55 protein-coding genes (1 of these 55 running past the window's edge) are annotated in these 55,667 nt (G+C 71.1%); 24 read left to right on the top strand and 31 right to left on the bottom strand.

Features of this window, described 5'->3' with window-relative positions; all coding sequences use genetic code 11:
- On the top strand, positions 1-1,176 hold the 3' portion of the coding sequence (locus BUR99_RS06890; RefSeq protein ID WP_084183751.1) for an alpha-D-ribose 1-methylphosphonate 5-triphosphate diphosphatase. 27 nt of this gene lie to the left of the window's left edge; the window shows 1,176 of its 1,203 coding nt (coding positions 28-1,203); the start codon falls outside the window, past its left edge; it ends in the stop codon at positions 1,174-1,176.
- A gap of 127 nt (positions 1,177-1,303) precedes the next feature.
- Positions 1,304-1,849 (top strand): OsmC family protein, encoded by a 546-nt coding sequence (locus BUR99_RS06885; RefSeq protein ID WP_074259662.1) that lies wholly within the window; start codon positions 1,304-1,306, stop codon positions 1,847-1,849.
- A 22-nt stretch (positions 1,850-1,871) separates the two neighbouring features.
- Here BUR99_RS06885 and BUR99_RS06880 read toward each other — a convergent pair whose 3' ends face one another.
- The 9 genes from BUR99_RS06880 to BUR99_RS06840 form a co-directional block, all read right to left on the bottom strand.
- A complete protein-coding gene (locus tag BUR99_RS06880) occupies positions 1,872-2,066 on the bottom strand; it encodes a hypothetical protein (protein WP_074259661.1) in 195 nt (64 codons plus the stop codon).
- Complete coding sequence (locus BUR99_RS06875; RefSeq protein WP_074259660.1) at positions 2,063-2,986, bottom strand: SDR family NAD(P)-dependent oxidoreductase; 924 nt, start codon at positions 2,984-2,986, stop codon at positions 2,063-2,065. Before BUR99_RS06875 ends, BUR99_RS06880 begins: the two co-directional genes overlap by 4 nt.
- 10 nt (positions 2,987-2,996) lie before the next feature.
- Complete coding sequence (locus tag BUR99_RS06870) at positions 2,997-3,335, bottom strand: chorismate mutase (RefSeq protein ID WP_074259659.1); 339 nt, start codon at positions 3,333-3,335, stop codon at positions 2,997-2,999.
- A 167-nt stretch (positions 3,336-3,502) separates the two neighbouring features.
- Positions 3,503-4,819 carry an FtsX-like permease family protein gene (locus BUR99_RS06865; protein WP_074259658.1) on the bottom strand — a complete coding sequence of 439 codons (1,317 nt, stop codon included), beginning with the start codon at positions 4,817-4,819 and terminating at the stop codon, positions 3,503-3,505.
- Positions 4,816-5,517, bottom strand: a complete 702-nt coding sequence (locus BUR99_RS06860) for an ABC transporter ATP-binding protein (protein ID WP_074259657.1) — start codon at positions 5,515-5,517, stop codon at positions 4,816-4,818. The genes BUR99_RS06865 and BUR99_RS06860 overlap by 4 nt, the downstream gene beginning before the upstream one ends.
- Positions 5,518-5,681: 164 nt before the next feature.
- On the bottom strand, positions 5,682-6,452 hold the full coding sequence (locus tag BUR99_RS06855) for a hypothetical protein (RefSeq protein ID WP_074259656.1): 771 nt from the start codon (positions 6,450-6,452) through the stop codon (positions 5,682-5,684).
- Complete coding sequence (locus BUR99_RS06850; protein ID WP_074259655.1) at positions 6,449-7,354, bottom strand: ABC transporter ATP-binding protein; 906 nt, start codon at positions 7,352-7,354, stop codon at positions 6,449-6,451. The genes BUR99_RS06855 and BUR99_RS06850 overlap by 4 nt, the downstream gene beginning before the upstream one ends.
- Positions 7,351-7,710: a GntR family transcriptional regulator gene (locus BUR99_RS06845; RefSeq protein ID WP_074259654.1), complete on the bottom strand. Its 360-nt coding sequence runs from the start codon at positions 7,708-7,710 to the stop codon at positions 7,351-7,353. Before BUR99_RS06845 ends, BUR99_RS06850 begins: the two co-directional genes overlap by 4 nt.
- A 135-nt stretch (positions 7,711-7,845) precedes the next feature.
- Positions 7,846-8,775 (bottom strand): DMT family transporter, encoded by a 930-nt coding sequence (locus BUR99_RS06840; protein ID WP_143231578.1) that lies wholly within the window; start codon positions 8,773-8,775, stop codon positions 7,846-7,848.
- A 218-nt stretch (positions 8,776-8,993) separates the two neighbouring features.
- Between BUR99_RS06840 and lpdA the strand changes: the two genes are divergently transcribed.
- Positions 8,994-10,394: a dihydrolipoyl dehydrogenase gene (gene lpdA, locus BUR99_RS06835; RefSeq protein WP_074259653.1), complete on the top strand. Its 1,401-nt coding sequence runs from the start codon at positions 8,994-8,996 to the stop codon at positions 10,392-10,394.
- Positions 10,395-10,607: 213 nt separating this feature from the next.
- Positions 10,608-11,249 carry a hypothetical protein gene (locus tag BUR99_RS06830; RefSeq protein ID WP_074259652.1) on the top strand — a complete coding sequence of 214 codons (642 nt, stop codon included), beginning with the start codon at positions 10,608-10,610 and terminating at the stop codon, positions 11,247-11,249.
- 24 nt (positions 11,250-11,273) lie between these two features.
- Here the strand turns inward: BUR99_RS06830 and BUR99_RS06825 are convergent, their stop codons facing one another.
- Positions 11,274-11,474, bottom strand: coding sequence for a hypothetical protein (locus tag BUR99_RS06825; protein ID WP_074259651.1), 201 nt, complete (start codon positions 11,472-11,474; stop codon positions 11,274-11,276).
- Positions 11,475-11,480: 6 nt separating this feature from the next.
- Between BUR99_RS06825 and BUR99_RS06820 the strand changes: the two genes are divergently transcribed.
- Positions 11,481-12,479, top strand: a complete 999-nt coding sequence (locus BUR99_RS06820; protein WP_074259650.1) for a TIGR00341 family protein — start codon at positions 11,481-11,483, stop codon at positions 12,477-12,479.
- A gap of 174 nt (positions 12,480-12,653) precedes the next feature.
- On the opposite strand, the gene BUR99_RS06815 is transcribed toward BUR99_RS06820, so the two are convergent.
- Together BUR99_RS06815 and BUR99_RS06810 are read right to left on the bottom strand one after the other, a co-directional pair.
- Complete coding sequence (locus tag BUR99_RS06815) at positions 12,654-14,267, bottom strand: solute symporter family protein (RefSeq protein ID WP_074259649.1); 1,614 nt, start codon at positions 14,265-14,267, stop codon at positions 12,654-12,656.
- On the bottom strand, positions 14,267-14,641 hold the full coding sequence (locus BUR99_RS06810) for a DUF485 domain-containing protein (protein WP_074259648.1): 375 nt from the start codon (positions 14,639-14,641) through the stop codon (positions 14,267-14,269). Before BUR99_RS06810 ends, BUR99_RS06815 begins: the two co-directional genes overlap by 1 nt.
- 196 nt (positions 14,642-14,837) lie before the next feature.
- Between BUR99_RS06810 and BUR99_RS06805 the strand changes: the two genes are divergently transcribed.
- From BUR99_RS06805 to BUR99_RS06780, 6 genes are all read left to right on the top strand, one after another.
- A complete protein-coding gene (locus BUR99_RS06805; RefSeq protein ID WP_074259647.1) occupies positions 14,838-16,049 on the top strand; it encodes a sensor histidine kinase in 1,212 nt (403 codons plus the stop codon).
- The gene (locus tag BUR99_RS06800; protein ID WP_074259646.1) at positions 16,046-16,798 is read left to right on the top strand and encodes a LytR/AlgR family response regulator transcription factor; all 753 of its coding nucleotides are present in this window, start codon (positions 16,046-16,048) and stop codon (positions 16,796-16,798) included. The genes BUR99_RS06805 and BUR99_RS06800 overlap by 4 nt, the downstream gene beginning before the upstream one ends.
- On the top strand, positions 16,795-17,199 hold the full coding sequence (locus tag BUR99_RS06795) for a DUF485 domain-containing protein (RefSeq protein ID WP_074259645.1): 405 nt from the start codon (positions 16,795-16,797) through the stop codon (positions 17,197-17,199). Before BUR99_RS06800 ends, BUR99_RS06795 begins: the two co-directional genes overlap by 4 nt.
- The gene (locus BUR99_RS06790; RefSeq protein ID WP_074259644.1) at positions 17,196-18,668 is read left to right on the top strand and encodes a sodium/solute symporter; all 1,473 of its coding nucleotides are present in this window, start codon (positions 17,196-17,198) and stop codon (positions 18,666-18,668) included. The genes BUR99_RS06795 and BUR99_RS06790 overlap by 4 nt, the downstream gene beginning before the upstream one ends.
- 82 nt (positions 18,669-18,750) lie before the next feature.
- Positions 18,751-20,703: an MSCRAMM family protein gene (locus tag BUR99_RS06785; RefSeq protein ID WP_234980775.1), complete on the top strand. Its 1,953-nt coding sequence runs from the start codon at positions 18,751-18,753 to the stop codon at positions 20,701-20,703.
- A gap of 83 nt (positions 20,704-20,786) precedes the next feature.
- Positions 20,787-21,527 (top strand): sulfite exporter TauE/SafE family protein, encoded by a 741-nt coding sequence (locus BUR99_RS06780; RefSeq protein ID WP_074259642.1) that lies wholly within the window; start codon positions 20,787-20,789, stop codon positions 21,525-21,527.
- Here the strand turns inward: BUR99_RS06780 and BUR99_RS06775 are convergent.
- Positions 21,524-22,168, bottom strand: a complete 645-nt coding sequence (locus tag BUR99_RS06775; protein ID WP_074259641.1) for a GNAT family N-acetyltransferase — start codon at positions 22,166-22,168, stop codon at positions 21,524-21,526. The two genes, BUR99_RS06780 and BUR99_RS06775, sit on opposite strands and share 4 nt — an antisense overlap.
- Positions 22,169-22,311: 143 nt before the next feature.
- Here BUR99_RS06775 and BUR99_RS06770 point away from each other — a divergent pair, with 143 nt between their 5' ends.
- Together BUR99_RS06770 and BUR99_RS06765 are read left to right on the top strand one after the other, a co-directional pair.
- On the top strand, positions 22,312-22,533 hold the full coding sequence (locus BUR99_RS06770; RefSeq protein ID WP_074259640.1) for an Rv0909 family putative TA system antitoxin: 222 nt from the start codon (positions 22,312-22,314) through the stop codon (positions 22,531-22,533).
- A 159-nt stretch (positions 22,534-22,692) separates the two neighbouring features.
- A complete protein-coding gene (locus BUR99_RS06765) occupies positions 22,693-24,561 on the top strand; it encodes an alkyl/aryl-sulfatase (RefSeq protein ID WP_074259639.1) in 1,869 nt (622 codons plus the stop codon).
- Positions 24,562-24,651: 90 nt separating this feature from the next.
- On the opposite strand, the gene BUR99_RS06760 is transcribed toward BUR99_RS06765, so the two are convergent.
- The 3 genes from BUR99_RS06760 to BUR99_RS06750 all read right to left on the bottom strand — a co-directional run bounded on the left by BUR99_RS06760 (position 24,652) and on the right by BUR99_RS06750 (position 28,074).
- A complete protein-coding gene (locus tag BUR99_RS06760; protein ID WP_074259638.1) occupies positions 24,652-25,938 on the bottom strand; it encodes an adenylosuccinate synthase in 1,287 nt (428 codons plus the stop codon).
- A 1-nt stretch (position 25,939) separates the two neighbouring features.
- Complete coding sequence (locus BUR99_RS19905) at positions 25,940-26,500, bottom strand: DUF3151 family protein (RefSeq protein ID WP_234980774.1); 561 nt, start codon at positions 26,498-26,500, stop codon at positions 25,940-25,942.
- A gap of 113 nt (positions 26,501-26,613) precedes the next feature.
- Positions 26,614-28,074, bottom strand: a complete 1,461-nt coding sequence (locus BUR99_RS06750; protein ID WP_074259636.1) for a S8 family peptidase — start codon at positions 28,072-28,074, stop codon at positions 26,614-26,616.
- A 203-nt stretch (positions 28,075-28,277) separates the two neighbouring features.
- Between BUR99_RS06750 and argG the strand changes: the two genes are divergently transcribed.
- The gene (argG, locus tag BUR99_RS06745) at positions 28,278-29,705 is read left to right on the top strand and encodes an argininosuccinate synthase (RefSeq protein ID WP_074259635.1); all 1,428 of its coding nucleotides are present in this window, start codon (positions 28,278-28,280) and stop codon (positions 29,703-29,705) included.
- Between the two features lie 30 nt (positions 29,706-29,735).
- Here the strand turns inward: argG and BUR99_RS19900 are convergent, their stop codons facing one another.
- Positions 29,736-30,302 (bottom strand): TetR/AcrR family transcriptional regulator, encoded by a 567-nt coding sequence (locus BUR99_RS19900; protein ID WP_074260250.1) that lies wholly within the window; start codon positions 30,300-30,302, stop codon positions 29,736-29,738.
- Between the two features lie 73 nt (positions 30,303-30,375).
- Here BUR99_RS19900 and BUR99_RS06735 point away from each other — a divergent pair, with 73 nt between their 5' ends.
- Complete coding sequence (locus BUR99_RS06735) at positions 30,376-31,278, top strand: alpha/beta fold hydrolase (RefSeq protein WP_200802699.1); 903 nt, start codon at positions 30,376-30,378, stop codon at positions 31,276-31,278.
- 147 nt (positions 31,279-31,425) lie between these two features.
- Here BUR99_RS06735 and BUR99_RS06730 read toward each other — a convergent pair whose 3' ends face one another.
- From BUR99_RS06730 to BUR99_RS06710, 5 genes are all read right to left on the bottom strand, one after another.
- The gene (locus BUR99_RS06730) at positions 31,426-31,764 is read right to left on the bottom strand and encodes a hypothetical protein (RefSeq protein WP_074259633.1); all 339 of its coding nucleotides are present in this window, start codon (positions 31,762-31,764) and stop codon (positions 31,426-31,428) included.
- Between the two features lie 178 nt (positions 31,765-31,942).
- Positions 31,943-32,311 carry a nuclear transport factor 2 family protein gene (locus BUR99_RS06725; protein ID WP_074259632.1) on the bottom strand — a complete coding sequence of 123 codons (369 nt, stop codon included), beginning with the start codon at positions 32,309-32,311 and terminating at the stop codon, positions 31,943-31,945.
- 69 nt (positions 32,312-32,380) lie between these two features.
- A complete protein-coding gene (locus BUR99_RS06720) occupies positions 32,381-33,397 on the bottom strand; it encodes a magnesium and cobalt transport protein CorA (RefSeq protein ID WP_074259631.1) in 1,017 nt (338 codons plus the stop codon).
- Positions 33,398-33,488: 91 nt separating this feature from the next.
- Positions 33,489-34,139, bottom strand: coding sequence for a TrmH family RNA methyltransferase (locus tag BUR99_RS06715; protein ID WP_074259630.1), 651 nt, complete (start codon positions 34,137-34,139; stop codon positions 33,489-33,491).
- Positions 34,140-34,199: 60 nt separating this feature from the next.
- Positions 34,200-34,508 carry a hypothetical protein gene (locus BUR99_RS06710; RefSeq protein WP_074259629.1) on the bottom strand — a complete coding sequence of 103 codons (309 nt, stop codon included), beginning with the start codon at positions 34,506-34,508 and terminating at the stop codon, positions 34,200-34,202.
- Positions 34,509-34,737: 229 nt separating this feature from the next.
- On the opposite strand from BUR99_RS06710, the gene BUR99_RS06705 reads away from it, so the two are divergent.
- The 9 genes from BUR99_RS06705 (at position 34,738) to BUR99_RS06665 (ending at position 45,595) form a co-directional block, all read left to right on the top strand.
- Complete coding sequence (locus BUR99_RS06705) at positions 34,738-35,334, top strand: hypothetical protein (RefSeq protein ID WP_074259628.1); 597 nt, start codon at positions 34,738-34,740, stop codon at positions 35,332-35,334.
- Positions 35,331-35,876 (top strand): RNA polymerase sigma factor, encoded by a 546-nt coding sequence (locus tag BUR99_RS06700; RefSeq protein WP_074259627.1) that lies wholly within the window; start codon positions 35,331-35,333, stop codon positions 35,874-35,876. Before BUR99_RS06705 ends, BUR99_RS06700 begins: the two co-directional genes overlap by 4 nt.
- A gap of 61 nt (positions 35,877-35,937) precedes the next feature.
- Positions 35,938-37,440, top strand: a complete 1,503-nt coding sequence (locus BUR99_RS06695) for an Nramp family divalent metal transporter (RefSeq protein ID WP_084183749.1) — start codon at positions 35,938-35,940, stop codon at positions 37,438-37,440.
- Positions 37,441-37,499: 59 nt separating this feature from the next.
- Positions 37,500-38,153, top strand: a complete 654-nt coding sequence (locus tag BUR99_RS06690; RefSeq protein WP_074259626.1) for a metal-dependent transcriptional regulator — start codon at positions 37,500-37,502, stop codon at positions 38,151-38,153.
- On the top strand, positions 38,150-40,000 hold the full coding sequence (locus BUR99_RS06685) for an HSP90 family protein (RefSeq protein ID WP_074259625.1): 1,851 nt from the start codon (positions 38,150-38,152) through the stop codon (positions 39,998-40,000). The genes BUR99_RS06690 and BUR99_RS06685 overlap by 4 nt, the downstream gene beginning before the upstream one ends.
- Before the next feature lie 71 nt (positions 40,001-40,071).
- A complete protein-coding gene (locus tag BUR99_RS06680) occupies positions 40,072-42,909 on the top strand; it encodes a tetratricopeptide repeat protein (RefSeq protein WP_074259624.1) in 2,838 nt (945 codons plus the stop codon).
- Positions 42,910-43,087: 178 nt separating this feature from the next.
- Positions 43,088-43,885: an HAD-IIA family hydrolase gene (locus BUR99_RS06675; protein WP_074259623.1), complete on the top strand. Its 798-nt coding sequence runs from the start codon at positions 43,088-43,090 to the stop codon at positions 43,883-43,885.
- Positions 43,886-43,977: 92 nt separating this feature from the next.
- Positions 43,978-44,412 carry a pyridoxamine 5'-phosphate oxidase family protein gene (locus BUR99_RS06670; RefSeq protein ID WP_074259622.1) on the top strand — a complete coding sequence of 145 codons (435 nt, stop codon included), beginning with the start codon at positions 43,978-43,980 and terminating at the stop codon, positions 44,410-44,412.
- 289 nt (positions 44,413-44,701) lie between these two features.
- Entirely contained in the window at positions 44,702-45,595 is an 894-nt protein-coding gene (locus BUR99_RS06665) for an EamA family transporter (protein ID WP_074259621.1), read from the top strand.
- 43 nt (positions 45,596-45,638) lie between these two features.
- On the opposite strand, the gene BUR99_RS06660 is transcribed toward BUR99_RS06665, so the two are convergent.
- The 9 genes from BUR99_RS06660 to BUR99_RS20615 all read right to left on the bottom strand — a co-directional run bounded on the left by BUR99_RS06660 (position 45,639) and on the right by BUR99_RS20615 (position 55,552).
- Positions 45,639-45,824, bottom strand: a complete 186-nt coding sequence (locus BUR99_RS06660; protein ID WP_074259620.1) for a hypothetical protein — start codon at positions 45,822-45,824, stop codon at positions 45,639-45,641.
- 92 nt (positions 45,825-45,916) lie between these two features.
- Positions 45,917-46,849 (bottom strand): nucleoside hydrolase, encoded by a 933-nt coding sequence (locus BUR99_RS06655; protein WP_074259619.1) that lies wholly within the window; start codon positions 46,847-46,849, stop codon positions 45,917-45,919.
- 78 nt (positions 46,850-46,927) lie between these two features.
- A complete protein-coding gene (locus tag BUR99_RS06650; RefSeq protein ID WP_074259618.1) occupies positions 46,928-47,890 on the bottom strand; it encodes a ribokinase in 963 nt (320 codons plus the stop codon).
- Between the two features lie 4 nt (positions 47,891-47,894).
- Positions 47,895-51,062: a hypothetical protein gene (locus tag BUR99_RS20640; protein WP_074259617.1), complete on the bottom strand. Its 3,168-nt coding sequence runs from the start codon at positions 51,060-51,062 to the stop codon at positions 47,895-47,897.
- Entirely contained in the window at positions 51,062-51,634 is a 573-nt protein-coding gene (gene pyrE, locus BUR99_RS06640; RefSeq protein ID WP_234980771.1) for an orotate phosphoribosyltransferase, read from the bottom strand. Before pyrE ends, BUR99_RS20640 begins: the two co-directional genes overlap by 1 nt.
- A gap of 9 nt (positions 51,635-51,643) precedes the next feature.
- Entirely contained in the window at positions 51,644-53,068 is a 1,425-nt protein-coding gene (locus BUR99_RS06635) for a threonine/serine exporter family protein (protein ID WP_074259616.1), read from the bottom strand.
- Positions 53,068-54,423, bottom strand: a complete 1,356-nt coding sequence (locus BUR99_RS06630; protein WP_074259615.1) for an anaerobic C4-dicarboxylate transporter family protein — start codon at positions 54,421-54,423, stop codon at positions 53,068-53,070. The genes BUR99_RS06635 and BUR99_RS06630 overlap by 1 nt, the downstream gene beginning before the upstream one ends.
- Entirely contained in the window at positions 54,420-55,160 is a 741-nt protein-coding gene (locus BUR99_RS06625) for a Type 1 glutamine amidotransferase-like domain-containing protein (RefSeq protein WP_074259614.1), read from the bottom strand. Before BUR99_RS06625 ends, BUR99_RS06630 begins: the two co-directional genes overlap by 4 nt.
- Positions 55,161-55,429: 269 nt before the next feature.
- Complete coding sequence (locus BUR99_RS20615; RefSeq protein WP_268755088.1) at positions 55,430-55,552, bottom strand: hypothetical protein; 123 nt, start codon at positions 55,550-55,552, stop codon at positions 55,430-55,432.
- Positions 55,553-55,667 lie beyond the last annotated feature (115 nt).

Here is a 55,667-nt window from a genome sequence, read left to right as displayed (position 1 = left end):
GTCACCAGAGCGGATGCCGCGGGCTGGCCCCTCGGCCGCCCGCCCGCCGACTACGTGCTGGGCCATGTGCGCGCGGTGCTGCCGGACCGGATCCTCGACGATGCCAGGATCGTCGTGCGCGCAGGGATCATCGAAGAGGTCGCCCCGCACCCGCCCGGCGGGGGCGCCGACCTCGACGGTGGAGACGCCATGTGCCTGCCCGGCCTCGTCGACGTGCACGGCGACGCGTTGGGCCGCGAACTGCGGCCTCGCCCCGGGGCATCGGTACCGGTCGGGTACGCGCTCGCCGCGGCGGAGGGCCGGCTGCGTGCTGCTGGAACGACGACCGCGTTCCAGGGCGTCGCGTTCCAGTCGCGCACCGCCGTCGGCCTGCCGATCGGGTCGCCGCCGGCCGAGGAGATCGCCGATGCCATCGAGGCGCTCGACGCGTCGGCGATGCGCATCCTGCACCGCGTCGACGTGCGCTGCGCGGCCGGCGTCGCGGCGCTCGAAGCGCGCGTCGCCGCGGCCGGCGACGCGGTGCTCGTCGTCTCGCACGAGGACCATACGCCCGGGCAGGGGCAGTACGCCGACCCGTCCACCATGCGGCGCTGGATGGTCGAGGGCGAGGGTATGACCCCCGACGAGGCCTCGGCGCACGTGGAGTGGTGGCGCGATTCACGCGACGAGCAGCGGGAGGTCGGCCGGCGCACGCTGGCACGGCTCGGTGGGCTCGCGCGCGCCGGACGCATCCGGCTGTTCGGTCACGACCCCGCCACTCGCGACGACGTCGACCAGCTCGTGGAGCGCGGCGGTGCGGTCGCGGAGTTCCCGACCACGTTCGACGCGGCGGCGCACGCGCGCCGGCGCGGCCTCCTGGTCGTCGCGGGCGCCCCGAACGCGATGCGCGGCGGATCGCACGCCGGCAACGTCTCGGCCGGCGAGCTGATCTCCGCGGGGCTCGTCGACGCACTCGCCTCGGACTACCTGCCCGACGCCCAGCTCGGTGCGGTCGTGCGGCTCGTTGCCGGCGGATCGTGCTCGCTGCCCGCGGCCGTCGGTCTCGTCACGAGCGGCCCAGCCGCCGCGGTCGGGCTGACCGATCGCGGTTCACTCGTGCCCGGGCTGCGCGCCGACCTCGTGCTCGCCGACCTCGACGGCACGTGGCCGCGCGTGCTCGCGACGCTGACCGCGTGAGTCGCGTCGGCGACAGCGGCAGCGGCAGCGGTCGCAGCGGCGCCCCACTCGTCCTCGTGTGACGATGCGTTGCGCCCGGTGACGCGGCTGCGAGCAGCCGACCTCCGCCGCCCCATATCGTTCGGGCATGACTCTCCTGGACGACACCGCCACGACCGCCTTCCCGCCCGCCGAACGCGCGGAGCGACTCGCCGCAGCCGGCGCTGCGTGGGCCGACCGCATCGAGCGCAACCCCGACGCCGCCCACCTCACGTACACCGTGACGGGCCGCGGCACCGGCGCCGTCGCGAGCGCGATCACCGCCGGCCGCCACCGCTTCGAGGTCGACGAACCCGCCGCCCTCGCCGGCGACGACGTCGCCGCGAGCCCGGTGGAGTACGCCCTCGGTGCGCTCATCTCCTGTCAGATCGTGGTCTACCGGCTGTACGCCGGCGCGCTCGGCATCCAGCTCGACGACATCGAGATCACGGCAGAGGGCGACCTCGACGCGCGCAAGCTGTTCGGCATCGACGAGTCCGTGCGTGCCGGTTTCAACCAGGTCCGTCTCACGGTGAAGCTCCACGGCCCCGAGAGCGACGAGCGCTACGAGACCCTCCGCGAGACCGTCGACGCGCACTGCCCGGTGCTCGACCTCTTCGCGAATCCGGTGCCGACGACCGTGGTGCTCGGCTGATCGCTCGCGAAGCGCCCTCGCGTCAGCGGCGGATGCGCCCCGGCCCCATCGCGGCGCCGAGGCCGACGACGATGATGCCCGAGAAGAGCCACCCGTAGCGGCCCGAGACGACGCCGATCACGGCGAGCACGATGCCGACGGCGACCACGACGCGCGAGAGGATGCGGCGCACCTTCGGCCGCGCGAAGAACCGCGGCTGCTCTGCCGGCTCGCTCATGCGCCCACGGTGAACGTCGTGCCCGTGGCGTCTTCGGCGAAGGCCCAGAAGCGGGCGCCGATCGCGGCATCCGTCGACGTGCGCGTCGGAGTGTGCAGGACGGGCTCGCCCTTCGTCGTCCACCGTGGTCCCCAGAACTGACCGCCCTCGACGCCGGTGGCGGTGAGCGCGTGCAGCGGCACCTCGGCGCCGCGATGCTTGCCCTGCGCCCACGCTGCCTGCAGCGCGTCGCGGAACCGCTTCGCGGTCGACGGCTCGTTGACCCCGGGCACGCGCGGCGTCCTGCCGCCCGTCGAGTAGCCCGGGTGGGCGACGATGCTCGAGATGGAAGCATCCACCGCCCGAAGCCGCCGGTCGAGCTCGAAGGCGAACACCTGCGTCGCGATCTTCGACTGCGCGTAGGCGCGCCACGAGTCGTAGCCGCGCTCGAGCTGCTGCAGATCGTCGATGCGGAACGTCGAGAGCCGGCTCGACAACGAGCCGAGCGTGACGATGCGCGCGCCCGGCGCGAGGTGCCCCAGCAGCTGCGCGAGCAGCGCGAAGTGGCCGAGCACGTTCGTCGCGAGCACGAGTTCGTTGCCGTCGGGCGACTCCAGCCGGGTGCTCGGCGTGTGCACCATGCCCGCGTTGGCCACCACGCCGTCGAACGGCGGGCGGTGCAGCAGGCGCGCGGTACCGGCGCGCACCGAGTCGAGCGAGGCGACGTCGATGACCAGCGGTTCGACGGATGCCTCGGGGCGCGCGCCGCGGATCGCGGCCATCGCCGCCTCGAGCCGCTCAGGGCTGCGCCCGACGAGCACGACGTGCGCGCCCGCGCCGGCGAGCCGAGCCGCCGTGAAGAATCCGATTCCGGCGTTCGCGCCGGTCACGAGGTAGCGCTTGCCCGCCTGCGACGGAACGGCCGCCGGGTACCAGCTCACAGCCCGGAGCTCACAGCTCGTCGGAGGTGCCCGAAGCCGCGCCGTTGGCGAGCTCTTCGTGGTGCTGGATCACTTCGGCGACGACGAAGTTGAACCACTTCTCGGCGAACGCCGGGTCGAGGTGCGCGTCGATCGCGAGGTTCCGGAGCCGGGCGATCTGACGTCGCTCACGGTCGGGGTCGCTCGGCGGCAGTCCGTGCGTGGCCTTCAGCCGGCCGACCTGCTGGGTGAACTTGAAGCGTTCGGCGAGCAGGTGGATGAGGGCCGCGTCGATGTTGTCGATGCTGGATCGGATGCCGAGCAGCTCGCTCATGGCAGCATCACGTTCGTCGAAGGACCCGTCACTCATGCTTCGAGCGTACCTGCAGCCCCGCCTGCGGGTTGAGCCCGTCGAAACCCCTGCGGGTTGAGCCTGTCGAACCCCCCTGCGGGTTGAGCCTGTCGAAACCCATCCCGGGTTTCGACAGGCTCAACCCGCACAGGCTCAACCCGCACAGGCCTCAGCCCGCACAGGTCTCAGCCCGCCGCCGCCCGCTCGAGCATGGGCTTCGTCGCGAGCAGCCCGAGCCACACGACCCCGATGCCGGCTGCGAGCACGCCGGCGATGACCGCGAGCGAGAGCGGCGCGACGATGATCGCCGCGCCCGTGAGCGGCAGCATCACGATCGCCGCGGTCACCGCCGACCCGATCGCGGTGATGCGCAGCGGCGACATGACCGCTCGGCGACGCGCCGAGTCCATGGTCGGCGTCGGCATGCCGAGCATGTCGAGCGAGCGGTAGAGCTCGCCGCGATCGAGGATGCCGGCGGCCTGGTTCACGCCGACCGAGGAGGCCACCATGAGGAACGAGCCGATGACCGTGATGAGGATCCCGGTGCGGATGTCGTCGAACAGCTGCATCGACTCCACGTCGCCTGCTTCGCCGAACGAGCCGAGCAGCGCGATGCCGGTGCCCGCGAACACGGCCATGAAGCTCGTCATCGCGACGCCCGAGACCTGACGCCAGGCCGCCTTCGGCGACTCGAGCACCGAACGGGCCGCGAGGAGCCGCGCCGGCGTCTTCGCCCGTCGCGCCTGCGACTGCGCGACGAGGCGGATGACCCACGGGCCGATGAGGTTCAGCACGGCGATGGTGCCCCCGAACGCGAGCCCGAGCATCGCGAAGATGACCAGCATCGAACCGGCCACCTGCAGCACGCTCATCATGAGGAACGCGATCGCGATGACCGCGACGCCGATGACGATGCGCAGCCAGTGCAGCTTCGGGGCGTCCTGTTTCGTGCGCACGCCGAGCGGCGAGATGACGACCTGGCGGAGGCCGAGCACGGCGCTCGCCGCAGCGAGCAGCACGACGCCTGCGAACACCGCGGCGAGCGCGGGCAGTCCGAGCAGCACGCCGTCGACACCGAGCGGCTCGCCCCGGAACGGGATGAGCGCGACGAGCGGCACGAGCAGGAAGTACAGCACCACGCCCGCAATGGCACCTGCCGCTGCGAGCACGACCGACTCGAGCACGGCGAGCGCCGACACGGTCGCGGGAGTGGCGCCGAGCAGCCGCAGGGTCGCGAGCCGGTCGTCGCGCCGCCGGGCCGAGAGACGGGCGGCGGCACCGCCGAGCGAGGCGAGCGGCACCACGAGCAGCACGAGGGCGATGACCGCGAGCGCCTGGTAGGTCACGCCGATGTCGTCGCTCCAGGTCCAGAACGACTGGGCGCCGCCGAGCACGACGAGGAGCAGCGCGGTGACGATCGCGAAGGCCGTGACGGGCAGGAGGCTCGCCGCGGCACCGGAGGTGCCGGGCCTGGCGAGCAGCCACGCGACGCGGGCGATCATGCGGCGACCCCGGGCACGCGCTCGCCCACGATGCGGCCGTCGCGCATGTCGACGATGCGGGAGCAGCGGCCCGCGACATCCGCGTCGTGCGTGACGACCACGAGGGTGCGTCCCTGACCGGTGGTCGAGTCGAGCAGTGCCTGCATGACCTCGGCGGAGGTGGCGGAGTCGAGCGCACCGGTCGGCTCGTCGGCGAAGACGACGGATGCCCCGGTGACCTGTGCCCGCGCGATCGCGACGCGCTGCGCCTGGCCGCCCGAGAGCTGGCCGATGCGGCGGTCCTCCATGCCGGCGAGACCGAGGGCCGCGAGCCATCCGCGGCCGTACTCCTCGGCGCGGGCACGCGGCATGCCGTTCAGCATGAGCGCGAGCGCGACGTTCTCGACCGCGGTGAGCTCGGGGATCAGCAGCCCCTGCTGGAAGACGAAGCCGTACGCCTCCCTGCGCAGCCGCGAGCGCTCGCGCTCGCTGAGCGACGTGACCTCGACGCGCCCTGCGCCCGACTGGAAGTCGACCGTGCCCGCGTCGGGACGGGTGATGCCCGCGAGGCAGTGCAGCAGGGTCGTCTTGCCCGAGCCGGAGGCGCCCATGATGGCGATCGCCTCCCCGGTGCGCACCTGGAGGTCGACGCCCGCGAGGGCGTGCGTCTGGCCGAACGACTTGCTGAGGCCGGATGCCTCGATCACGAAGGAACTCATACCCCCGAGCCTGCCGGGGCGGGCCGGGGCGGCGCGTCGGTCGCGGGCCGTATTCACGCACCGGCGCCGTCATCCTCGCGGATGACGGCGCGCTCGAGGCGAACGGGTGCGGCGCGGCATCCGACCCCCACCGGATGCCGCGCCGCGGCTGATGACCCGCTCGATCAGCGGGGCGTCGCCCGCCGGATGACGAAGTAGCCGACGATCGCGGAGACCACCGCGAGCCCCAGCACCACGCTGAAGACGCCGGCGATGCCGATCGTGCCGAACCAGGCGAACAGTGACGGCCACGAACCGGTCAGGGTGACCCCGGTGATCGCGGCGAGCAGCAGGGCGATCGCGGTGAACAGCAGGATCATCATGCCGCGCATGCGCCAGCGCATGTAGACGGTCGTGACGCTCGCACCGATGAAGAGCACGAGGAGCTGCAACGCGAAGCTCGTGTAGAAGTCGAGGAACCAGTTCTGGCCGTACCAGAGCGCGTCGAACATGTGCGCGCCGAGCCCCCAGCCGTCGGTGGCGATCTCGATCTGCACGAGCGTCGCGATCGCGGCCGCGTACATGATCGACACGAGCAGGAACATGACGCTCGTGCCCACCCAGAAGTCGCGACGCGTCGTGCCGAAGCCGAGCGCGAACGAGAAGGTGAATCCGATCGCCTGCACGCCCACCACGACGAGGTACCACTGGGGCGAGAGCACCGCCCAGCTGTAGCGCATGTTGTCGAGGTCTTCGGTGGTCACGTCGCCGCCGGAACCCGCCCGGATGATGAGCGTGATGATGAGCGAGATCGCCCACGCGGCGCCGATGATCATCCACGGGATACCGAAGAAGATCGACGGGTTGACGGCGTGCAGGCGCACGATGCGCCAGATCTCGTGGGCCCGTGAACGGGCCTCGGTGCGCACGACGGGTGCGGTCGCGACGGCGGTCATGCTGCGTTCTCCTGTTCGGTCGAACCGGCGAGGTCGGTGCCGGTCAAGTGGACGATGAGCTGCTGGAGCGAGACGGGCGCGAGCTCGAGGCCGAGCTCGGCCGCCTGGATGCGGTCGCGCTGGTCGAGACGGCCGTCGATCGTCACGGATGCCAGTCCGCCGAGGCCTTCCCGCCCGATGACGGGCCGGTCGGCGACGAACGCTTCGACGGTGTTCCGCGGGCCGGCGATGGTGGTCGCCGAGCCGCGCACCTCGTCGGCGTCGCGGTCGAGGAGGATCCGCCCCTGGTCGATGAGGATCACGTGTTCGAGCAGGTTCGCGACTTCGTCGATCAGGTGAGTCGAGAGCACGACGGTGCGGGGGTGCGCGACGTAGTCCTCGAGCAGGCGGTCGTAGAAGATGTGCCGGGCGACCGCGTCGAGTCCGAGGTAGGGCTCGTCGAAGAACGTCAGCGGCGCGCGGCTCGCGAGACCCACGATGACGCCGACGGCCGAGAGCTGACCGCGCGAGAGCTTCTTGATGCGGCGCTTCATCGGGAGGCGGAAGTCGCTGACGAGCTGCTCGGCGAACGCGGCATCCCAGTTCTCGAAGAACCACGGGGCCGATTTGAAGACGTGCGCCGGTGTGAAGTCCTCGGGGTAGCGCTGCGACTCGGCGATGAAGCACATGCGACGCAGCACGTCGGCGTGCTCGGCGGGCTCGCGGCCGAAGACCTCGAGACGCCCGGCGCTCGCGAAGAGCTGGCCCGTGAGCAGCTGCATGATCGTCGTCTTGCCCGCGCCGTTCCGCCCGAGCAGGCCGTAGATGCGATTCTCCTCGAGGGAGAAGTCGACCGCGTCGACGGCCGTGAACGAGCCGTAGCGCTTCGTGAGGCCGGTGGCGCGCACCACTGTGCCGGTCATGATTGGATCCTTTCCGCGCGGAGCATGCCCGCGAGTTCGTCGATGTCGATGCCGAGCTTCTCGGCCTCGATGATGAGTGGTCTGAGGAATTCGGCGGCGAAGCCCGCTCGCCGGCGTTCGACGAGCCGTTCACGGGCGCCGATCGTCACGAACATGCCGATGCCCCTTCGCTTCTCCACGATGCCGTCGTCGACAAGGCGGGTCACCCCTTTCAGTGCTGTGGCCGGGTTGACGCGCAGGAATGCGGCGAACTCGTTCGTCGAGGGGATCTGGCCGCCTTCTGGCAGCGACCCGTCGATGATGTCGTTCTCGATCTGTTCTGCGATCTGGATGAAGATCGGACGCGATTCGTCCATGCCCGCCCTTTGCTGCGTCGAACCTTGGTTGGTTCATTACTTGTGTAACTAACCAACCATGCTCGCGTGCGCCTGTCAACCCCTTCGCCGGATCACAGCGGAGGAGCGAGAGCGCCGGAGCGGGTCAGGCGCCAGTCAGGCGGCGGCGATGCCCCGGCGCGGAAGGCGCAGACGGCCCTGCGCGAGCAGGATGCCGAGGAGCACGAGCGCCGCGCCGATCGGCTCGTGCCACGAGAAGCGCTCGCCGAGCAGCAGCACCCCGAGTGCGACGCCGACCACCGGAGTGACGTAGGTGACCGTCGACGCGTTCGTGGGGCCCCAGGCGCGCAGCACGTTGATGTTCCAGATATAGGCGAGCCCGGTGCCGAGCACGCCGAGGGCGACCAGCGAGCCGACGATCGCGAGATCGAGTTCGACCGGCTGCCACGCGATCACCGGGGTCAGCACGAGCATGATCGCGCCCGCGATGCCGATGTTGAGGAACGCGAACGTCGCCGGGGCGATCGGCCGCGTGCTCAGGAATTTGCGCGTGTAGCCGAAGGTGAACCCGTAGCAGACGGCCGCGCCGAGGCAGGCGAGCTGACCGAGCAGGCTCCCGGTGAGCGCGGCGTACTGCCACGGCCCGATGATCACGACGACGCCCGCGATGCCGACGAGCACTCCTGCCCACTGCGCCGCGGCGAGCTTCTCGACGCGGAACGCGAGGGTGGCCATGAGCGCCGTCGTGATGGGGGTGACGGCGTTGTAGATCGAGGCGAGGCTCGACGAGACGTGGAGTTCGGCCCACGCGAAGAGCATGTGGGGCACGACGCATCCGCTGATCGCGATGACCGTGAAGTGCAGCCACACGATCGGCTGGCGCGGCAGCACCGGGCCGCGCTCCCCCGTGGGCGACGTGACCCGCGGGCGCATGACGAGCACGATGACCCCGAGTGTGAGCCCGCCGAGCACGAGCCGCGACCACGCGACCTGGGTGAAGCCCACACCCTCGAGGGCGACCTTCATGAAGAGGAAGCTGGCGCCCCAGACCACGCCCATGCCGAGGAACTGCAGCCACGTCGACAGCCGGTTCGGCTGCGACGGTGCGGATGCCGCGGCGACGGCGTTCGGTGCGGTGCTGGTGCTCACCGGTCGAGCGTACGCCCGGCCACTGACGGCCCGACACCGCTGCCGGGGTGCATGTCCGGAATCCGCCGAAGCTCGGCAGTCGAGGCATCCGCTGCATGGCGTTCGGCCTCGATTCCCCGGTGCATCGTCGCCCTCGCGACCATAGTCTGGAGACCATGACCAGCCATTTCGATGTCGTCGTCCTCGGCGCCGGTCCCGGCGGCTACGTCGCCGCGGTGCGCGCCGCCCAACTCGGTCTCAGCGTCGCGGTGATCGAGGAGAAGTACTGGGGTGGTGTGTGCCTCAACGTCGGGTGCATCCCATCGAAGGCGCTGCTGCGCAACGCCGAGCTCGCCCACATCTTCCACGACCAGGCCGCCACGTTCGGCATCTCGGGCGACGCGCACTTCGACTTCGGCGTCGCGTTCGACCGCAGCCGCCAGGTGTCGGAGAAGCACGTCAAGGGCGTGCACTTCCTCATGAAGAAGAACGGCATCACCGAGTTCGACGGGCGGGGCTCGTTCACCGGCCCGAACTCGATCGACGTCGCGAAGTCCGACGGCACGACCGAGCAGGTCACGTTCGCCAACGCGATCATCGCGACCGGTTCGCGCGTGCGCCTGCTGCCCGGCGTGCAGTTGTCGCAGAACGTCGTCACGTACGAGACGCAGATCCTCACGCGCGACCTGCCGCGCTCGATCGCGATCGTGGGCGCCGGGGCCATCGGCATGGAGTTCGCCTACGTGCTGCGCAACTACGGCGTCACGGTCACCGTCATCGAGTTCCTCGACCGGGCACTGCCCAACGAAGACGTCGAGGTCTCGAAGGAGATCACCCGCCAGTACCGCAACCTCGGCGTGCCGATCCTCACCTCGACGAAGGTCGAGTCGGTCGTCGACAACGGCGCATCCGTCACCGTCTCGTACACGGCCGCCGACGGGCAGCCGGGTTCACTCGACGTCGACCGCGCGCTCATCTCGGTGGGCTTCGCGCCGAACGTCGAGGGCTTCGGCCTCGAGGCGGCCGGCGTCGCCCTCACCGAGCGCGGCGCGATCGGCATCGACGAGCGCATGCGCACGAACGTGCCGCACATCTACGCCATCGGCGACGTCACCGCGAAGCTCATGCTCGCACACGTGGCCGAGGCTCAGGGCGTCGTGGCCGCCGAGACCATCGGCGACGCCGAGACCATGGAACTCGGCGACTACCGAATGATGCCGCGCGCCACGTTCTGCTCGCCGCAGGTCGCCTCGTTCGGGCTGACCGAGCAGCAGGCCCGTGATGAGGGCTATGACGTGGTCGTGTCGAAGTTCCCGTTCAGCGCCAACGGCAAGGCCAACGGCCTCGGCGAGCCCATCGGCTTCGTGAAGCTCGTCGCCGACGCGAAGCACCTCGAACTCCTCGGCGGGCACCTGATCGGGCCCGACGTCTCCGAACTGCTGCCCGAGCTCACCCTCGCGCAGAAGTGGGATCTCGGCGCGCTCGAGCTGGCTCGCAACGTGCACACCCACCCCACCCTGTCGGAGGCGCTGCAGGAGACCTTCCACGGCCTCGCGGGGCACATGATCAACATGTAGGAGTTCGCAGTGAGTGCCGTGATCAGTACAGCGAAGGCATGCCCGATGCCGCGAGGAAGGCTGTCGATGACGAGGGCTGTGTGAAGCACGAGTCGTTCTGATACAACTGTCAACACACTCGAAGCCGCGTTGAGAGGGTTTCCACACTCGGTCTTGCATCGGGTGAGTCCGTATCGCTCTGCCCTGGAGCCCCGAACGAAAGAAGCACGAGTGATGAGGTACGTCACGGCCTACCGCAAGGGCGCCATCGCCGTCGCGGCGGGCTTCCTGCTCGTCGGCCTCGCCGCGACCTCAGCGGCAGCCGAAGAGCTGCCCGAGACCCCCGCTGACTACGAACCGGTCATCGTGATCGATCGGACCGGCTTCGTCGCCGGCGCATGGGGTGACGGATTCGATGTCGCCGGTTCCGGCTTCATCCCGAACAGTTCCGGATACGTCGTGTACGGCAGGATCACGCCGGAAACGGTCAGCTCCCCGGCTGAGGTGTTCGAGACCGATGACAACGGGATGTTCCAGATCCATGTCGACCCGTCGGAGCCCGCGACGGCAGACAGCCCCGATCAGACCGCGTTCGTCGTGCGAGCACAGCAGCCCGGGCCCGGATTCTTCGTGAGGTCGGACTGGCTCACGCTGACCATCGCGGCGCCGGCGGAGACCGAAGCACCGACGGAACCCGCAGAGGTGCCGCCCGCAGAGGTGCCGCCCGCAGAGGCGGTCACCGCGCCGGCCTCCGAGACGGGGAATCAACTCGCCGAGACCGGCTTCGACGGAACGATCGGCATCGCTGCGCTCGCGCTCGTCGCATCGGGCGCCGCCGTGATGTTGCGGCGAAGGACCGCACCCGCACCGCGCTGAGCGGTCGAGGAGCGGCACTCCAGTTCACGTCCCGAGTGCGGCCATACGCGTCGCGACGAATGCGGCGTACGGCAGATCGAGCGTCGCCCGCAGCTCTCCACGCGCAGTGGCGATGCCGGAGACGTTCCACGGCCTCGCGGGGCGCGTGATCAGCAGGTGATCGGATGCCGCGGCGCCGCGGCACGGCGTTGCGCCGCGGCATCCGCTCGGTTCGACTGAGATCATCAGCGCATGTCGTCAGTGGCAGGCCTGCTCATTCCGGCGAACCGGCGCAACCCGGCGGTGGAGCTGCTCGACCAGCTCGACCTCGACCACGGCGACGTGCGCGCCAAGCGCACCGGCTTCGTGATCATGCTCCTGCTGTCGGCGGTCATCGCGATCGCGGGCATCATCGGGGACTCCACCGCCACCGTCATCGGGGCCATGATCATCGCCCCGCTCTCGACGCCGATCCTCGGGGTCGCCGCGGGCATCGTGACCGGGCGGGCTTCGCTCGTCGGCCGTTCGGTGCTCTGGCTCGTCGGCGGCATGGTGGCCGTCGTCGTGCTCGGCATGCTGCTCTCGTACACCCTGCCCGATCCCCAGCAGCTCACGACGAACCCGCAGGTCACGAGCCGCACCGCACCGACCCTCATGGACCTGCTCGCGGCATTCGCGACGGGCCTCGCCGGGGCGTTCGCGATGTGCCGGCGCGACCTCAGCAACATCCTGCCGGGCGTCGCGATCTCGATCTCGCTCGTGCCGCCGCTCGGCGTGGTCGGGGTCAGCCTCGGCCAGGGCCAGTTCGACGCGGCCTTCGGCGCCTCGATGCTGTTCCTCTCGAACGTCGTCGCGCTCATCATCGCCGGGTCGCTCGTCTTCACCCTCGCCGGCTACCCGCGCGACCCCGAGGCCGTCGTCGACGCGAACCGCCGTCGCGCGTACACGATCGTCGGCGTGCTCACCGCGGTGGTCGCGATCCCGCTCGTCGTGAACTCGCTCATCATCGCGTTCGTCGCCTCGTGGACCGTGACCCTGCACTCCGTCACGAACGACTGGCTCGACGGCACGAAGGGCGCCTCGATCACGGGCGTCAGCTGGAACGGGCTGCAGGCCACGGTCGGGGTCGAGAGCCCGGGCGGCGAACTGCCGCCGCTCGAGACGTACCAGGACGATCTCGCCGGCAAGCTGCCGTCGTACGTCTCGGTGAGCCTCGACGTGCAGTCGGGCAGCCAGGTCGAGGTGCGCTGAGCAGCACGTCGACGGCCGGCCGCGCGGCCGGGCCCACGAACGACAAGGGCGGATGCCGCAGCGTGCTGCTGCGGCATCCGCCTCTTCACTCGACGACACGGCACGGGCAGGCATTCCCGCCGCGTCGAAGTGGGTTCCCGGCGACGAGTGGGACTTCTCGCCGCCGGGAGGTGCTCAGTGCTGCGTCGCCTTCTCGGCTCCGACGCCGGTGAGCGAGCGCACCTCCATCTCGGACTGCTTCGCGGGGTCCTCCTTCTTCTTGTCGAGCACCGTGCCGAGCCAGCCCAGGAAGAAGGCCAGCGGGATCGAGACGATGCCGGGGTTCGAGAGCGGGAAGATCGCGAAGTCGATCGACTCGGACTTCAGCATCGAGGTCTCGGAGCCCGAGACGACCGGCGAGAAGATGATGAGGATGATCGCCGACGCGAGGCCGCCGTACATGCTCCAGAGGGCGCCCTGCGTGGTGAAGCGCTTCCAGAACAGCGAGTAGACGATCGTCGGCAGGTTCGCGGATGCCGCGACCGCGAACGCGAGCGCCACGAGGAACGCCACGTTCTGGCCGTTGGCCCCGATGCCGCCGATGATCGCCACGATGCCGATGATGACGACGGTGCGACGGGCCACCTTGACCTCGGCGCCCGGTGCCGGCTTGCCCTTCTTCACGACGCTCGCATAGATGTCGTGGGCGAAGGAGGCCGCCGCCGTGATCGTGAGGCCGGCGACCACCGCGAGGATCGTCGCGAACGCGATCGCCGAGATCAGGCCGAGGAGGAGCGGCCCGCCGAGTTCGAACGCGAGCAGCGGGGCCGCCGAGTTCGGGCCGCCGGGTGCTGCCGCGATGACGTCGGCGCCGACGAGGGCCGCCGCGCCGTAGCCGAGCACGAGCGTGAACACGTAGAAGATGCCGATGAGCCAGATCGCCCAGACGACCGACTTGCGGGCCTCCTTCGCGGTGGGCACCGTGTAGAAGCGCATGAGCACGTGCGGCAGGGCCGCGGTGCCGAGCACGAGTGCGAGGCCGAGCGAGAGGAAGTCGACCTTCGCGATCTCGGAGACCCCGTACTTCAGGCCCGGGTTCAGGATCTCGGGGTTGCCCGTCGCGGCGACCGCGTTGTCGAGCAGGGTCGAGAAGTTGAAGCCGTTGATCGCGAGCACCCAGACCGTCATCACGCCGGCGCCCGCGATGAGCAGGATCGCCTTGATGATCTGCACCCAGGTCGTGCCCTTCATGCCGCCGATGAGCACGTAGAGGATCATGAGCGCACCGACCACCGTGATGACGAGCGCCTGGCCGAGCTGGTCGCCCACGCCGAGCAGGAGCGAGACGAGACCGCCGGCTCCGGCCATCTGGGCGAGCAGGTAGAAGAAGCAGACGACGAGCGTCGTGGTGGCCGCTGCGATGCGCACCGGCTTCTGCTTCAACCGGAACGAGAGCACATCGGCCATCGTGAACTTGCCCGTGTTGCGCAGCAGCTCGGCGACGAGCAGCAGGGCCACGAGCCACGCCACGAGGAACCCGATCGAGTAGAGGAACCCGTCGTATCCCGTGATCGCGATGGCGCCGACGATGCCGAGGAACGACGCCGCCGAGAGGTAGTCGCCGGCGATGGCCGAGCCGTTCTGACCGCCCGTGAACGAGCGGCCGGCGGCGTAGTAGTCGGCGGCGGTCTTGTTGTTGCGGCTCGCGCGGAACACGATGATCATCGTGATCGCAACGAAGGCGCCGAAGATGGCGATGTTCAGCCAGGGCTCGCCGGGCGAGGCGCTCGCGGCTTCGAAGTGCAGCATCAGCGGGTCGCCTCCTCTGCCGTGAACGTCGCGCCGGTCTCGATCTCATCGCGGATCTCCTCGGCGATGGGGTCGAGCTCCTTGTTGGCGTAGCGCACGTACCAGGTGGTCACGGCGAAGGTCGTCACGACCTGGGCGAGGCCCAGCAGGATGGCGACGTTGACGCTGCCGAACACGGGCGTCGACATGAAGTCGTGCGCGTAGCCGGCCAGCAGCACGTAGGCGAAGTACCAGACGAGGCACGCGGCCAGCACGGGGAAGACGAACCTCCGGTGCCTCGAACGCAGTCGCTGGAACTCTTCGGATTGTTGCACCGCGCGGTAGTCGACGGGTGGGGCCGTCTCGGTCTCCGCGCTCAGGGCGTCGTTGCCCATGGCGAGTCTCCTTCAGGGGGTCGTGCCGGGCTCTGGGCCAGGCTGCTGCCGGTTGCAGTGGGGCAACTCTCGCGCGCCCGCATGCCGGCGTGGGGCGGTCGCCGTTCGTCGTCGCCGAACGGCGCTCACGGTGCGACGAACGGCGGGTGCGCGACGACGAGCGAGCGGCGGGGCACGAGCGGTTACGCTGTCGTGCATGCCCGAGTCGATGCTGCTCGCCGCCGCCCTCGGCGTGGTCGGCGGAGCGCTCGCGGTCGGGCTCGTGGTGTTCCTCCGGCGCATCGTGCTGAGCTCGAAGGAGCTCGGCACCGACGCCGAGCAGGCGACCTACCAGACCCTGCACCTCGCCTCGCAGGCGGCGAAGCATCTGCGCGGCGGCATCGACGAACTCGACGCGGCGCGCGCCGGCAAGCACCTCAGGGCGCTGCTCGGCTGCGACAGCCTCGCGATCGTCGACCGCTCGGGCACCATCGCGATCGACGGCGACGAGGCCGTGCGCCCGGTCGCCGAACGACTCGCCGCGGCGGCGATCGCGAGCGGCCGCCAGCAGGTGCAGCGCCGCATCCCGATCGGCGCCTGGGAGACGGATGCGGTCGTGGCCCCGATCCTCGGCAGCACCGGCCCGCTCGGCGCGATCGTCGCCTTCGCCTCCCCCGTGCGTGCCGGCCTCGTGCGCGCGACCGGCGAGGTCGCCGACTGGGTGGCCGCTCAGGTCGAGCTCGGCGAGCTCGACGCCTCGCGCGCGGCACTCGCTGAAGCCGAGGTGCGGGCGCTCCGTGCGCAGATCAGCCCGCACTTCATCTACAACTCGCTGAACGCGATCGCCTCGTTCATCAACACCGACCCCGCGCAGGCCCGCGAACTCGTGCTCGAGTTCGCCGACTTCACCCGCTACTCCTTCCGCCGCCACGGCGACTTCACGACCGTCGCCGAGGAGCTGCGCTCGATCGACAGCTACCTGCGGCTCGAGCGCGCGCGCTTCGGCGAGCGCCTGAAGGTCACCCTGCAGATCGCGCCCGAGGTGCTCTCGACCGTCGTGCCGTTCCTCTCGATCCAGCCGCTCGTCGAGAACGCAGTGCGGCACGGCCTCGAGTCGAAGGAGGGCGGCGGGCGCATCACGATCACGGCCGCCGACTCCGGCGCGTTCGCCGAGATCAGCGTGGAGGACGACGGCGTCGGCATCGATCCCGAGGTGCTCGCCGCGGTGCTCGCTGGCGGCCCGGCCGACGCCGAGCACGTGGGGCTCCGCAACGTCGACGCGCGCCTCCGCCAGGTCTACGGCGACGAACTCGGCCTCGTGGTCGAGACGAACGTCGGCGCCGGCACGCTCGTGCGCATGCGCGTGCCGAAGTCGGGGCCCAGGCGCCCCTCGTCGACCGGAACCCCCGATGGGAGACTTGAACCATGATCTCCGTGCTCATCGCCGATGACGAGCAGCCCGCGATCGACGAGCTCGCGTTCCTCCTCGGGCAGGACCCGCGCATCGGCGTGATCCACCAGGCCTCATCGGGGTCGGAGGCGATCCGCCTGCTCACGAGGGAGCCGGTCGACGCGGCGTTCCTCGACATCCACATGCCCGGCCTCACGGGCTTCGACCTCGCCCGGGCGCTCGCCCGCTTCGAGCACCGCCCGGTGCTCGTCTTCGTCACCGCCGACGAGGAGGGCGCGCTCGAGGCATTCGACCTCGCCGCGGTCGACTACCTGCTGAAGCCCGTGCGCACGGAGCGGCTGCACCGCTCGGTCGGCCGCATCGTCGAGGCGCTGAAGGCCGCGTCCGCGAGCCATGCGACGCACGGGGCATCCGCCGAACCCGAGATGATCGCCGTCACCCTCGGCGGCACGACCCGCATGATCCGGCGCGACGACGTGCGCTACGTGCAGGCGCAGGGCGACTACGCGCGGCTCCACACCGAGGAAGCGAGCTATCTCGTGCGGGTGCCGCTGAGCGACCTCGAGCGGCAGTGGGCCGACGCCGGCTTCGTGCGGGTGCACCGCTCGTACCTCGTGTCGCTCGCGCACCTCAGCCGCATCCGGCTGGGCTCCGACCACCCGAGCGTCACCGTCGGCCAGGCCGAGCTGCCCGTGAGCCGGCGGCTGCTGCCGGCGCTCCGCGAGCGCCTCGAGCAGACGAGCATCCGCCCGAGAACGTCGCCGTGACCGAGTCGTCGAGCGGGCGAGCGGATGCCGCGGGGCCGCCGCCCCGGGTTCGCGTCACCGCTCCGCGACCGGGCGGGGGCGGGGCATCCGCTCGCCCGCTGCCGCAGCACGGCGGCGCGCCGACGAGCGACATCGCCGGCGTCTACGCGCGCTCGCTCATCCGCTCGCAGCTGCGGCTCGCGATCGTCTTCGCCATCGGCTTCGCGGTGGCCACCGCGCTCTTCGTGCTCGCCATCGCGCTCGTGCCCGCGCTCGACTCGAGCTTCGTGTTCGGCGTGCCCGCCTCGTGGCTGCTGCTCGGCGTCGGGGTCTACCCGCTCGCGTTGACCGTCGCCGGCCTCTACGTTCGCGCCGCCTCGCGCAACGAGGCGCGCTACCGCTCGCTCACGGAGGCGGAGTGAACCCCGTCATCGGCTACGCCGCGATCGCCGCCGTCGCGCTCGCCTCGGCGCTCATCGGCTTCTACGGGCTGCGGGTCTCGCGCACGACGAGCGACTTCTACGTCGCCTCGCGCACCGTGCGGCCGTGGTGGAACGCCTCGGCGATCGGCGGCGAGTACCTCTCGGCGGCGTCGTTCCTCGGCATCGCAGGGCTCATCCTGCTGCAGGGTTCGGGCGGGCTGTGGTTCCCGATCGGGTACACGGCCGGATACCTCATGCTCCTGCTCTTCGTCGCGGCCCCGCTGCGCCGCTCGGGCGCGTACACGATCCCCGACTTCACCGAGGCGCGGCTCGAATCGACCTGGGCGCGGCGCGTGACGTCCACGCTCGTCATCGTCGTCGGCTGGTTCTACATCGTGCCGCAACTGCAGGGCGCGGCCCTCACGGTGCGCATCACGACGGGGCTGCCCTCGTGGGTGGGTTCGGTCGCGGTCGCGGTGCTCGTCGCGGTCATCGTCGCCGCGGGCGGCATGCGCTCGATCACCTTCGTGCAGGCCTTCCAGTTCTGGCTGAAGCTCACCGCGCTCGCGGTGCCGGTCGTGGCGCTGCTGCTCATCGTCGGCGGCGGCGAGCCGCCCGCGCAGCTCACGCCCGCCGAGGCGTTCCCTCCGGCAGCGGGCCCCGCCGACCTCGACGTCTACCGCACGGTCTCGCTCATGGTGGCGCTGCTCCTCGGCACGCTCGGGCTGCCGCACGTGCTCGTGCGCTTCTACACGAACCCCGACGGCGTGGCCGCGCGCCGCACGACCGTCATCGTGCTCGCCCTGCTCTCGGTGTTCTACCTCTTCCCGACCGCGTTCGGTCTGCTCGGGCGGGCCTTCGCACCCGACCTCGCGGCATCGGGAGAGGCCGACGCGCTCATCCTGCTGCTGCCCGGGCGGCTCGTGCCGGGCATCTGGGGCGAACTGCTGACCGCCCTCGTCATCGCAGGTGCGTTCGGCGCGTTCCTCTCGACGTCGTCGGGGCTCGTCGTCTCGCTCGCCGGCGTCATCAGCCAGGACCTGCTCGGCGGCAGCGTGCGGGGGTTCCGTATCGCGGCCGTGGTCTCGTCGCTCATCCCGCTCGTCGTGGCGCTCTCGACGGAGTCGACCGGTCTCGCCGGCAGCGTCGGGCTCGTCTTCGCGTTCACGGCGTCGACCCTGTGCCCGATGCTGATCCTCGGCATCTGGTGGCGCGGGCTCACCGCGCGCGGTGCGATCGCGGGCATGCTCACGGGGGCGTTGCTCTCGGGCGGGGCCATCCTCGGCGGCCCGCTGCTCGCCGCGGCGGTACCCGTGCTCCGCCCGTTCCTCGAGCAGCCGGCCGCCTGGACCGTGCCCCTCGCCGTGCTCGTGACGGTGCTCGTGTCGCGGGCCGACCACCGCGGCATCCCCCGCGGCGCCGACGCGTTCCTCACCCGGTTGCACGTTCCGGAACGGCGCGTGCACTGACCGGTTCGCGAGAGGCGGGCCAGTCCCCCTGTCTCTGTCCGAAGGGGTGCGCTGGTCGAACCGGGCGAATATGCTGGTCGCCATGCCTCGGGGGAATCGCATGTTCTTGGCCGGTCTGACCGGTCTCATCACCGCCGCCGTCCTGACGACGGTCGCGATCACACCGGCCTCGGCCGCGACGACCGCGAGCTGGGCGGCCTGGGCGCCGCTCACCGGAGCCGGCGGCGCGTTCCAGACCACGATGACCCTGGCCGGGCAGCCGGCGCTCGCCGCTTCGGTCACGAGCGACTCCCGTGCCGGTCAGGTCGGCGTCATCTCCGGGGCATCCGCTTGGCTCGCACAGGGCACTCCGGTCGGCGCGAAATACGGCTCGAGCCAGAACCAGCCGTACCTGAACCTCCGGCCGAAGGCCGACACGGCAGCGGGCGCCTCGACGACGACCTACTCGTTCCCGACGCCGACCCCGTCGTCGAACTGGACCTTCGTGCTCGGCGACATCGACGCCGACCAGGTGCGCATCGCCGCGGTGGGCGCCGACGGTGCGCCGCTCACGGCCGACGAGCTCGGGTTCCAGGGCGGCTTCAACTACTGCGCGCCGGGCGTCGCCGGCAAGCCCTCGTGCACGGGCGACGCGGCCGACGTACCGAGCTGGGACCCCGCGACGCTCACCCTCACGGGCAACGTCGCGGCCATGGACACGAACGGCGCGGCCGCATGGTTCGAGCCCTCGGTGCCGATCTCCTCGCTCACGTTCGTGTTCGCCCGGCGCTCGGGGCTGCCGGTCTACCAGACCTGGTTCGCCTCCCTTGCCCGTGACGTCACCGGCACCGTCACCGACTCGGGCACCGGCCCCGTCGACGGTGTCACCCTCAACCTCATCGACGGCAACGGCGCCGTCGTCGGCACGACGACCACCGCCGGCGGCGGCCTCTACGGCTTCCCGGGCTTCTTCGCCACCGACGGGTACACCGTCGAGGCCGTGCTGCCCGCGGGCAAGATCGCCGTCGACGCCTCCCGCAAGCCGGCCGACCTGTCGACCGCCGACGCCGTGGTCGACTTCACGATCCGCGACATCGTGCCGGTCGCGGTCTCGGGCAACGTCTCGGACTCCGAGGGCAACCCGATGGGCGGCGTCTCCGTGACCATCGGCGACGTCACGACGACGACCGACAGCGCCGGCAACTACCTCTTCGACACCGTGCCGGTGGGCGACTACACCGCGACGATCACGACGCCCGACGGCTACACCGTGACCACGAGCCCGCCGCCGTTCACCGTTCCCGACGGCGTGGAGACGCCGATCACGGGCGTCGACTTCGTCGTCACCGCGAACCCGTCGCTCTCGGGCACCGTGACCGCCGCGGGCGCCGGTGTTCCGGGCGTCACGGTCACCCTCACCGGCCCCGGCGACCCCGTCTCGACCGTCACGGGCGCCGATGGCACCTACCGCTTCCCGCTCCTGCCGGCCGGCGACTACACGGTCACGATGACCACGCCGGACGGCACCATCGCCGTCGGGCCCTCGACGCGTTCCGAATCCGTCGCGGAGACCGAGGTGACGGGCGTCGACTTCGCGCTCGCGAAGACCGGCAGCATCGAGGGCGCCGTCACCACCGACGACGGCACGCCCTTCCCCGGCGCGACCATCACGATCACCGGCCCCGACGGGCCGACGCCGATCTCGAGCGGCTCCGACGGGGCCTACGCGCTGGCTGCGCTGCCGCCCGGCGAGTACACCATGACCATGACCGTACCCCCCGGGTACACCGCGGTCGGACCCTCGACGCTCACGGTCACCATCACCGATGCCGGCGAGGCGTTCAGCGACCAGGACTTCGTGCTGCTCGCGGATGCGCCGACCCCGACCACTCCGCCGACCACTCCGCCGACGGGCGGCACCGCGCCCGCGGGCACCCTGCCGGCCACCGGCGTGGATCCCGCCGTCGGCACCGCCGCGTGGATCGCGCTCGGTGCCCTGATCACCGGAGCCTCGGCGATCGCGACGGCCCGCCTGCGCCGCCGTTCGATGCGCTGAGCCGAGCCCGAGCGCTCCCCCGAGCGCCGCGCAGCGCTGCCCGTGGGGCGCTCCTCCGAGAGCACCCCGGGTAGACTCGCCCGGTGCTCCTGCCCGTCGCCGTCTCCGTGCTCGTCGGCGCACTGGCGCAGCGCATCACGGGCATGGGCTTCGCGCTCATCGCCGCCCCCGCGCTCGTGATCCTGCTCGGCCCGTTCGACGGTGTCGTGCTCGTGAACCTCTGCGCCGTGCTCTCCTCCCTGCTCATCCTGCCGAGGGTGTGGAAGCTCGTCGACTGGCAGCGATTCGGATGGCTCGTGGTGCCGGCGCTCGTCGGCACCGTCGTCGGTGCGCTCGTCGCGGCACGCCTGCCCGGGCCGGTGCTCCAGCTCGGGGTCGGCGTGCTCGTCGTCGTGGCACTCACCGTGTCGCTGCTCGTGACCCGCACCGACCACGTCGCGACGGGTCGCACTCCGGCGATCGTCGCCGGTGCGGCATCCGGATTCATGAACGCGTCGGCCGGTGTCGGCGGCCCGGCGCTCAGCGTCTATGCGGTCGCGACGCGCTGGCCGCAGGCCGGCTTCGCCGCCACCGCCCAGCCCTACTTCGTCGTGATCGGCGTCGCCTCGCTCGTCGGCAAGCTCGGTGCGACCGGATGGGCGCTGCCCGAGCTCGAACCGGGCGCGTGGCCGCTCGTGATCGGGGCACTGCTCGTCGGCCTCGGCCTCGGCGAGCTCCTGCACCGCCGCGTCCCCCATCACGCGGCGCGCATCGCCGTGATCGTCATCGCGTACGCCGGCGGCGTGGCCGCGATGGTCGACGGCGCGATGGAGCTCTGGGGCTAGCTGCGCTCGCGCACCTCGACCGGACGGTCTGCGTGCTCGGCGAGTCGCGCCTCGAGGCCGGCCCGCACCTCTGGCCACTCGTCGATGATCACCGAGTACACCGCGCTGTCGCGCCAGCTGCCGTCGGCGCGGCGCTTGTGCCGCCGCAGCACCCCGTCGAGACTCGCTCCGAGCCTCTCGATCGCGGCGCGCGACCGGGTGTTGATCGCGTCGGCCTGGATCTTCACCCGACCGAACCCGCTGCGGAACGCGAGGTCGAGCAGCAGCAGCTTCACCTCGGGGTTCACCGCCGTGCCCCAGACACCGGGGTCGTACGCCGTCCAGCCGATGTGCGCCGACTCGTTCTCCAGGTCGAAGTCGGCGAGCTTCGTGGCACCGACCACGCGACCGTCGTCCGGGCCGCCGCGCAGGCGCACGGTCCACGGCATCGCCGACTCACCGGCCGAGTAGTACGAGCGCGCGAACGCGTCGTATGCGTCGGCGTCGGCGGGCAGCCCGTCGGGACCACCGCCGTAGCCGCCCGCGTAGACCTCGGGCCGGCAGAGCGCTCGGTGCAGTTCGGGGATGTCGGCGACATCGAACGGGCTGAGGCGGATGAATCGTCCGACGAGGTCGCTGTCGGCGGGGCGCGTTGCGGTCACCGTGACAGTTTCGCACCCGACGGTGACGAGAACATGACGCGCGGGCGACACATTCGTCACCCCGTGCCGCCGCCCTTCCCATCCGCCCGAGCCGCCCCTACGATGACGGGAGCAAGACCACGACGAACGAAAGGTGGGGGGCCATGGGTTCTCTGGACGACATCACGAAGAAGGCGCAAGACTTCATCGAGGAGAACAAGGACAAGATCGCCGAGGCGCTGGACAGCGAGCAGGCGGAAGACATCAGCGACAAGCTGCTCGACGGCGTCACCGAGGCCGCCAAGAAGGTTCTGCCCGAAGAGCACCACGACAAGGTCGATGGCGTTCGCGAGAACATCGACGGGGCCGTCGGCACCGAGAAGTAGTCGTCACGCGACGAAGGGGGCGGATGTCACGGACATCCGCCCCCTTCGTCGTCTCCGGAATCGGGACCTGCTCGCCATAGCCCGTTCCCTTGCGGTCGGTGGGGGTGATCGCCACGATGGCAGAGGGCGATCTACGCCCGTGAAGGGGGAACTTCATCAATGGATCACAAGCCGGCTACGGACACCATCCGGGCACAGCAGGCGGCGGCGCTCGCACAGCTGCCGTTCGACGACACGCGTGACTTCGAGAACGCGGATCGAGGATTCATCGCCGCACTCGAACCCGGCGTGGTGCGGGGCGACGCCGGCGAGGTCGTGTGGGACAACGACAGCTACGCCTTCCTCGCGGGAGAGGCGCCCGACACAGTGCATCCGAGCCTCTGGCGCCAATCGCAGCTCGTCGCGCGGCAGGGCCTCTACGAGGTCGTCGAGGGCGTCTACCAGCTTCGGGGCCTCGACCTCTCGAACATGACGATCGTCGAGGGCGACACGGGCATCATCGTGATCGACCCGCTGATCTCGACCGAGACCGCCGCCGCCGCCATCGCGCTGTACCGCGCGAACCGCGGCGACCGCAAGGTCGTCGCCGTCATCCACACCCACTCGCACGTCGACCACTTCGGCGGCATCTTCGGGGTGACGTCGCAGGCCGAGGTCGACGCCGGAACGGTGCAGATCATCGCCCCCGAGGGCTTCGTCGAGCACGCCGTCGCCGAGAACGTCTACGCCGGAACGGCGATGGCGAGGCGCGCCGGTTACATGTACGGCGCCGCGCTCGAGCGCGGGCCGCAGGGTGCAGTGGGCGCCGGCCTCGGCCAGACCACGTCGACCGGTGTCATCGGCATGATCGTGCCGACGCTCGAGATCACGACGACCGGCGAGACGCACACCGTCGACGGCGTCGAGATCGAGTTCCAGATGGCGCCGGGAACCGAAGCGCCGTCGGAGATGCACTTCTACTTCCCTCGCTACCGCGCACTCTGCATGGCCGAGAACGCGACGCACAACTTGCACAACCTGCTGACGCTCCGCGGTGCCGTCGTGCGCGACCCGCACGTGTGGTCGCAGTACGTCACCGAGGCGATCACGCGGTACGCCGACCGCACCGACGCCGTCTTCGCCTCGCACCACTGGCCGACCTGGGGCCGCGACGACATCGTCGAGTTCCTGTCGACGCAGCGAGACCTCTACGCGTACCTGCACGACCAGACCCTGCGCCTCGTGAACCGCGGCTACACGGCCGCGGAGGCGGCCGAGGACTTCGAACTGCCACCGGCCCTCGACCAGGCGTGGCACACGCGCGGCTACTACGGCTCGGTGAGCCACAACGTCAAGGCGATCGTGCAGCGTTACCTCGGCTGGTTCGACGGCAACCCGGCCCGGCTCTGGCCGCACCCCCCGGGCGCGATCGCCGCGCGCTACGTCGACGCGATCGGCGGCATCGACCGCGTGGTCGAGCTCGCGCAGGCCGCGTTCGACGCCGGCGACTTCCGGTGGGCGGCGACGCTGCTCGACCACGCCGTGTTCGTCGACGAGCACCACGAGACCGCTCGGGCGCTCTACGCCGACACGCTCGAGCAGCTGGCCTACGGCGCCGAGAACGGCACCTGGCGCAACTTCTTCCTCTCGGGAGCGACCGAGCTGCGCGTCGGCAACTTCGGCACGCCGACGAAGACCAGTGCCCCGTCGATGGTGGCTCAGCTCAGCCCCGAGCAGCTGCTCGATTCCATCGCGATCAAGGTCGACGGCCCCAAGGCCTGGGACCTCGACCTCGCGTTCGCGATCGTGCTGACCGACCTCGACCGCCGCTTCCGGGTCACGCTCCGCAACGGCGTGCTGATCTACCTCGAGAACGGCGCGGGCGACGTCGAACTGACCCTCAGCCTCACGAAGGGCCGCCTCCTGGCGCTCCTCGGCGGCGACTCCACCTCGGCGGGCGTCTCGACCGAGGGCGACGCCTCGGTGCTCGAGCGGCTGCTCGGGGTCATCGACCCGGGCGACGACGCGTTCGACATCGTCACGCCGTAGACACGCCAGACAGAGGGAAAGGGGCGGATGTCACGGACATCCGCCCCCTTCGTCGTCGGTGCCGAGCGAGCCCGCGCAGGCCGGCGGCACTCAGCCGAGCAGGTCGTGCAGCGTGACGATCTCGTCGCGGCCGGGGCCGACGCCGATGGCCGAGATGCGGGACCCGCTCATCGCCTCGAGCTCGCGCACGTAGGACTGCGCGTTCGCAGGCAGGTCGGAGAACTCACGAGCACCCGAGATGTCCTCGGTCCAGCCGGGGAACTCCTCGTAGATCGGCTTCGCGTGGTGGAAGTCGGACTGCGAGACCGGCACCTCGTCGAAGCGCTGACCGTCGACGTCGTACGCGACGGCGACGGGGATGCGCTCGATGCCGGTGAGCACGTCGAGCTTGGTGAGCACGAAGTCGGTGACGCCGTTGATGCGCGCCGAGTACCGGGCGATCGGCGCGTCGTACCAGCCGGTGCGGCGCTTGCGACCCGTCGTGGTGCCGAACTCATGACCCTGCTCGGTGAGGAAGTCGCCCCACTCGTCGAAGAGCTCGGTCGGGAACGGGCCGGCGCCGACGCGGGTCGTGTAGGCCTTGATCACGGCGATGACGCGGTCGATCTTGTTCGGCGCGATGCCCGAACCGGTGATCGCCCCGCCGCTCGTCGCATTCGACGAGGTCACGAAGGGGTAGGTGCCGTGGTCGACGTCGAGCATCGTCGCCTGGCCGCCCTCGAAGAGCACCGTCTCGTTGCGCTCGAGCGCCTGGTGCAGGAGCAGTGCGGTGTCGGTGACCATCGGGCGCAGGCGGTCGACGTAGGCCAGCATCTCGTCGACGATCTCGTCGACGGAGATCGCCCGACGGTTGTAGATCTTCACGAGCAGGTGGTTCTTCTGGTCGAGCGCGCCCTCGACCTTCTGCCGCAGGATGTTCTCGTCGAAGAGGTCCTGCATGCGGATGCCGACACGGTTGATCTTGTCGGCGTAGGCAGGGCCGATGCCCCGGCCGGTGGTGCCGATCTGGCGCTTGCCGAGGAAGCGCTCCGTCACCTTGTCGAGGGTGCGGTGATACTGCGTGATGAGGTGGGCGTTGGCCGAGATGCGCAGCTTCGAGACGTCGACGCCGCGCGCCTCGAGGCCCTCGAGCTCTTCGAAGAGCACCTCGACGTCGACTACGACGCCGTTGCCGATGACCGGCGTGACGCCGGGCGTCAGGATGCCCGACGGCAGCAGGTGCAGCGCGTACTTCTCGTCACCGATGACGACGGTGTGGCCGGCGTTGTTGCCGCCGTTGAACTTGACGACGTAGTCGAGGCGCGAGCCGAGCAGGTCGGTCGCCTTGCCCTTGCCCTCGTCGCCCCACTGTGCACCGATGAGTACGGCCGCGGGCATGTCAGTCCTCTCCTGCCGCGTCGGGCGCGGCGGGTTCGGCGACGGAGTCGCCGGCTTGCGTGGCGACGGATGTCGCGTGGTCGGTGGCCGCATCGACGGCGAGGTCGTGCGCGCTGACGATCGTGATCAGCTGGGTCGGAGTGAACTCCGACGCGATGCGGGCGGGAGCCTCGGGATCTGCCGCCGCGAGCTCGTCGGCCAGGCGGCCGGCACGCTCGGCGAGGCCGAGGCCCTCAGCGGCACGGCGCTGGGTGTCGAGGGCGCGCAGGTAGGCGCGGTTGGGTTCGTCGGACCACGAGACGGGGTCGCCCGACTGCCAGCCGCCGGCGGTGAGCTGCTCGCGGGCGAGGTCGGCGGCGACGGAGGCGAAGGCGAAGGACTCGATCGTCCGTCCCTCGGAATCGGCGAGGTCGGCGAGTTCGGTCCACGCGAGCGGCGACGACGGATGTCCCGTGACGACCGCCGCGACCGACGCCCGATCGCCGTCGGCGATCGCCTGGCGCACCTCTGGTTCATCGGCGAGCGAGGCCTCGGGCTCCGGTGCTGATTGGTCTGGAGTCACACTCCACCTTATCGCGGGGTCTCTCGCGGGCTGAGGAGGAGCGAAGCGGCAATCGAAACCCACGAGGGGCCGGACCATCCGGCCCGGCCCCTCGCGCGAATCCGCTCGGACTGCTACTGCACGACGTTGAGTGCGTTGATGTTGCCGGCTCCGTAGAAGCCGTTGCGCTCACCACCGGTGCAGACGGCCGGCCATCCCGGGCGCGGCTCGAAGACGCCATCCGGGCACGGCAGCGACTCGGAGGTGCGCTCGAGCAGCGACGCGAGTGCGCCCGGCTTCATGCCGGGGTGCGCCGACACCGCGAGCGCCGCGACGCCGGCCACGTGCGGGCCCGCCATCGAGGTGCCCTGCTTGTAGCCCCAGCCGCCACCCGGATAGACGGTCGAGAGCACGCCGTCGGAGGGGGTCGACGAGACGCCGCCGGTGCGGAAGCGGGTGTCTCCGCCGGGAGCCGTCACGTCGACGACGCCCAGGCCGTACGACGAGTAGTAGCTCTTCTGCTCGTTCGGGCCGACGGCCGAGACCGTCACGACACCCGGCGCCTCAGCAGGCAGGTCGCGGCACGCGCCCGTGATGGTGCGATCCTCGACCGGGTAGCTGCCGTCGTTCGGGCTCGAGGAGTCGATGAACTTGTGCTGCAGGTCGACGTTGCTGTTGCCCGCCGAGGCCACCGTGAGGGTGCCCTGCGCCGTGGAGTACGCGAGCGCACGCTGCACGGCCTGCCAGACCGGTCGCTGACGCGGGTCGTTCACGCAGTTGAACTCCCACGGGTCGATGAAGTAGCTGTTGTTGGTGACGGGCATGTCGTGGTCCGCCGCCCAGAGGTAGCCGCAGATCGCGGCCTCGGGGTAGATGAATCCCGCATCGTCGACGACCTTGACCGAGGCGACCTTCACGCCGGGCGCGACGCCCGCGATGCCGACGCCGTTGATCGCGGCCGCGATCGTGCCCGCGACATGCGTGCCGTGGTCGGAGGTGGTGGGGCTCCATGCCGCTTCACTCGTGTCGGCCACGCCGCCGATGCACGAGGCGCTCTGGTCCTTCGCGACCTGCGTCGCGAGGTCGGGGTGGGTCGCGTCGATGCCCGAGTCGAGCACGCCGACGACCACCGACGGGTCACCCGTCGTGATCTCGTGCGCCTTGTCGACGTCGATCTGGGTCATGTCCCACTGCAGGCCCCAGTACTGCTCGCCGGTCGGGTCGCCGGCGGCTTCGACCGCGGATGCGTCGAGGGCGACGGACTCCTCGTCGTCGACGAGCGTGGTGCCGAGCCCTTCGGTCGAGGCGACGGACTGGACGCCCGCTCCTGCGACGGCGGTGGTGAACGCCGTGTTCGTGGAACGCACCACGAGCACGCCGATCTGGTCGTAGGAGGCCACGACCGTGCCGCCGGCAGCGGCGACGCGCGCCGCCGCCTTCGCGACGCTCTTGCCCTGCGGCGCGAGCACGAGATAGCCGGCTTCGGGCCCTGTGGCCGCGGCAGGCGCCGCCACAGCAGGCGCCGCGGCGGCTCCGATGAGGCCGATCGCCAGGGCGGCGGCTGAGGCCACCCCGATCAGTCTGGATTTGTTCATCCCTGTCTCCGTTCGACACGAGTGGAGTCCGAGGGCCGGTTCGGCCCACGGCCCGGCCCGTCCAGAGGATGCGACGAGCGGCGGCAACGGTGATGCCGCACGGCCGGGTGGCGCGAGTCTATTGGCGAAGGAGCGGCAAGGCCAGACCCTCGCGGACGACAGACCGAAGCCGGAGGGCGCGACCGGCAAGTAGGCTGGTGGGCATGTCGAAAGTCCTCTCCAGCCTGCCCGTCGGCGAACGCGTCGGCATCGCCTTCTCCGGCGGCCTCGACACCTCGGTCGCGGTCGCATGGATGCGCGAGAAGGGCGCAGTTCCCTGCACCTACACGGCCGACCTCGGCCAGCCCGACGAGCCCGACGTCGAGGCCGTTCCCGGCCGCGCCATCGAGTACGGCGCCGAGATCTCGCGCCTCGTCGACTGCCGGGCCGCGCTCGTCGAAGAGGGCCTCGTGGCTCTGCAGTGCGGCGCGTTCCACATCCGCTCCGGCGGCAAGGCCTACTTCAACACGACCCCCCTCGGCCGCGCGGTCACGGGCACGCTGCTCGTTCGCGCGATGCTCGACGACGGCGTCGACATCTGGGGCGACGGGTCGACCTACAAGGGCAACGACATCGAGCGGTTCTACCGCTACGGCCTCATGGCCAACCCGCGCCTGCGCATCTACAAGCCGTGGCTCGACGCCGACTTCGTCACCGAGCTCGGCGGCCGCGCCGAGATGAGCGAGTGGCTGCAGCAGCGCGATCTGCCGTACCGCGCCTCCGCCGAGAAGGCGTATTCGACCGACGCGAACATCTGGGGCGCGACGCACGAGGCGAAGGTGCTCGAAGAGCTCTCCGAGGGCATCACCACGGTCGAGCCGATCATGGGCGTGAAGTTCTGGGACGAGTCGGTCGAGATCGCCACCGAAGACGTCACCGTCACGTTCGAGCAGGGCCGCCCGGTCGCCCTCAACGGTGTGCGGTTCGACGACGCGGTCGCGCTCGTGCTCGAGGCGAACGCCATCGGCGGCCGTCACGGGCTCGGCATGAGCGACCAGATCGAGAACCGCATCATCGAGGCGAAGTCGCGGGGCATCTACGAGGCGCCGGGCATGGCCCTGCTGCACATCGCCTACGAGCGCCTCCTGAACGCGATCCACAACGAAGACACCATCGCGAACTACCACAACGAAGGCCGCCGTCTCGGGCGCCTCATGTACGAGGGCCGCTGGCTCGACCCGCAGTCGCTCATGCTCCGAGAGTCGATCGTGCGCTGGGTCGCCTCGGCCGTCACCGGCGAGGTGACGCTCCGCCTCCGCCGCGGCGACGACTACACGATCATGAACACGACGGGGCCGTCGCTCAGCTACCAGCCCGAGAAGCTCTCGATGGAGCGCGTCGGCGACCAGGCGTTCGGCCCCGAAGACCGCATCGGCCAGCTCACGATGCGCAACCTCGACATCGCCGACTCGCGAGCCCGCCTCGAGCAGTACGCACGCCTCAACCTGGTGGGCGGCGCGACGGCGGCCCTCGTCGGCGACCTCACGGTCGGCGACGCGGCGCAGATCCTCGCGGGTCCGGCCGAGTCCGACCTCGAAGCCGCGACGGATGCCGCGAACGAGGCCTCGGCGTTCGACCTCGGCACCGACTGATCGCCCAGCGCGACGACGAAGCGGCCGCCCTCACATCGAGGGTGGCCGCTTCATCGTCATGCCGATGAACTCGTCGATCGCAGCCTCGGCCGTGTCGACGGCATCCGTTCCACCCAGCTCACCGGTGATGACACGGGCCGAGAGCCCGTCCGCCAATGCGATGAGGCTGCGTGCGACGAAGTCGAGCCTGGTCGATGGCACGACGACCGAGAGGTGCCGCGCCAACTCGCGCTCCTGCCCCGCCTTGGCCTCTCGCAGCAGCGCGGCGAGTTCGTCGTCGCCGACGGATGCCGCGAGGTACCCGTGCCAGATGACCACGCCGTCACGGGCCGGCGCCGACGTCGGGATGGCGTGGGCGACGAGATGGCGGATCGCCTCCAGCGGTGACCGGTCGGCGGCACGATACGCGGTGGAGGAGCCTTCGATCATCGCCGCCGCGCTTGCGCGGACGAGGTCGCCCTTGGAGGGGTGGTAGTGCTGCACGAGGCCGACCGAGACTCCGGCAGCCTCTGCGACGGCGCGGAACGAGACACCGGCGATGCCCCGCTGCAGGATGGTGTGCCAGACGCCATGGATGATGTCGATGCGTCGGTCCATCCGGGGCTTCTTCCGTCTCGTTGCGCGTCTTGCTACTCTGGACAATACGATCGTATTGCAGATTGGAGGCGCCGTGCGACTCGGAACGTTCCGAACCGAACAGGGCAGGGCGCGGTTCATCGCCGCCTACGAAGCCGCGATGGCCGAACTCGAGATGCCCGACCGTGTCACCGACGTGTCGACCTCGTTCGGGTGCGTCCGCTCGTACACCTGGCACGGCGACGAGCCCACCGCGCCGCCGCTCGTGCTCCTGCCGGGCAAGACCGCCGGCGCGCCGATGTGGGCCGAGAACCTTCCCGGCTTCCGCAAGACCGGACGGACGATCATCGCGTTCGACGCGCTCGGCGACGCCGGCCTCTCGGTGCAACGCGTCCCGCTCCGCACCCCGGCGGACCAGGCGCTCTGGCTCGACGAGGCGATCACCGCACTCGGCCACGACCTGGTGCACACGGTCGGGCACTCGTTCGGCGGCGCGACCGCGGCGACCCACGCGGTGCGGCATCCTCAGCGGCTCGTGTCCCTCACACTGCTCGAACCGGTCTTCACGTTCGGGTGGCCGCCGCTGTCGCTGTTCGGCTGGGCGGCGCTGACAACCCTGCCGGTGCCGCAGCTTTGGCGCGAGCATGCACTGGCTTCGATCGGCGGAGTGTCGCCTGAAGAGGTCGATACAGCCGGGCCGACGGGCACGCTCATCTCCGTCGCATCCGAGACCTTCGTCAGCAGGCTCCCCACTCCGCGGCCCCTCACCACCGCCCAGATGGAGATTCTGCGCATGCCGGTGTATGTCGCGATCGCCGAGAGCCGCTCACTCGCCGGCGGCGCACCGGCGGCAACCCGCGCCGAAAGGCGACTGCCGAATGCCACCGTCGAGATCTGGCCCGACACGACGCATTCGCTGCCGATGCAGGCACGAGAACCGCTCTCCGTGCGCCTGCGCTCGTTCTGGAGCATGGCGGATGCCACAGCGCCCGTGTGAGGCGACGCGCAGAACCTCGAGGTCATCGCGTGCGTCGCGGAGTCGTGCACGTTCGCGAGATCACTCGGGCGAGCCGTCCCCCCGGGCGGCCCACCCGAGCTGTCGATCGCTTCCCCCTGCTGATCGACCGCCGAGCCGGGCAGGTGCTCAGCTCGGAGGACGTTCTCCGGTGCAGCCGTTCTCGGCGAAGTCGGGGTCGCCGCGACCCTCGAACCACGTCGGAGTGCCGTGGTCGTCGTACCAGAAGCCGGGATAGACGTCTTCCTCGTCCTGGTGCTTCGCATGCGCCTTGACGACGGCGATCTTGTCGGTCTCGATGTAGACGAACGGGTTCTTGGCGCTGTGCGTGGCGTGGCAGTACGGCACCCTGTGGTCGCCGTCGACCGGTGACGTCGCGTTGGCGGCGACGCCGGCCCCGAGCACGCTGAGCGCGATGAACGGCACTGCGGCCAGTCCCGCGGTCAGACGGCGTGAGATGGTGGACATCGGTGAGTCTCCCCTCGGTTCGGGTCGGTTGTCGCTGCCATGGGGAGCGACACACCCGGTGCTGATGCCGGAGCACCCGGCAGCGCGCACACCTGAAGGGTAGGCCGATGCTGCGCGGCGAGCGTACCCCAAACCGGGGGACACACCCCGCGGCCGGCCGGCCGGCCGAGACGTCCGGTCAGGCCGCCGTCTGCTGGTGCGCCGCCACCCGCCAGGAGCCGCCCTCGATGAGGTACGTCGTCGACATGCGGAGGTTCACGGTGTCGTCGCCCCGACGCGCGACCGCCCGGTAGACGAGGATGCCGGCACGATCGCCGAGCCGGATCACCGCCGGCTCGTGCAGGTGGTACTCGTCCCACGGCGGCGCGCTCCGCATCGCCGTGAGGATCTCATCACGCCCGAATGCAGCGCCGTCGACGATCATCAAGGCGTCGCGGGTCATCGCACGTTGGTAGTGCTCACCGCCCCGGCCCTCGACGATCGCCCGCCATCCGGCGTGCTCTTCATGCATGAGTCGAGCGGGCAGATCATCGGTGATCTCGGTCATGCCCCAACGTTAACGCCGAACGGATGCCGCGGGAAGAGGCCGGGCGAACGGGTCGAGAGAAGGGGTCGGTCAGAGCCAGCCCTTGCGCTTGAAGAGCCCGTACAGCACGCCCGCGAAGGCGAGCATGAGCGCGACCGCGAACGGGTATCCCCATGGTTTGTCGAGCTCGGGCATATGGGTGAAGTTCATGCCGTAGATGCCGGCCACGAGCGTCGGCGCGAAGATGATCGCCGCCCAGCTCGAGACCTTCTTGGCCTGCTCGCTCTGGGCGACCGCCGCCTCGGAGAGCACCTTCGTCTCCTCGTTCTGCCGCTGCGCCACGAGCGTCGAGTGCACCTGCAGGGCGTTCTGCAGCAGCTGGCGGAACGTGTCGCCGCGCTCGACGATGCGGATGACGTGGTCCTTCACGTCGCGCAGGTAGCGCTGCAGCTCGAGATCGATGGCGTACTTCTCGAAGCCCCGCTCGAGGGCGTCGAACATGCCGACGAGCGGCCGGGTGGCCCGCTGGAACTCCATGACCTCGCTCGCCAGGTCGTAGATGCGCCGGGTGACGACCGGGTCGCCCGAGAAGAGCTGCTCCTCGATCTCGTCGATGTCGTTCTCGAGACCCGAGTCGACCGGCGCGTACTCGTCGACGACCTCGTCGAGCACGGCGTAGAGCACGGCCTCGGGGCCCTTCGCGAGCAGCTCCGGGGAGGACTCGAGCCGATGGCGCACCCGCGCGAGGTTCGGCGACTCGGCATGGCGGATGGTGATCGCGAAGTCGGGGCCGATGAACACGTGCAGCTCACCGAACTCCACCTGCTCGACCTCGTCGAGGTAGCGGGCGGGGCGCAGCACCACGAAGAGGGTGTCGCCGTAGCGCTCGAGCTTGGCCCGCTGGTGGCCCTTCCGGGTGTCTTCGACGGCGAGCTCGTGCAGGCCGAACTCCGCGGCGAGCGCGTCGAGCTCGGCATCGGTGGGGCGGTAGAGCCCGATCCATGCGAAGCCGCCGTGCTCGGCGCGCAGCTCGAACGTCTCGTCGAGGGTCGCCGGAGTCGCGACGCGCGTGCCGTCGCGGTAGATCGCGTTGTCGATGACCGTCATCGGGGCCAGTCTGGCAGGCATCTGCTGGTTGAGCGCGCCGAAACCCGGTCGTGGGCGGGCTCCGGCCCGACGGGCTCAGGTTTCGGCAGGCTCAACCCGCAGCGGGCGGCACTGCGTGCGTGAGCACCCACGAGTGCATGGCGATCGCCGCCGCGGCGCTCGCGTTGAGCGAGCGGGTCGAGCCGTACTGCGTGATCTCGACGATCGCGTCGGCGGCTGCGGTCGCTTCGGGCGAGAGCCCCGGACCCTCCTGTCCGAACAGCAGCACGCAGCGCTCGGGCCATGCGAAGGCCTCGATCGGCACGGCACCCTCGACGTTGTCGACGGCGATCACGGGCACGGATGCCTCGTGCGCCCACTCGGCGAAGGCCGCGACATCCGGGTGGTAGACGACGTGCTGGTAGCGGTCGGTGACCATGGCGCCCCGCTTGTTCCAGCGGCGGCGGCCGATGATGTGCACGGTGTCGGCCGCGAACGCGTTCGCGCTCCGCACGATCGAACCGATGTTCATGTCGTGCTGCCAGTTCTCGATGGCCACGTGGAACCGGTGCCGGTGCTCGTCGAGATCGGCGACGATCGCGTCCATGCGCCAGTACCGGTACCGGTCGATCACATTGCGCGTGTCGCCGTGCTCGAGCAGCTCGGCGTCGAAGTGCGGGTCGTCGGGCCATTCGGCCTCACCGCCCGGCCACGGGCCGACGCCGTGGGTCAGGGCGGGTTCTGGCGTCGATTCGGCTTCCACCCTGCAAGGGTACGGCCCGGTGCGTGCGCACCGGGCCGCGTCATGCGGTGAGCAGCGGGTCTACTCCTCGAACGAGACGTTGCCGCGGCAGGCGTCGCCCGGGCTCGGGAAGTTCGCCTTGTCTCCGGCTCGCACGTACATGCCGTAGCTCTGCACGTGTCCGCCCGTGTAGTGGTCGTCGTCGAATCCCGGAGGATTCCCCTCGACCGTGTCGGGCAGGTCCCGTCCGGAGAACGCGCACGCCGACGAGGCGTGCGATGCTCCCTGTGCGTCACCGCCGTGGCCGTTGGTCTCACCGGCGTACGCGGTGCCCGCGCCGCCCAGAACGAGTCCCACCGCGACGATGCATCCGATTGTCACGCGCTTCATAGCACTCCACCTCCATTGGTGATTGCCTGATTCATCGGCGCATCCGCGGCTCGGGCGCGGCGCCGATGTCGCGACGCTACTCCTCCGGCGACGTCGCCGTCAGACCCTCGTCCGCGGGGTGCTCGCCAGATGCCTACATCATCCGATCCCCGCCGATCGAGGACATTCCCCTCCCCAGCGGACATGTACGGGGTAGAGGCCAGGATGGGCGTGAGGACGGTTCGAACTGATGGATGATCGATTGCTCGATGAACAGCTCGGCGCGAGCCGGCCGGTCGCTGCCGAGCGGACCCCCGTGGTCGTCGGGGCCATGGGCGCGATGAGCGCAGAGGCCCGCGCCTCACGAAAGCACCGGCGGCGCTGGTTCGGCACGGTCGGCGTGGTGGGCGTGCTCATGCTCGCGGGCGCGGGAACGAGCGCGGCGATGGCGTTGCCGGCGGTCAGGCAGTTCCTCGGCTGGGAAGTGGATCGCACCATCACGTACACGAGCGAGGTCGGCGGCGAGTGCACGGTGCTGCTCGGGCTGGACTACCACCAGTGGCGCAACGGCCTCATCAAGACGGAAGACGAGATGTACGCCGCGGCGATGGGCGCCGCCGACAGCCTCGACCTCTCACAGGCGGGGATCGACGAGATCGTCGGCGATGCACGCGCGGAGCTCGAGGTGGATGATCCGTTCTCGTTCCTCGTGCTCTCACCGGTCGACTTCGAGACGTATGCCGTCGAAGCGGCACTCCGCCGTGCCCTCGACGATGCTTTTGCGGCGGCGGGTATCGTGCAGGTCGAGATGCAGCTCAGGTCGACCTGCGAGCGCGGCGACGCATGAGTCGACGGCAAGGCCACGACGATGCGCTCGAGCGGATCATCGCGCAGAATCTCTCCGACCTGCTCGTCTTCGCCGAGCGTCGCGTGCCGCACCGCCCCGACGCGGCAGACGCGCTCGGCGACGCGCTCGAGATCGTCTGGCGGCGGAGCGCACGCGTGCCGTCCGATCCGACCGCAGCACGGATGTACCTCTTCGTCGTGCTCCGCAACGTGATCGCGAACGCGACGCGCTCGCGCCGACGGCGATCTGCGGCGCTCGAACGGCTCCGAACCGAGCTTTCCGTGCAGCGAACACCGGATCCCGATGTCCGCCTCGATGTCGCGGCGGCGATCGCCCGGCTCCCTCCCCCGCAGGCGGAGCTCGTTCGCCTGATCCACTGGGATGGGTTCAGCATCGCCGAGGCCGCGACGATGCTGAGCATCAACGCGTCAACGGCCAGGGGCAAGTACGCGAGAGCCCGCGAGACCCTGAAACAGGCGCTCGCGACCCCCGAACAGCAGCCACGGGCACCGCAGCAGATCAACACGGGACGGATGGCCTGACGGACGACTCACGACCATTCCGGGACTTTTCGGTACACCGAAATCTTGCTATGTTTTCGGTATGCCGAAAACGCTCGACGACGAGACGACCGCGAACGACCCCGTCCCCGAGCGCGACCCCGCCGGGCAACGCGGGCGCGCGGCATCCGTGCCCCGCGTGGCCTGGCTGATCGGCCCGGCCCTCGTCGCGGGCGTCGCCTACCTCGACCCCGGCAACGTCGCGAGCAACATGACCGCGGGGGCGCAGTACGGCTACCTGCTCGTATGGGTCGTCGTGCTCGGCAACGTCATGGCGTGGCTCATCCAGTACCTCTCGGCGAAGCTCGGCATCGTCACCGGCCGGAGCCTGCCCGAGGTGCTGGGCGGCACCATCCGCAACCGCTGGGGCCGTCGCGCCTACTGGCTGCAGGCAGAGCTCGTCGCGATGGCGACCGACCTCGCCGAGGTCATCGGCGGCGCCGTCGCGCTCAATCTGCTCTTCGGCGTGCCGCTCGTGTGGGGCGGGCTCATCACCGGCGCCGTCTCGATCGGGCTGCTCGTGCTGCAGTCGCGGCGCGGGCCGCGCACCTTCGAGTTCGTGATCATGGGGCTGCTCATCATCATCGCGATCGGCTTCACCGTCGGCGTGTTCGTGGCGCCGCCCGACCCGGCCGGGCTCCTCGGCGGACTCGTGCCGCGCTTCGCCGACGCGAACTCGGTGCTGCTCGCCGCGTCCATCCTCGGCGCCACGATCATGCCGCACGCGATCTACGCGCACTCCGCCCTCAGCCGCGACCGCTTCGTCACGCGCCGCGCCGCGCAGCTCACCACCTCGCCCGGCGGGGTCTCGACAGGCTCGACCAGCACAGGGGGCTCGACCAGCACAGGGTCGACCAGCACAGGCTCGACCAGCGCAGGGGGCTCGACCAGCACAGGGTCGACCAGCACAGGCAAGACGAGCTGGCACGGCTTCGGCATCAGCCGCCGTTCCGAGGCGCCCGAACTGCTGCCCGGCACGGCGACCGACGTGCCGACGGGACTGCTGCTGCGCGCCACCCGCTGGGACGTCTCGATCGCGATGGCGATCGCCGGCACGGTGAACCTGTGCATCCTGCTGCTCGCGGCCGTCAACCTCGCGGGCGTCGAGGGCACCGACAGTCTCGAGGGCGCCTACGCGGCACTCGGCGTCGCACTCGGCCCGGTCATCGCGACCCTCTTCGCCGTCGGCCTGCTCGCCTCCGGTCTCGCCTCGACCTCGGTCGGCGCATACGCCGGCGCAGAGATCATGCACGGGCTGCTGCACATCAGGGTGCCGCTGATCTTCCGGCGACTCGTGACCCTGATCCCGGCGCTCACGATCCTCTGGCTCGGGTTCGACCCGACCATCTCCCTCGTGCTCAGCCAGGTGGTGCTCTCGTTCGGCATCCCCTTCGCCCTCATCCCGCTCGTGGCACTCACCGCGAAGGCCGGCGTGCTCGGGCGGTGGAGGAACCACTGGGCGACGACGGCCGCGGGCATCGCGGCGTCCGTCTTCCTGATCACCCTCAACGGCGTGCTGCTCTGGCTGGTGTTCACCGGGGCCTGACCCCCGGGAGGCGATGAGCAGCCCGGGCAACGGGTGGGGCTCCCGATAGTCTGGGGCCGATGCCCAGCAGCAAGAATCCCGCGATCGAGGACTACCTGAAGACGGTGTACTCGCACACCGAATGGCAGCCCGACCCCATCACGCCGTCGGTGCTCGCCGGCAAGCTCGGCGTGGCCCCCTCGTCGGTCACCGAGATGGTGAAGAAGATGGCGGCGCAAGGGCTCGTCTCGCACGTGCCCTACGGCGCGGTGCGGCTGACCGAGACCGGCACGGTGCAGGCGCTCGCCGTCGTGCGCCGCCACCGTCTCATCGAGACGTGGCTCGTGCAGGAGATGGGCTACGGCTGGGACGAGGTGCACGACGAGGCCGAGATCCTCGAGCACGCCATCTCCGATCGCCTGCTCGAGGCGATCGACGCACGACTCGGGCGGCCGCTGCGCGATCCGCACGGCGACCCCATCCCCACCGCCGACGGCTCGATCGCCGCCGAGCCGTTCGTGCGCGCCGACGAGGCCGCCGCCGGGCATCGCGGACGCGTGATCCGCATCAGCGATCGCGACCCCGGCCTGCTTCGCGACCTCGAGACCGCGGGCGTGCACCCCGGGGTGGAGCTCGAGATCGAGGCCCACGACGACAAGGCACGCGTGCGCATCTCCGGCGAGAGCCACGAGCTGCCGAACGGCGCGGCCAGCGCGATCTGGCTGACCGCGTGACCGGCGAGCAGACGCCCGCAGCGCGTCCGTTCCTGGTCGACCTGCGCGGCGTGGTCGACCTCCTGAGCCGGCACATCTACTCGGGCCCGCACGTCTTCCTCCGCGAGCTGATCCAGAACGGGCGCGACGCCATCACGGCTCGCGCAGAGCACGAGGGCCGCCGGGATGCCTCGTGGGGCGTGCGCATCCACCCGCCGACGGCCGACGAGCCGACGCTCCGCTTCGAGGACGACGGCGTCGGCCTCACCGCCGACGAGGTCGGCGAACTGCTCGCCACCGTCGGCCGCAGCTCGAAGCGCGACCTGTTCGACCTGCCCCGCGCCGGATTCCTCGGACAGTTCGGCATCGGCCTGCTCAGCTGCTTCATGATCGCCGACCGCATCGTCGTGCGCTCCCGCTCGGCACGCGGCGGCGACCCCGTCGAGTGGGTCGGCAGCACCGACGGCACCTTCACGGTGCGGGTGCTCGAGGGCGCCGAGGCATCCGGAATCGCCGTCGGCACCACCGTCTCGCTCGTGCCGCGCGCCGACGAGGCGGAGCTCTGCTCGCCGACGAGTCTGCGCGAGCTCGCACGCCGGTATGCCGAGTACCTGCCGATCCCGATCCTCATCGGCACGGGCGACGGGAGCTTCGACGGCATCGGCCGACCGGCGGTGTTCGCCCTCACGGGCGAGGCGCGCGCCGAGGCTCGCGATCGCATCGCCGAGCTCGGGCGCGAGGTCGTGGGCGGGGCGCCGTTCGAGGTCATCGAGGTGCACTCCACCGCCACCGACACGCACGGCACGGCCTACGTGCTGCCGTTTCCGCCGACGCCCGGTGCCCGACAGGCGAACCGGGTCTATCTCGGCGGCATGCTCGTCGACCCGCGCGCCGACGAGCTGCTGCCCGACTGGGCCTTCTTCGCGCGAGCGGTCGTGGACTCGAACGGGCTGCGGCCGACCGCATCGCGCGAGCACCTCATCGAGGACGAATCGCTCGAGGCGACCCGGGCCGAGCTCGGTGCCGCGATCCGCGCCTGGGTGATGCGGCTCGCCGTCGAGCGCCCCGCGCGCCTCGCCGAGTTCGTCGGCATCCACCACTTGGGGCTGAAGTCCCTCTTGCTGCACGACGACGAGCTCGCGGGCTTCATCACGCGCTGGCTGACGGTGGAGACCTCGGTCGGGGTGATGACCATCGACGAGCTCGTGCGGAGCCATCCGCATGTGCGGTTCACCGAGACCGTCGACGAGTTCCGCCAGATCGCGGGCATCGTGCCGGTGTCGCGCGCCGTGGTCAACGGCGGCTACGTGCACGAGGCCGACATCCTGCGCCGCCTGCCGCTGCTCTTCGACGGCGTGACCGTCGAACGGGTGACGGTCTCGGGCGAGCTCGACTCCCTCGACCCGCCGCCGCTGGCCGATCGTGCGGCGGCGCTCGCGCTCGAGACCCGTGCCGGCGCGGTGCTCGCCGAGGTCGGCTGCGAGCCGAGCGTGCGCCGCTTCGCGCCGGATGACCTCGCGAGCCTCTACCTCGCCGACGCCGAGGTGCTGCGATCGATCACCCGAGGCGCCGCACGCGACCTGACCGGCCCGCTCTGGAGCGGCGTGCTCGGCAGGATCGACGACGGCCCATCGCGCCTCGCGAGCGGCGGCAGCGGCGAAGCCGCCCGCGCGAAGCTCTGCCTCAACTGGGACAACGCCCTCGTGCGCACGCTCGCCGGCGAGGTCGACGACGCCGTGTTCGACCGCACCATCCGGCTGCTGTACGTGCAGGCGCTGCTCGCCGGCCACCGACCACTCCGTGCGAGCGAACGGGCCATGCTGACCGGCGCGCTCACCGACCTCGTCGCGCTGAGCCTCGCCCGCTGACCCCGGCCCGCCCTGCCTTCGACCCAGACCTCCGACCCAGACCTCCGATCATCGACCGCCAAGGGAGAACCGTGTCCGAATCCATCCGCATCGACGAACTGCTCGAGCAGGTCGACCAGACGCCGTTCGGACCCGAGGAGCGTGCGCTGATCGACCAGGCGATCGCGATCGCAGTCGAGTCGGGCGACGAGTTCTCCGAGTACCGCGCGCGCATGCGTCTCGCATCGTCGGCCAACATGACCGGCGACACCGACACACTGCTCAGCTCCTTCGCCTGGTGCCTCGGCAAGCACGACGCCGACGCGGCCCGCTTCCCGGCGAAGCCCGACGACAGCGCCGGCGACCTGCTCTGGCAGTACAAGTGGATGGCGGGCACGCTGTCGGCGAGCCCCGCATTCCCCGCCGCCGACATCCGCGGCGTGCTCGACGACATGCAGTCGCGGTACGAACGCGCCGGCGTCGGCCAGAGCGGGGTCGCGATGGCGCGCTTCGGTGCGGCGTTCGCCAACGGATGGCTCGACGAGGCCGCCGAGGCCTACCGCGTGCTGACCACCACCGAGCGCGACGACTACAGCCACTGCGACGCCTGCGTGCGCAGCGAGAGCGCGGCCTACCTCGCTGCGACCGGACGCGATGACGAGGCCATCTCCCTCTACGAGGAGATCGTCGAGGGCGGGTTCAGCTGCGGCGAGGAGCCGGAGCACGCCCTCTCCGACGCGTTGCTGCCGTACCTCCGCGCCGGCCGTCTCGACCGTGCGAAGTCCTTCCACCTGCGCAGCTACCGCGACGCCCGCGGCAACGCCGACAACATCGGCATCATCGCGAACCACCTGGTGTTCTGTGCGATCACCGGCAACGAGGCGCGCGGCCTCGCCATGCTCGAACGCCACATCGCCTGGATCGCGCACGACCGGCTCAACCAGCGCGCGCAGTTCAGCGCACTCGCCGCGACCGGACTGCTGCTCGACACCATCGTCGATGCCGGCCACGGCGACACCGTCGTGCGCGGCGCCGACTCCGCTGAGCTCGAGCCGTTCTTCGGCTCGCACACGGGCCCCTGGACCGCCGCCGAGCTCAGCCCTGCCGCGTGGGCCGCGGCCGCCGCCATCGGCGACGGGTTCGACCGCCGCAACGGCAACCGCCACCTCGCCGACCGGCTGCAGGCCACGCGCGCGCTCCGCACCGAGCGCTACGACGTGGCGATCACCGGCGAGGCGTTCGCGGCTCCCGTGCCCGCCGCCGCCGCCGAACCCGTCGATGCCGGCGGCTGGGTCGACCGCGCCCGTGAGCTCGCCGCACTCGGCGAGATCGACCGGGCACTGGCCGCAGCCGAGCACGGGCTCACCGCGCTCGAGTCGGATGCCGCGGCATCCGTCACCGACGACCGCCGGGCCGAACTCATCGGCATCCGCCTCGCGGTGCTCGTCGCAGCGTCACGGCTCGAGGATGCCGAGCAGGAGCTGCCCGCCCGCATCGCCGCGTTGCGCGCCGCGGGCGACGAGGCAGTCGCCGATGCGCTCGCACGCCACGGCCTCCTGCTCGCCGGCTCGGCCACGGCGTCCGACCTGCCGGTGCTCGAACAGGAGCTCGGCGTCGCGCTGCAGTCGGGCGCCGACGACCTCTCGGCCCGGGTCGCCCTGCGGATCACCGCGGTGCGCGCCGAGGCGGGCGACCTCGAGGGCGCGGGCACCGCGGCCGACACCGCGATCGCCGTGCTCGACCGGGCGCCGGAGCCCGAACCGATGCTCGTCGGCGCGGCATTCCAGCTCGCGGCCTACCTCGCGGCCCAGGGCGAGGAGCCCGCGACCGCCCTCCCCCTCCTCGACCGTGCGATCGCCGCCGAACCGACGCGGGTCCGCCGCGCCGAGTCGCACCGGCTCCGCGCGCGACTGCTCGCCGGCAGCGGCGACCTCGAGGCCGCGCTGGCGGCATCGGAGGCGGCACTCGAACACGACCTCGCGATCGACGCGCGGATGCGCGTCGTCGAGGACTGCCAGCTCTCCGCCGCGATCCTCGACGACCTCGCGCGGCCCGACGATGCCGTCGCGAGGCTCCGCCTCGCGGTGCAGCACGCCAAGCTGGCGGAGTCGCCAGGGCTCGTCGGCGTGCGCTACGGCCTCGGCCGGCAGCTCCTGCGCGCCGGGCGCACCGGCGAGGCCGTCGAGCTGCTGCAGGACGTCTTCGAGGCCGAGGTTGCCGCGGGCGCACCGCCGGCCGCACGCGCCGAGACCCTGCACCTGCTCGGCACCGCGCTTCGCGGCGAGGAGGAGTTCGCTGCGGCATCCGGCGCCTGGCACACCGCCGCAGAGCTGTTCGAGGAGGCCGAGGCGTGGCCGGGCGCGGTCGCCGTGCTGGCCGACCTCGGCCGACTCTTCGCCGGACTCGGGTACGCCGAGGAGGCGATCGAGGTGCTCGAGCGCGCCGTCGCCGATGCTCGCCGCGACCCCGACACGGTCGCCTCGCTCGCCGATGCGCTGCACCTGCTCGGCCAGGTCAGCCTCGAGCACGGCGAACCGAACGGTCTCGACCGGCTCGACGAGGTCGCGGCGCTCGCCCGCGAGCACGGCGCCGACTGGTTGCTGGCCGACGTCGTCGACTCGCGGGCACGCGGCCTCGCCGCGCTCTCGCGCCCCGAGGAGGCCGTCGCGACCGCGCTGACCGCGGCCGAGCTGTTCGAAGCGGTGGGCGCGACCCGTCCGGCCGGCGGATCGATGCTGTTCGCCGGACGGGTGCTGCAGTCGGAGGGTCGTCACGACGAGGCACTCGTGCTCATCAGCCAGGCGATCGAGCGGTTCGACGGGCAGGCCGACGCCGTCGCGCTCGGCCGGATCGCCCTCGCCGACTCGCTCGAGGCGCTCGGTCGTCTCGCCGAGTCGGCCGAGGCCCGACGCCTCGCCGAAGAGGTCTGACCGATCCGGTCGATCGCCGCGGCGCGCCGAGACCGGTGCGCCGCGGCGATCACGGCCCCTGCCCCCGCCCCCGCGGATGGTGGCCGCGGCCCGCCAGCCCGTTCTCACGATCGGAAGGCGCGACTACGCGACATCCGCTCGACATCGTGCCGTGACCTGCGCGCCCTAGGCTGGAGGCATGTCACGACGTGAAGAAGTCGAGTGCTGGCTGACCGACATGGACGGCGTGCTCGTGCACGAGAACCACGCGCTGCCGGGCGCGTCCGAGCTGCTGCAGCAGTGGGAGGACGCCGGCACGCCCTACCTCGTGCTCACGAACAACTCGATCTTCACCGCGCGCGACCTCTCGGCGCGGCTCCGTTCCTCGGGCCTGAACGTGCCAGAAGACCGCATCTGGACGAGCGCCCTCGCGACGGCCGACTTCCTGAAGTCGCAGCTGCCGGGCGGCACCGCGTTCGTCATCGGCGAGGCCGGCATCCTCACGGCGCTGCACGACGCCGGGTTCGTGATGACCGAGACGGCGCCCGACTTCGTCGTCGTCGGTGAGACCCGCAACTACTCGTTCGAGGCGATCACGAAGGCGATCCGCCTGATCGGCAACGGCGCGCGGTTCATCGTGACCAACCCCGACGCGACCGGCCCCTCGGCCGACGGCCCGCTGCCGGCGACGGGCGCGATCGCCGCCCTCATCACGAAGGCCACGGGCAAGGAGCCCTATGTGGTCGGCAAGCCGAACCCGATGATGTTCCGCTCGGCGCTCAACAAGATCGGCGCGCACTCCGAGAACACCGCGATGATCGGCGACCGCATGGACACCGACATCGTCGCGGGCATCGAGGCGGGCCTGCACACGATCCTCGTGCTGACCGGCATCAGCGACCAGGCCGAGATCGAGAAGTATCCGTTCCGGCCCGACGAGATCCTCGGTGGCGTCGCCGACCTCGTCGAGAAGGCGCCGGTCGAGACCGAGCTGTAGGCTTCGGCGGGCGGCGGGCGGCGGGCGGCCGGCGGCATCCGACCGACCTCTCGGCCCTTGCCGCCGGGGCCGAACGGGGACACACTCGACGCATGGACGACGAAACCGATGAACGTCCTCCGACCCGGCACCTGTCGGAGGACGAATGCTGGCAGCGCATCGCCGATGCGCAGTACGGTCGCATCGCGGCGACCGCAGCGGGACAGATCGACATCTTCCCCATCAACCACGCGGTCGACGGCCGCACCATCGTGTTCCGCACATCTGCCGGCACGAAGCTGCTCGAGTTGACGATCCACGGCTCGGTGGCGTTCGAGGTCGACGGCGCGAGCGAGACTGACGCGTTCAGCGTCGTGGTCAAGGGCGTCGCCGCGGAGTTCGACCGTCAGGGCGAGGTCGCCGAAGCAGAACGGCTCGGCATCACCCCGTGGGCGCCCGAGCCGAAGGATCGCTGGGTGCGGATCACGCCGACCGAAGTGCACGGTCGCGCCTTCGAGCGCCCCCGGTCGGCGGGTTCCGCCGGCTGAGGACCGCGGGGAGAAGCCGCCCGGAATCGGCCGCGCTCGGATCGTCGGCGTCACCGTGTCGGTCGTCGCGACGCCACCTCATGAGCAGCGAGCCCGTGATCCCCGGCCTCAGTGCAGGCCCTGACCAGAACTCCCGGGCGAACCCCGAGGCAGAGCCCCGAACCGATCCGTAGCGTCGCACGGGTTGCGTCCGGCTCTCCACCGAGAGCGACCGGTTTCCCCTGCACAGCGAGCACCGCCCGGCGACCCCGGGCCCGTTGATCCCTACTCGACGATTGCGGCTCGAACCATGCAAACCTCCCGAACGACGCTCCGCCGTGCCCTGCTCGGCTTCGGCGTGCTCCTCATCGCCTCGACCTCGGTTCAGGTGTCCGCCGTCATCTCGCACGGCATGTTCGATCGACTGGGCCCGCTCGGCGTGAGCGGGCTGCGCTTCGCGATCGCGGCGATGCTGGCCGCCGCGATCATCCGACCGCGACTGGGCGGCCGGAACCGGGCCGAATGGCTCGCCCTCCTCGCCTACGGCACCTCGATCGCGGCGATGAACGTGTGCTTCCACGTCGCGCTCGAGTTCGTGCCGCTCGGAGTCGCGATCACCGTCGAGTTCCTCGGCCCCTTCCTCCTGGCCGCGCTCGGAGTGCGGCGCCCGCGCCTCGCGATCTTCCCGTTGCTCGGGCTCGGCGGTGTCGCCCTCATCGCCCGCCCGACGCCCGAGGTGAATCCGATCGGCCTCATCGCCGCCGGAGTGGCCGGCGTCTCGCTCGCCGCGTACACCCTGCTCGCCGAACGCATCGGGCGCACCACGCCCGCGGATCGTCCGCAGTCCCGCCCGCTGCACGATCTCACGATCGCCGTCGTCGTCGCGGCGGTGCTGACGGCACCGTTCGGCATCGCCGCGCTGCCGTCGGTCGAGACGGGCGACCTCGCGCCACTCGGCGTCGCCGCGGTGCTCGGCGTCCTGATCGCGTTCGGCTGCGACATGCTCGCCGTGCGGCTGACCTCGGCGCGCACGGTCGCGGTGCTGTTCTCCTTCGACCCGGCACTCGCCGCGATCATCGGCATGCTGCTGCTCGGTCAGCTGCTCGACCCGCTCACCATCGCGGGCATCGTGCTAGTCTGCGTGGCCGGGGGCGCCACGATCCATCTCGCGAGCGCCGCGCAACGACCGGCGGCCGACGGCTGACCGCCGGGCCGTCAGGCCCCGGATCGCCGGGCTGTGCGGCGGCTCAGCCGCCGAAGCCCGACCAGTAGCGGCCCTGCTCCTTGCCGCGTTCGACGTCGTTCATCGCGTCGGCGGCCTCGCGATTCGCGCCGCGGGTCTTCTCCGAGTGCCTCCTGAGCGAGAACACCCACTGCGTCACTCCCCAGAGCACGGCGATGACGACGATGCCCAGCCAGAAGGTCCAGTCCATGGGCGACCCCTCACTCGATAGGCGTCACTCTACGCCTGGCCGTCGCGTTCCGCGCGGGTGATTCGGGAACGGGCGGGGATCGCCCGGTCCGGCTAGGCGAGCCGGGCGACGGATGCCGCGACGCCCGCCCAGAACCGCTCGACGTCGAGTCCGACCGCGACCCACGCGTTTGGCTCGCGCGCGAGCATGTCGTCGAGGTCGACGCTCGTCGCGCCGGCCGTCTCGGTTCCGAGCAGTTCGACGTCGAGACGGGCGCGGCGCACCTCGACGCAGCACGGGTCGGCGAGCACCGCGACGGCGACGGGGTCGTGCAGCGGCCCGTCGGGCATGCCGAAGAGCTCGTCGTTCGTGCGGCAGAAGAAGTCGAAGAGCTCGGCCCCGAAGCCCGCGGTGGCGGTGCCGATCGCTGCGATCTGCTCGCGCACGGCCGGCGTCACGAGCGCCAGGTGCGTGACGTTCAGGCCGACCATCGTGAACCGCACACCGCTCCGCACCACGAGGTCGAGCGCCTCGGGGTCGACGAGGGCGTTGAACTCGGCGTAGGGCGTCGCGTTGCCGCGCTCGGTCGAGCCGCCCATCCAGACGATCTCGCGGATGCACCCGGCGAGCTCGGGACGGTCGCGCAGCAGGATCGCGATGTTGGTGATCGGCCCCGTCGCGATGACGGCGACGGGCTCGGCCGACGCAGTGAGCGCGTCGGCGATGAGCTCGGTCGCCGTGCGCGGGTCGAGCGGCACGGTCGGCTCGGGCAGTTCGGGCCCGCCGAGGCCGTTCTCGCCGTGAATCCACTCGGCGGTCTGCAACGGTCGCACGAGCGGGCCGGCCGCTCCCGCCGCGACCGGCACGTCGGTCACGCCCGCGACCGAGAGCGCGATGCGGGCGTTCCGGGTCGTGAATTCGAGCGGCACGTTGCCGCCGACCGTCGTGACGGCGACGACGTCGAGCGCCGGATGTCCCGCGGCGAGCCACAGGGCGAAGACGTCGTCGTGCCCGGGGTCGCAGTCGATGATCACGGGGATGGTCATGCGGGTCTCGTTCTCTCGTCGGGTCGGCTGGTGGTCGGAGGTAACCGGCTCAGGTGGTGGTACGGCGTGCGCGGCCGCTCAGTCGGCGATGCGGGCCGCGGCGAGCACGACGTCGCGGGCGGCGTAGGAGTCGACCGTGCCTCGCGTCTGCACGGCGAGGGCGCCGGCGGCGACCGCGATGCCGAGTGCCTCGGGCAGGGAGCGCCCCTCGGCGATGCACGCCGCGAGCGTACCGGTGAACCCGTCACCGGCCCCGGTGGTGTCGACCGCCGTCACGCGCGGCGCGGCAGCCGTCCACGAACCGGTCGCGTCGGCGGCGACGGCACCGGCCGCGCCGAGCGTCACGACCACCGAGCGGGCGATGACGCCGGCAGCGGATGCCGCGAGCACCCGCCACTCGTCGAGGGCCGCGCCGGCCGGGGCATCCGTGCCGATGCCGACCGCCCGTGCCTCGTGCTCGTTCAGCACGAGCGGATCGGCGGCGGCGAGCGTCGCCTCGGCGACCGCCGCCGGCGGCGCGAGGTTCAGCACGAAGCGGGTGCCGAGCGCCGTCGCGACCTCCGCGAGACGATCGATGGTCGTCGACGGGAGCTCGCCCTGCGTGAGTGCGACCGTCGCGGCGGCGACCCGATCGCGGGCGGCGTCGACGACGGCCGGGGTCAGGGCGAGGTTCGCACCGCCGGTGATGATCACGGTGTTCTCGCCCGAGTCGGCGACCGTGATCTGGGCGACGCCGGTCGGGGCATCCGGAACCCGCCGGAGCGCACCGGTCGGAAGCCCCAGCCGTTCGAGCGTTCCCCGCGCGAACGCGCCGCTCGCGTCGTCGCCGACGCACGCGATGAACTCGACCGGCACGCCGGCGACGTGGGCCGCGACCGCCTGGTTCGCCCCCTTGCCGCCGAGCGCCACCTGGAAGCCGTGCGCCCGGATCGTCTCGCCGGGCTCGGGGAACGAGGCGACGTAGCTCGTCGAGTCGACGTTCAGCGAACCGACGACGACGACCCTGCCACGCGGGTCGCCGTCGCCGTCAGCGGATGCCATGTCGTCAGGCCGTCGGTCCGGGGCCCATGATCGACGCGGTCAGCGGTTCGCCGCCCGCTCGATTGGCGAAGCAGTAGTAGGTGCGTTGACCCTCGGCCCACTGCTCCTCGGTCACGGGGAAGCTGCCCTGCACCTGCAGGTCGGGGATGCCGGCGACGAGCGCGGGGTCGAACACGCCGACGGCGCGGCACAGGCCGGGCATCTGCTCGGCGAGCGCGGCCTCACCCGGGAAGGGCGCCGCCTCGTCGCCCGGCAGCGTGCCGCGGTACACGAGCTGCGCGGCGTGCGGTGTCGCGCAGTCGACGACGGTGAACTCCTCGGCCCAGACCGACTCGAACGGCTCGATGCACTCGCCGCCGAAGAGGGTGTCCCATGCGTGCGCGCCGGCGGGCTGCGGGGCGGTCGGCGCGGCGACGGGCGTCTCGGAGGAGCTCGCCGACGGGCTGTCGCTCGCCGGCTCCGCTCCGCCCCCGCCGAGCTGGGTTCCGAAGAAGAAGAGCCCGGCGACCACGAGCAGTACGACGAGTCCGCCGGCGACCCAGATCAGGGTGCGCGTGGTGCGGTTGCCGCCCGACGGGGGCAGCGAGGCTCCACCGCCGGCGCCGCCGCGGCCGGAGCCGTCATCGCCGCCGCGGCCGGAGCCGTCGTGGCCGCCACCGCCGGCACCGCCGTTGCGCTGAGGACCGATGCCACCCCCGGAGCCCTGCGCCGGAGCCGCCGCGAAGCCGGATGTCACGGGCTGCCTGCTGCTGGGGGCGACGAACGGATCGTTCGCCGCCGCGCCTGCGGCGGCACCGCCGAAGAGCGCGCTCAGCTCGTCATCGTCGGATGCCTCGAACGGATCCTGCTGGCCAGCCGCCGACGTCGTGGCGAGCCGCAGGTCATCGCCGAAGGGCGCCGTGTCGCCTGGCGCGGCGTCGTCGGTGAACGACCACTCCGGATCTGCTGTCTCGAGGCCGGCTTCGTCGTCCCACGTGGGCTCTGCATCGTCGCCCGCGAACAGGTCGGTCGGAGCCGGGGAGTCGGCCGCGGTATCGCCGAGGAACGCGGTCGCGACCGAGACGGGGCTGTCCTTCGGGTCTTCGGCGTTCGGATCCGGCGTCAGATTCCAGAAGTAGCCGGTGTCGGCCATCTCGCGAGCGATCGACGACTCGTCGTCGACGCCGTCGACCGCGCGGTCGTCGTGACCGGGGGCGGGCTCCTCGTCGTCGCGAGGGCCGCCGAAGAATCGGCCCCGGATGCCGGAAGCCGACCGGTCGTCGGCGGCCGGCGCCGGTGCGTCGGGGATCGCCTCATCGTCGTCATCGTCGAAGCCCAGCCCGAGCGCGTCGAGACCTGTCGGCACGGCCGGCGCCGGGGTCGTGCCGCCCGGAGGCGGTGTCGGCTCCGCCGAGCGTGAATGCGATGCACCGCCGCCGAGCGAAGCGAGGAGATCGTCGACCGGTGCCGGTGGCTCTCGCGTCGGGTCGTCGTCGCCTCCGGTCGCCGAAGCGAACGCCGGGAACGGCGTGGTGTTGAATGCGCTCGCCTCTCGGGCCGGGACACCGACCACGGCGTCCTCCTGCGCTGCGGCCGTGCCGCGCACCTCGAGGAAGGGGAACCCGGTGTGGGCATCGGCCTGGGGCGCGACCGCGCGCTCCGTTCGCCCGTGCTGCTGCACCGGGGCTTCCGCTGCCGCCGGTGCCGGCGCAGTCGGCGCCGAAGCCGCTGCTGCTGCTGCTGCTGCTGCTGCTGCTGCTGGCTGTATCGGAATCGCCCGGGTCGCGGTGAGTGCGGCGAAGGGATCGGTGGTGTCGGCGGCGAATGCTGCGAACCGGTCGCGCTCGGGACGCGGCTGCTCCGCCTGCTGGAACGGCGCCTCGGGGGCGACCTCGGCAGCCGGAGCGGCCGGCGGCACGTGGGCGAACGGGGCCCCCGTCTGGACCGGAGCCACTGGAGACACCGGAGCCACGGGCGCGACCGGAGCCATCGGCCGAGCCTGCTCGAATGACGCTGCCTGGGGCTGGGTCGCGGGCGGGACCGGGGCGGCCGACGGCCGCTCGGGTTCCTGGAGCGCCGCCCACAGTTCGTCGTCGAACGGCGAGGCCGGTGCCGGTGCCGCCGTCGGCGTGACCGACGGCTGGGTGGCTGGGCCACGGGTGTCCCACCCGGCCGGCGCGGTCGACGGTGCGATCGGATGCACCGGCGCGACGGGTTCGGCCGTCGGAACGGGCGCGACAGGTGCGGCCGGCTGCACGGGGGTGAACGACTGACGTGCCACCGGCGGGGGCGCGAAGCCGGCGAAGGGCGACTCGGCCGGAACGGACGACTCGGCCGGAGCCTGCGGGGCCGCCGGAGCCTGCGGCTCGACGGGCAGCGCTGCCGAGGCTTCGGCACCCGCGCCGTCGCTCGTCGGGTCGGAAAGACTCCGGAACGCCGCCCGGATCGCGTCTTCGGAGGAGAGCTCCTCTGCCGAACCCCAGGTGAGTGCGAACGGCGCGGTCGGCGTCACCGGCCCCGGCGGCGTCGTCGGCATCGAGGGGGCGGCGGCCGGAGCCGCAGGTGCGACCGGCGCGGCGGGTGCCGCCGGCGGCCACGCGGCAGCCGGAGCCGCAGGCGCGGCAGGGGCGACCGGCGGCGCGGCAGGCGGCCACGCAGCAGCCGGAGCCACGGGCGCAGCAGGCGCGGCGGGCGGCCACGCAGCGGCCGGCGGTGCGGCCGCGGGCGGCTGCACCGGCGCCATGGGAGGGGTCGGGGGGACTGCAGGCGTGCCGACGGGCGGCTCGACCGCGGTCAGGTGCACCGGGGCGCCGGCCGGGGGCTGATGCGGCAGGCCGACCGCGAAGGGCGGGGTCCACGACGGCGTCGGCGAACCGGCCGCTTCGGTGAGGGGCGCTTGCTGCTGCGGCACCTCAGGGGCGCGCGGAGCCGGAGATCCGACGACGGGAAGCGCCCTCGTGGCGGCATCCGCTCTGGGAGCCGGTGCCTCGGAGAACCAGTCGAGCACCTCCTCGCGGCGCGGTGCGGGAGTGCGCGGTGCCGCGGGAGCGGCCTGCTGCACCGGCGGTGCAGGCTGGACGGGCGGCGCGACGGGCGGTGACGGGACGTCGCGACGCGGCGCATCGCCGCTCGCCAACTGGGCGAGCAGCCAATCGGCTCCGTCGCCCCCCAGACCCTGCCCGTCGCCGCTCATCAGGCCAGCCCCAGGTCTTCCAACCCGATGGCGTACAGGTAGGGCACGCCCTCGGCCTCGATGACCTCGCGGGCACCGGTCGCGCGGTCGACGACGACCGCGACGGCCACGACCTCGGCGCCGACCTTGCGGAGCGCCTCGATCGCCTTGATCGGCGAACCGCCGGTGGTCGAGGTGTCCTCGAGCACGATCACGCGCTTGCCGGCGAGGTCGGGACCCTCGACCTGCTTGCCGCGACCGTGGTCCTTCGGCTCCTTGCGCACGACGAAGGCGTCGTAGGCGAGGCCCTGCGCCGCGCCCTGGTGCAGGATCGCCGAGGCGATCGGGTCGGCGCCCATGGTCATGCCGCCGACGGCGACCACGTCGGGCACGTCTTTGATGAGGTCGATCATGACCTGCCCGATGAGCGGAGCCACGCGGTGGTCGAGGCTCACCTTGCGGAGGTCGACGTAATAGGTCGCCTTCTTGCCACTGGTGAGGGTGAAGTCCCCGTGGAACACGGCGTCCGCCGCGATGAAGTCGATCAACTGGGCGCGCACGGCGTCGATGGGCTGAGGCTCTCGGAGGGTCACCCGAATACTCTACGACCCGGTTGCCTGAGAGGAAGGGGCGGATTTCTCAGCGAGCTGCGGCGGCGGCGAGGCATCCGCTCGCTCCGCAGGCGTGGAACCGCGGCGGCGACCGCCCCAGAACGAGCGGGGCGTGCCCGGCAGGAGTCGGGCCCAGAACGGCGGCGTCTCCTCCTCGACGAGCGCCGCGGGCACGTCGATGTGGAAGTCGGCGATCTCCTCGGCACCCTGATGCACGACGCGATAGAGCGCGGTGCCGATGAGCACGCCCAACGCGATCGACATGATCGAGACGAGTGCGTCGGCGAAGTCGGCGTAGCCGCGAGTGGTGCCGATCGCCTCGGTGAGGCCGACGAGACCGGCGGCACCGGGCACCAGCAGCCAGAACGCGGGCAGGAAGGTGAGCTGCGACGGCGCGCCGTGCCGCAACGTCGCCACCCACAGCACGACGGGGGTCATGGCGAGCGCACCGATGAACCCGCTGACGGATGCGCCGATGAGCGCCCCGCCGACGACCTGGCCGCTGTACGCGACGAGCAGCACGAGCAGCACCCAGCCGAACGTGCGCGGTGGCGCGGAGAAGTGCAGGTAGTTGCCGATCGCGAAGAGCAGCACTCCGAACAGCGCGACCCACCAGGGGAAGACCTCGCCGGAGTCGAGGGCGACGTACGAGGAACTGGCGACCCCGACGAGCGTGCCCGCCGCGAGGATGCCGAACGCCAGCAGCGAGAGCTGCACGAGACCGAACACGAGCCGTGAGGCGCCGGCGAGCATCTGACCCGCCGCGAGTTCGACCACGGCGGTCGTCAGCACTCCGCCCGGCAGGAACGTCGCGAGCGGCGCGATGAGCAGCCTGATCGGGTCGCCCACCGCGAAGTACGGCGCGATGAGGAACACCGCGGTGGCGCACGCGAAGGCCGCGAACACCGGGAACACGATCTGCAGGGTCGGCGAGCGCACCAGCTTCGCGACGCCGATGAACGCGCCGAGCACGAAGGCGACGAGGGCGCCCTGCCATGTCGGCGCGAGCAGCAGTGCGAGCCCGGTGGTCAGCACGGCGTGCCCGAAGGTGCGCACGACCCAGCCGTGCGTCGGCTTCATCGCACCGATCTCGTTCAGTCGCGTGATGCCGTCGAGCGGGGTGATCTCGGCCCGACGGGCGACCTCGATCAGGCGATAGAGCGCCGCGATCTGGTCGAAGCGGAACGAGGCGTTCAGCGAGGATCGGATCGCGACCCTGCCCCCCTCGCCCGAGCCCGTCTCGATGAGGATCACGGTCGGCAGCACCACGACGTCGGTGTCGTCGCGGCCGTACGCGCTCGACACCTTGACGAGCGTGTCGCGGATCTTGTCGGTCGAATCCGCGGCAGCGTTCATGCCCTCCGCGAGTCCGAGCAGGAACCTGCGGAGCAGTGCCTGCTCGGACGCCTCCGCCATCAGACGATGACGAAGGAGAGTGCCACGCCCACGAGGATCGCGACGACGACGTAGACGAGGTTCGGCAGCTGGAAGGAGTGGTCGAAGACGAACTTGCCCATCTTGGTGGTGCCGGTCTGGTCGAATGCGACCGTGGCGACCTGGCTGCCGTTGGCGGGCAGCGTGTAGATGCCCATCGCCGCGGGCCAGAGCCCGACGAGCAGCGGTGCGGGCAGGCCGATCGTGATGCCGATCGGCACGATCGCGTTGGTCGCGCTCGACTGGCTCGTGGTGAGCATGGCGACGAGGAAGAGCGCGAGCGCGAAGAGCAGCGCCCCGAGGAACGCCGTCGACCCGGAGACGAGCGAGCCGAGCCCGTCGACGATGAGCGTGTTGTTCGCGGCGACGAAGGTGTTGGCGAGCCACGCGATGCCGAAGAGGGCGATCGCGCCGACCATGCCGGCCGGGAACGTCGACTGCTTCGGGACATCCGCCGCCTTGACCTTGCAGGTGACGAAGATGAGCGCCGCGATGACGCCCATGATGACCTCGATGATGACGGTGATGCTGACCCGCACGGGGTCGCCCGAGTCATCCGTGCCGATGATCGGGCGAAGGCCCGAGAAGAGGCCGAAGAGCACGATGACGCCGACGCCGGTGAGGAAGATCGAGGCCGAGAGCACGGCGCTGCGCGGGAGCTTCTTGTCGGCGTCGACCACGACGGCCGGCTTCACGAGGTGCTCGGCGAGGCGGCGCTGGAACTCGGGGTCGTCCTCGAGCTCCTTGCCGTGCTTGACCATGACGAGCGCCGCGATGCCGAGGCCCACGATCGAGGCCGGCCACATGATGAGCAGGAGCTTGCCGAGGTCGACGCCCTGCGGGGCGAGCAGCACGACCATCGACGCGGTCGCCGCCGAGACGGGCGAGCAGAGGATGCCCACCTGCGAGGCGACGGCCGAGACCGACAGCGCCCGCTCTGGCCGGATCTTCTGCTGGTACGAGACGTCGTAGATGACGGGCAGCAGGGGGTAGAAGATGTTGCCGGTGCCGGCGCCCACCGTGAAGAGGAACGACATCGCCGGTGCCAGGAATACGACCGACTTCGGTCGCTTCTTGATGACCTTCGACGCGATCGAGACCATCCAGTCGATGCCGCCGGCCGCTTGCATGACGGATGCCGCGGTGATGACGGTGATGACGATGAACACGGCGTCGACCGGGGCGGCGCCCGGCGCCTCGCCGAAGACGAAGACGAGCACGGCGACACCGACGAGACCCCAGACGCCGAGGCCGATCCCGCTCGTGCGGGTGCCCATGTAGATCGCGAGGACGACGACGATCAGTTCGGCGACGAGGATCCAGACGTTGTCGTTCACGAGGAGGGGCCCTTCACGATGGGGCCGGAACTCGCCAGCACCTGAGTCGGGAGCGGCGTCTCGACGATGCGCCCGTCGACCGCCTCGACTTTCAACGCGAGCGGGTCCTCGACGGGGCTGATCGCCGTGACGAACTCGGAGCCCTCGAAGTGCAGCGACTGCAGGTTGCCGACCGCATAGCCCGTCGCGAGCTCACCGCTGAGCAGCGAGGCGTGGAACAGCGGCTGGCGCTGGTCTTCGGCGTCGTAGTGCGGGCAGAAGCTGCCGTGCAGGAACCCGAGCCCCTCGGGCAGCACCTGCAGGGTGGGCCCGTAGCTGTCGGTCGTGCCGCCTTCGAACCAGCAGATGCCGCCGGCCGAGCCGCCGGTGAAGACCGTGTTCGAGTTCGGGTCCTCCCACATCTCGCGCATGATCTCGTCGAGGCCCTGGCGCTTCCAGACGTCGAGCATGTTCGCCGTGTTGCCGCCGCCGACGTGGATCACGTCGAAGCCCTTCACGAAGCCCGCGAGGTCGTCGACCGCGCGGTGGAACAGCGGCAGGTGGTGCGGGGCGCAGCGGTCGGAGTCGTACGTCGTGTAGAAGCTCACGACGTACGCGGCGTCGTCGCCGGTCGCCGTGCCGACGAAGAGCACGCGCGGGCGCTCCTTGCCGGTGAGCCTCAGGATGTATTCGTGCGTCGGATCGGCCCGTCGCTCCATCATCGCCTTGCCCGCGCCGGTCGCAACCACGTGCGCCATCGATCCCCCTTGCGTCGTACCCCCGGGCACACGCTCGAGGCCCTGGCCACACGCTAGCGGCAGATCGGCGGCGTCGTCGAGAGACACGGCGGCCGTGTCGCAGGCGTGTTCGCACCGTGTCGCGGGGCGTGTCCGTGCGCATCGGGATCCCCCCATTGCATCCCGATACGCACGAAGATCCGGCACGAAGAAGGGCCGCCCCGCGGGGTGTCCCTCCCCCGCGCGGCGGCCCTGCACTCCGGGGAACGGACCCCCGGAATTCGCGGCACCTAGACGGTGCGCGCGAACGTCTCTCGCGGCTGACGACGGTAGCCGTCACGAGCGGTGACGACGATCGAGCCGATGATGGCGGCGACGGAAACGACGGTGAGAAGCACGATGACGCTGAACATGGTGATTCCTTTCGAAAACGAGTGGGTGATCGAGCAGTCGATGCCCCATTGCACGTGTTCGACATCTCAATTGAATCGCGAATAATAGTGCAGCACAAGCTCACGATTCTACAAG

It is taken from the genome of Agromyces cerinus subsp. cerinus (assembly GCF_900142065.1).
Lineage (GTDB): Bacteria > Actinomycetota > Actinomycetes > Actinomycetales > Microbacteriaceae > Agromyces > Agromyces cerinus.
Note: the sequence above shows the minus strand (reverse complement) of the source record. Positions and strands in the feature narration are given on the sequence as shown.

What these genes read in the sequence shown, in the direction of transcription:
- BUR99_RS06885 (WP_074259662.1), top strand. Translation starts at nt 1,304, where the DNA reads ATGACTCTCCTGGACGACACCGCCACGACCGCCTTCCCGCCCGCCGAA.
- BUR99_RS06880 (WP_074259661.1), bottom strand. Translation starts at nt 2,066, where the DNA reads ATGAGCGAGCCGGCAGAGCAGCCGCGGTTCTTCGCGCGGCCGAAGGTG.
- BUR99_RS06870 (WP_074259659.1), bottom strand. Translation starts at nt 3,335, where the DNA reads ATGAGTGACGGGTCCTTCGACGAACGTGATGCTGCCATGAGCGAGCTG.
- BUR99_RS06865 (WP_074259658.1), bottom strand. Translation starts at nt 4,819, where the DNA reads ATGATCGCCCGCGTCGCGTGGCTGCTCGCCAGGCCCGGCACCTCCGGT.
- BUR99_RS06860 (WP_074259657.1), bottom strand. Translation starts at nt 5,517, where the DNA reads ATGAGTTCCTTCGTGATCGAGGCATCCGGCCTCAGCAAGTCGTTCGGC.
- BUR99_RS06855 (WP_074259656.1), bottom strand. Translation starts at nt 6,452, where the DNA reads ATGACCGCCGTCGCGACCGCACCCGTCGTGCGCACCGAGGCCCGTTCA.
- BUR99_RS06850 (WP_074259655.1), bottom strand. Translation starts at nt 7,354, where the DNA reads ATGACCGGCACAGTGGTGCGCGCCACCGGCCTCACGAAGCGCTACGGC.
- BUR99_RS06845 (WP_074259654.1), bottom strand. Translation starts at nt 7,710, where the DNA reads ATGGACGAATCGCGTCCGATCTTCATCCAGATCGCAGAACAGATCGAG.
- lpdA (WP_074259653.1), top strand. Translation starts at nt 8,994, where the DNA reads ATGACCAGCCATTTCGATGTCGTCGTCCTCGGCGCCGGTCCCGGCGGC.
- BUR99_RS06830 (WP_074259652.1), top strand. Translation starts at nt 10,608, where the DNA reads ATGAGGTACGTCACGGCCTACCGCAAGGGCGCCATCGCCGTCGCGGCG.
- BUR99_RS06825 (WP_074259651.1), bottom strand. Translation starts at nt 11,474, where the DNA reads ATGATCTCAGTCGAACCGAGCGGATGCCGCGGCGCAACGCCGTGCCGC.
- BUR99_RS06820 (WP_074259650.1), top strand. Translation starts at nt 11,481, where the DNA reads ATGTCGTCAGTGGCAGGCCTGCTCATTCCGGCGAACCGGCGCAACCCG.
- BUR99_RS06815 (WP_074259649.1), bottom strand. Translation starts at nt 14,267, where the DNA reads ATGCTGCACTTCGAAGCCGCGAGCGCCTCGCCCGGCGAGCCCTGGCTG.
- BUR99_RS06810 (WP_074259648.1), bottom strand. Translation starts at nt 14,641, where the DNA reads ATGGGCAACGACGCCCTGAGCGCGGAGACCGAGACGGCCCCACCCGTC.
- BUR99_RS06805 (WP_074259647.1), top strand. Translation starts at nt 14,838, where the DNA reads ATGCCCGAGTCGATGCTGCTCGCCGCCGCCCTCGGCGTGGTCGGCGGA.
- BUR99_RS06800 (WP_074259646.1), top strand. Translation starts at nt 16,046, where the DNA reads ATGATCTCCGTGCTCATCGCCGATGACGAGCAGCCCGCGATCGACGAG.
- BUR99_RS06785 (WP_234980775.1), top strand. Translation starts at nt 18,751, where the DNA reads ATGCCTCGGGGGAATCGCATGTTCTTGGCCGGTCTGACCGGTCTCATC.
- BUR99_RS06770 (WP_074259640.1), top strand. Translation starts at nt 22,312, where the DNA reads ATGGGTTCTCTGGACGACATCACGAAGAAGGCGCAAGACTTCATCGAG.
- BUR99_RS06765 (WP_074259639.1), top strand. Translation starts at nt 22,693, where the DNA reads ATGGATCACAAGCCGGCTACGGACACCATCCGGGCACAGCAGGCGGCG.
- BUR99_RS06760 (WP_074259638.1), bottom strand. Translation starts at nt 25,938, where the DNA reads ATGCCCGCGGCCGTACTCATCGGTGCACAGTGGGGCGACGAGGGCAAG.
- BUR99_RS06750 (WP_074259636.1), bottom strand. Translation starts at nt 28,074, where the DNA reads ATGAACAAATCCAGACTGATCGGGGTGGCCTCAGCCGCCGCCCTGGCG.
- argG (WP_074259635.1), top strand. Translation starts at nt 28,278, where the DNA reads ATGTCGAAAGTCCTCTCCAGCCTGCCCGTCGGCGAACGCGTCGGCATC.
- BUR99_RS19900 (WP_074260250.1), bottom strand. Translation starts at nt 30,302, where the DNA reads ATGGACCGACGCATCGACATCATCCATGGCGTCTGGCACACCATCCTG.
- BUR99_RS06730 (WP_074259633.1), bottom strand. Translation starts at nt 31,764, where the DNA reads ATGTCCACCATCTCACGCCGTCTGACCGCGGGACTGGCCGCAGTGCCG.
- BUR99_RS06725 (WP_074259632.1), bottom strand. Translation starts at nt 32,311, where the DNA reads ATGACCGAGATCACCGATGATCTGCCCGCTCGACTCATGCATGAAGAG.
- BUR99_RS06720 (WP_074259631.1), bottom strand. Translation starts at nt 33,397, where the DNA reads ATGACGGTCATCGACAACGCGATCTACCGCGACGGCACGCGCGTCGCG.
- BUR99_RS06710 (WP_074259629.1), bottom strand. Translation starts at nt 34,508, where the DNA reads ATGAAGCGCGTGACAATCGGATGCATCGTCGCGGTGGGACTCGTTCTG.
- BUR99_RS06705 (WP_074259628.1), top strand. Translation starts at nt 34,738, where the DNA reads ATGGATGATCGATTGCTCGATGAACAGCTCGGCGCGAGCCGGCCGGTC.
- BUR99_RS06700 (WP_074259627.1), top strand. Translation starts at nt 35,331, where the DNA reads ATGAGTCGACGGCAAGGCCACGACGATGCGCTCGAGCGGATCATCGCG.
- BUR99_RS06695 (WP_084183749.1), top strand. Translation starts at nt 35,938, where the DNA reads ATGCCGAAAACGCTCGACGACGAGACGACCGCGAACGACCCCGTCCCC.
- BUR99_RS06690 (WP_074259626.1), top strand. Translation starts at nt 37,500, where the DNA reads ATGCCCAGCAGCAAGAATCCCGCGATCGAGGACTACCTGAAGACGGTG.
- BUR99_RS06675 (WP_074259623.1), top strand. Translation starts at nt 43,088, where the DNA reads ATGTCACGACGTGAAGAAGTCGAGTGCTGGCTGACCGACATGGACGGC.
- BUR99_RS06670 (WP_074259622.1), top strand. Translation starts at nt 43,978, where the DNA reads ATGGACGACGAAACCGATGAACGTCCTCCGACCCGGCACCTGTCGGAG.
- BUR99_RS06665 (WP_074259621.1), top strand. Translation starts at nt 44,702, where the DNA reads ATGCAAACCTCCCGAACGACGCTCCGCCGTGCCCTGCTCGGCTTCGGC.
- BUR99_RS06660 (WP_074259620.1), bottom strand. Translation starts at nt 45,824, where the DNA reads ATGGACTGGACCTTCTGGCTGGGCATCGTCGTCATCGCCGTGCTCTGG.
- BUR99_RS06655 (WP_074259619.1), bottom strand. Translation starts at nt 46,849, where the DNA reads ATGACCATCCCCGTGATCATCGACTGCGACCCCGGGCACGACGACGTC.
- BUR99_RS06650 (WP_074259618.1), bottom strand. Translation starts at nt 47,890, where the DNA reads ATGGCATCCGCTGACGGCGACGGCGACCCGCGTGGCAGGGTCGTCGTC.
- BUR99_RS20640 (WP_074259617.1), bottom strand. Translation starts at nt 51,062, where the DNA reads ATGAGCGGCGACGGGCAGGGTCTGGGGGGCGACGGAGCCGATTGGCTG.
- BUR99_RS06635 (WP_074259616.1), bottom strand. Translation starts at nt 53,068, where the DNA reads ATGGCGGAGGCGTCCGAGCAGGCACTGCTCCGCAGGTTCCTGCTCGGA.
- BUR99_RS06625 (WP_074259614.1), bottom strand. Translation starts at nt 55,160, where the DNA reads ATGGCGCACGTGGTTGCGACCGGCGCGGGCAAGGCGATGATGGAGCGA.
- BUR99_RS20615 (WP_268755088.1), bottom strand. Translation starts at nt 55,552, where the DNA reads ATGTTCAGCGTCATCGTGCTTCTCACCGTCGTTTCCGTCGCCGCCATC.